The 57,671-nt window shown below is 53.3% G+C and carries 51 protein-coding genes and 1 tRNA gene (2 of these 52 cut by a window edge); 29 read left to right on the top strand and 23 right to left on the bottom strand.

Features of this window, described 5'->3' with window-relative positions; translation table 11 throughout:
- A protein-coding gene (locus G0Q06_RS11060; protein WP_163965880.1) for a hypothetical protein crosses the window boundary here: on the bottom strand, positions 1-337 show its 5' portion. It extends 20 nt beyond the left edge of the window; the window shows 337 of its 357 coding nt (coding positions 1-337); its start codon is at positions 335-337; its stop codon lies off the left edge, out of view.
- Between the two features lie 51 nt (positions 338-388).
- Here G0Q06_RS11060 and G0Q06_RS11055 point away from each other — a divergent pair, with 51 nt between their 5' ends.
- The 7 genes from G0Q06_RS11055 to G0Q06_RS11025 all read left to right on the top strand — a co-directional run bounded on the left by G0Q06_RS11055 (position 389) and on the right by G0Q06_RS11025 (position 5,749).
- Positions 389-601 (top strand): hypothetical protein, encoded by a 213-nt coding sequence (locus G0Q06_RS11055; protein ID WP_163965878.1) that lies wholly within the window; start codon positions 389-391, stop codon positions 599-601.
- A gap of 2 nt (positions 602-603) precedes the next feature.
- Complete coding sequence (locus tag G0Q06_RS11050) at positions 604-987, top strand: translation initiation factor (RefSeq protein ID WP_163965875.1); 384 nt, start codon at positions 604-606, stop codon at positions 985-987.
- Positions 988-1,074: 87 nt separating this feature from the next.
- A complete protein-coding gene (locus G0Q06_RS11045; RefSeq protein ID WP_163965873.1) occupies positions 1,075-2,559 on the top strand; it encodes a phytoene desaturase family protein in 1,485 nt (494 codons plus the stop codon).
- A 15-nt stretch (positions 2,560-2,574) separates the two neighbouring features.
- On the top strand, positions 2,575-3,006 hold the full coding sequence (gene fabZ / locus G0Q06_RS11040) for a 3-hydroxyacyl-ACP dehydratase FabZ (RefSeq protein WP_163965871.1): 432 nt from the start codon (positions 2,575-2,577) through the stop codon (positions 3,004-3,006).
- A 19-nt stretch (positions 3,007-3,025) separates the two neighbouring features.
- Positions 3,026-3,850: an enoyl-ACP reductase FabI gene (locus G0Q06_RS11035; protein WP_163965869.1), complete on the top strand. Its 825-nt coding sequence runs from the start codon at positions 3,026-3,028 to the stop codon at positions 3,848-3,850.
- The gene (locus G0Q06_RS11030; protein WP_163965866.1) at positions 3,847-4,881 is read left to right on the top strand and encodes a 3-oxoacyl-ACP synthase III; all 1,035 of its coding nucleotides are present in this window, start codon (positions 3,847-3,849) and stop codon (positions 4,879-4,881) included. The genes G0Q06_RS11035 and G0Q06_RS11030 overlap by 4 nt, the downstream gene beginning before the upstream one ends.
- A 1-nt stretch (position 4,882) precedes the next feature.
- Complete coding sequence (locus G0Q06_RS11025) at positions 4,883-5,749, top strand: alpha/beta fold hydrolase (RefSeq protein WP_163965864.1); 867 nt, start codon at positions 4,883-4,885, stop codon at positions 5,747-5,749.
- 23 nt (positions 5,750-5,772) lie between these two features.
- On the opposite strand, the gene malQ is transcribed toward G0Q06_RS11025, so the two are convergent.
- Genes malQ through msrA form a run of 3 tightly spaced genes read right to left on the bottom strand, consistent with a single transcriptional unit; the run spans position 5,773 to position 8,425 of the window.
- Positions 5,773-7,299 (bottom strand): 4-alpha-glucanotransferase, encoded by a 1,527-nt coding sequence (gene malQ, locus G0Q06_RS11020; RefSeq protein ID WP_163965861.1) that lies wholly within the window; start codon positions 7,297-7,299, stop codon positions 5,773-5,775.
- A gap of 24 nt (positions 7,300-7,323) precedes the next feature.
- Positions 7,324-7,854, bottom strand: coding sequence for a lipocalin family protein (locus G0Q06_RS11015; protein WP_163967348.1), 531 nt, complete (start codon positions 7,852-7,854; stop codon positions 7,324-7,326).
- 25 nt (positions 7,855-7,879) lie between these two features.
- On the bottom strand, positions 7,880-8,425 hold the full coding sequence (msrA, locus tag G0Q06_RS11010; protein ID WP_163967346.1) for a peptide-methionine (S)-S-oxide reductase MsrA: 546 nt from the start codon (positions 8,423-8,425) through the stop codon (positions 7,880-7,882).
- A 165-nt stretch (positions 8,426-8,590) separates the two neighbouring features.
- Between msrA and smc the strand changes: the two genes are divergently transcribed.
- Complete coding sequence (smc, locus tag G0Q06_RS11005) at positions 8,591-12,316, top strand: chromosome segregation protein SMC (protein ID WP_163965859.1); 3,726 nt, start codon at positions 8,591-8,593, stop codon at positions 12,314-12,316.
- Between the two features lie 93 nt (positions 12,317-12,409).
- Here smc and G0Q06_RS11000 read toward each other — a convergent pair whose 3' ends face one another.
- Both G0Q06_RS11000 and G0Q06_RS10995 read right to left on the bottom strand, forming a co-directional pair.
- Positions 12,410-12,787, bottom strand: a complete 378-nt coding sequence (locus G0Q06_RS11000; RefSeq protein WP_163965856.1) for an Hsp20/alpha crystallin family protein — start codon at positions 12,785-12,787, stop codon at positions 12,410-12,412.
- Between the two features lie 18 nt (positions 12,788-12,805).
- Positions 12,806-13,222 (bottom strand): Hsp20/alpha crystallin family protein, encoded by a 417-nt coding sequence (locus tag G0Q06_RS10995; protein WP_163965853.1) that lies wholly within the window; start codon positions 13,220-13,222, stop codon positions 12,806-12,808.
- Positions 13,223-13,599: 377 nt separating this feature from the next.
- Between G0Q06_RS10995 and kynU the strand changes: the two genes are divergently transcribed.
- The 6 genes from kynU to G0Q06_RS10965 all read left to right on the top strand — a co-directional run bounded on the left by kynU (position 13,600) and on the right by G0Q06_RS10965 (position 19,357).
- A complete protein-coding gene (gene kynU, locus G0Q06_RS10990; RefSeq protein ID WP_163965850.1) occupies positions 13,600-14,874 on the top strand; it encodes a kynureninase in 1,275 nt (424 codons plus the stop codon).
- Positions 14,861-15,472: an SGNH/GDSL hydrolase family protein gene (locus G0Q06_RS10985; protein WP_163965847.1), complete on the top strand. Its 612-nt coding sequence runs from the start codon at positions 14,861-14,863 to the stop codon at positions 15,470-15,472. The genes kynU and G0Q06_RS10985 overlap by 14 nt, the downstream gene beginning before the upstream one ends.
- A 41-nt stretch (positions 15,473-15,513) precedes the next feature.
- Positions 15,514-15,590 (top strand) — tRNA-His (locus G0Q06_RS10980).
- A 97-nt stretch (positions 15,591-15,687) separates the two neighbouring features.
- Positions 15,688-16,245, top strand: coding sequence for a nucleotidyl transferase AbiEii/AbiGii toxin family protein (locus G0Q06_RS10975; protein ID WP_163965844.1), 558 nt, complete (start codon positions 15,688-15,690; stop codon positions 16,243-16,245).
- Between the two features lie 345 nt (positions 16,246-16,590).
- A complete protein-coding gene (locus G0Q06_RS10970; RefSeq protein ID WP_163965841.1) occupies positions 16,591-17,694 on the top strand; it encodes a hybrid sensor histidine kinase/response regulator in 1,104 nt (367 codons plus the stop codon).
- Positions 17,695-17,857: 163 nt separating this feature from the next.
- Positions 17,858-19,357 (top strand): hypothetical protein, encoded by a 1,500-nt coding sequence (locus G0Q06_RS10965; RefSeq protein ID WP_163965838.1) that lies wholly within the window; start codon positions 17,858-17,860, stop codon positions 19,355-19,357.
- Between the two features lie 10 nt (positions 19,358-19,367).
- Here G0Q06_RS10965 and G0Q06_RS10960 read toward each other — a convergent pair whose 3' ends face one another.
- The gene (locus G0Q06_RS10960; RefSeq protein WP_163965835.1) at positions 19,368-20,615 is read right to left on the bottom strand and encodes a formylglycine-generating enzyme family protein; all 1,248 of its coding nucleotides are present in this window, start codon (positions 20,613-20,615) and stop codon (positions 19,368-19,370) included.
- A 244-nt stretch (positions 20,616-20,859) separates the two neighbouring features.
- Between G0Q06_RS10960 and G0Q06_RS10955 the strand changes: the two genes are divergently transcribed.
- Both G0Q06_RS10955 and G0Q06_RS10950 read left to right on the top strand, forming a co-directional pair.
- Entirely contained in the window at positions 20,860-22,218 is a 1,359-nt protein-coding gene (locus tag G0Q06_RS10955) for a DUF3300 domain-containing protein (RefSeq protein WP_163965833.1), read from the top strand.
- A gap of 102 nt (positions 22,219-22,320) precedes the next feature.
- Positions 22,321-26,643 carry a glycosyl hydrolase gene (locus G0Q06_RS10950; RefSeq protein WP_163965830.1) on the top strand — a complete coding sequence of 1,441 codons (4,323 nt, stop codon included), beginning with the start codon at positions 22,321-22,323 and terminating at the stop codon, positions 26,641-26,643.
- 7 nt (positions 26,644-26,650) lie between these two features.
- Here G0Q06_RS10950 and lpoB read toward each other — a convergent pair whose 3' ends face one another.
- The 7 genes from lpoB to G0Q06_RS10915 form a co-directional block, all read right to left on the bottom strand.
- On the bottom strand, positions 26,651-27,262 hold the full coding sequence (lpoB, locus tag G0Q06_RS10945) for a penicillin-binding protein activator LpoB (RefSeq protein WP_163965827.1): 612 nt from the start codon (positions 27,260-27,262) through the stop codon (positions 26,651-26,653).
- Positions 27,263-27,300: 38 nt separating this feature from the next.
- Positions 27,301-27,771 carry a DUF1425 domain-containing protein gene (locus G0Q06_RS10940; protein ID WP_163965823.1) on the bottom strand — a complete coding sequence of 157 codons (471 nt, stop codon included), beginning with the start codon at positions 27,769-27,771 and terminating at the stop codon, positions 27,301-27,303.
- Entirely contained in the window at positions 27,768-29,144 is a 1,377-nt protein-coding gene (locus G0Q06_RS10935; protein ID WP_163965820.1) for a COG3014 family protein, read from the bottom strand. The genes G0Q06_RS10940 and G0Q06_RS10935 overlap by 4 nt, the downstream gene beginning before the upstream one ends.
- Before the next feature lie 151 nt (positions 29,145-29,295).
- The gene (locus tag G0Q06_RS10930) at positions 29,296-29,718 is read right to left on the bottom strand and encodes a hypothetical protein (RefSeq protein ID WP_163965819.1); all 423 of its coding nucleotides are present in this window, start codon (positions 29,716-29,718) and stop codon (positions 29,296-29,298) included.
- 112 nt (positions 29,719-29,830) lie between these two features.
- Positions 29,831-31,300, bottom strand: coding sequence for an L-piperidine-6-carboxylate dehydrogenase (gene amaB / locus G0Q06_RS10925; RefSeq protein ID WP_163967343.1), 1,470 nt, complete (start codon positions 31,298-31,300; stop codon positions 29,831-29,833).
- Positions 31,301-31,374: 74 nt separating this feature from the next.
- Positions 31,375-32,517, bottom strand: a complete 1,143-nt coding sequence (locus G0Q06_RS10920) for a saccharopine dehydrogenase family protein (RefSeq protein ID WP_163965817.1) — start codon at positions 32,515-32,517, stop codon at positions 31,375-31,377.
- The gene (locus G0Q06_RS10915; protein ID WP_163965814.1) at positions 32,514-33,317 is read right to left on the bottom strand and encodes a DUF1338 domain-containing protein; all 804 of its coding nucleotides are present in this window, start codon (positions 33,315-33,317) and stop codon (positions 32,514-32,516) included. Before G0Q06_RS10915 ends, G0Q06_RS10920 begins: the two co-directional genes overlap by 4 nt.
- 184 nt (positions 33,318-33,501) lie before the next feature.
- Here G0Q06_RS10915 and ligA point away from each other — a divergent pair, with 184 nt between their 5' ends.
- Entirely contained in the window at positions 33,502-35,361 is a 1,860-nt protein-coding gene (ligA, locus tag G0Q06_RS10910) for an NAD-dependent DNA ligase LigA (RefSeq protein WP_163965811.1), read from the top strand.
- Here the strand turns inward: ligA and G0Q06_RS10905 are convergent.
- From G0Q06_RS10905 to G0Q06_RS10885, 5 genes are all read right to left on the bottom strand, one after another.
- The gene (locus tag G0Q06_RS10905; protein ID WP_163965809.1) at positions 35,288-36,643 is read right to left on the bottom strand and encodes a hypothetical protein; all 1,356 of its coding nucleotides are present in this window, start codon (positions 36,641-36,643) and stop codon (positions 35,288-35,290) included. The genes ligA and G0Q06_RS10905 overlap by 74 nt on opposite strands.
- A complete protein-coding gene (locus G0Q06_RS10900) occupies positions 36,628-36,969 on the bottom strand; it encodes a hypothetical protein (RefSeq protein WP_163965806.1) in 342 nt (113 codons plus the stop codon). Before G0Q06_RS10900 ends, G0Q06_RS10905 begins: the two co-directional genes overlap by 16 nt.
- Positions 36,970-37,035: 66 nt before the next feature.
- Entirely contained in the window at positions 37,036-38,685 is a 1,650-nt protein-coding gene (locus tag G0Q06_RS10895) for a DUF7305 domain-containing protein (RefSeq protein ID WP_163965803.1), read from the bottom strand.
- A complete protein-coding gene (locus G0Q06_RS10890; protein WP_163965801.1) occupies positions 38,672-39,259 on the bottom strand; it encodes a PilW family protein in 588 nt (195 codons plus the stop codon). Before G0Q06_RS10890 ends, G0Q06_RS10895 begins: the two co-directional genes overlap by 14 nt.
- Before the next feature lies 1 nt (position 39,260).
- Positions 39,261-39,710 carry a type IV pilus modification PilV family protein gene (locus G0Q06_RS10885; RefSeq protein WP_163965798.1) on the bottom strand — a complete coding sequence of 150 codons (450 nt, stop codon included), beginning with the start codon at positions 39,708-39,710 and terminating at the stop codon, positions 39,261-39,263.
- Positions 39,711-39,938: 228 nt separating this feature from the next.
- Here G0Q06_RS10885 and miaB point away from each other — a divergent pair, with 228 nt between their 5' ends.
- Genes miaB through rsmG form a run of 4 tightly spaced genes read left to right on the top strand, consistent with a single transcriptional unit; the run spans position 39,939 to position 43,519 of the window.
- Complete coding sequence (gene miaB, locus G0Q06_RS10880; protein ID WP_163965794.1) at positions 39,939-41,327, top strand: tRNA (N6-isopentenyl adenosine(37)-C2)-methylthiotransferase MiaB; 1,389 nt, start codon at positions 39,939-39,941, stop codon at positions 41,325-41,327.
- A 17-nt stretch (positions 41,328-41,344) separates the two neighbouring features.
- Complete coding sequence (locus tag G0Q06_RS10875) at positions 41,345-41,890, top strand: hypothetical protein (protein ID WP_163965791.1); 546 nt, start codon at positions 41,345-41,347, stop codon at positions 41,888-41,890.
- 18 nt (positions 41,891-41,908) lie between these two features.
- Positions 41,909-42,841, top strand: coding sequence for a thioredoxin-disulfide reductase (gene trxB / locus G0Q06_RS10870; RefSeq protein WP_163965788.1), 933 nt, complete (start codon positions 41,909-41,911; stop codon positions 42,839-42,841).
- Positions 42,842-42,850: 9 nt separating this feature from the next.
- Positions 42,851-43,519, top strand: a complete 669-nt coding sequence (gene rsmG / locus G0Q06_RS10865) for a 16S rRNA (guanine(527)-N(7))-methyltransferase RsmG (RefSeq protein WP_163965787.1) — start codon at positions 42,851-42,853, stop codon at positions 43,517-43,519.
- A gap of 6 nt (positions 43,520-43,525) precedes the next feature.
- On the opposite strand, the gene G0Q06_RS10860 is transcribed toward rsmG, so the two are convergent.
- Positions 43,526-44,440 carry a helix-turn-helix domain-containing protein gene (locus G0Q06_RS10860; protein WP_163965784.1) on the bottom strand — a complete coding sequence of 305 codons (915 nt, stop codon included), beginning with the start codon at positions 44,438-44,440 and terminating at the stop codon, positions 43,526-43,528.
- An 86-nt stretch (positions 44,441-44,526) separates the two neighbouring features.
- Between G0Q06_RS10860 and G0Q06_RS10855 the strand changes: the two genes are divergently transcribed.
- From G0Q06_RS10855 to asnS, 4 genes are all read left to right on the top strand, one after another.
- Complete coding sequence (locus G0Q06_RS10855; protein ID WP_163965782.1) at positions 44,527-45,327, top strand: TatD family hydrolase; 801 nt, start codon at positions 44,527-44,529, stop codon at positions 45,325-45,327.
- Positions 45,324-46,295, top strand: coding sequence for a hypothetical protein (locus G0Q06_RS10850; RefSeq protein ID WP_163965780.1), 972 nt, complete (start codon positions 45,324-45,326; stop codon positions 46,293-46,295). Before G0Q06_RS10855 ends, G0Q06_RS10850 begins: the two co-directional genes overlap by 4 nt.
- 1,251 nt (positions 46,296-47,546) lie before the next feature.
- Positions 47,547-48,260 (top strand): class I SAM-dependent methyltransferase, encoded by a 714-nt coding sequence (locus G0Q06_RS10845; RefSeq protein ID WP_163965778.1) that lies wholly within the window; start codon positions 47,547-47,549, stop codon positions 48,258-48,260.
- A 16-nt stretch (positions 48,261-48,276) separates the two neighbouring features.
- Positions 48,277-49,662 (top strand): asparagine--tRNA ligase, encoded by a 1,386-nt coding sequence (gene asnS / locus G0Q06_RS10840; protein WP_163965776.1) that lies wholly within the window; start codon positions 48,277-48,279, stop codon positions 49,660-49,662.
- On the opposite strand, the gene G0Q06_RS10835 is transcribed toward asnS, so the two are convergent.
- Positions 49,663-49,953 (bottom strand): glutaredoxin family protein, encoded by a 291-nt coding sequence (locus tag G0Q06_RS10835; protein WP_163965774.1) that lies wholly within the window; start codon positions 49,951-49,953, stop codon positions 49,663-49,665.
- A 52-nt stretch (positions 49,954-50,005) separates the two neighbouring features.
- Here G0Q06_RS10835 and uvrA point away from each other — a divergent pair, with 52 nt between their 5' ends.
- A complete protein-coding gene (gene uvrA / locus G0Q06_RS10830) occupies positions 50,006-52,900 on the top strand; it encodes an excinuclease ABC subunit UvrA (protein WP_238710705.1) in 2,895 nt (964 codons plus the stop codon).
- 125 nt (positions 52,901-53,025) lie between these two features.
- The gene (locus tag G0Q06_RS10825) at positions 53,026-53,898 is read left to right on the top strand and encodes a PEP-CTERM sorting domain-containing protein (RefSeq protein WP_163965772.1); all 873 of its coding nucleotides are present in this window, start codon (positions 53,026-53,028) and stop codon (positions 53,896-53,898) included.
- A gap of 6 nt (positions 53,899-53,904) precedes the next feature.
- Here the strand turns inward: G0Q06_RS10825 and G0Q06_RS10820 are convergent, their stop codons facing one another.
- The gene (locus G0Q06_RS10820) at positions 53,905-54,831 is read right to left on the bottom strand and encodes a hypothetical protein (protein WP_163965769.1); all 927 of its coding nucleotides are present in this window, start codon (positions 54,829-54,831) and stop codon (positions 53,905-53,907) included.
- Between the two features lie 58 nt (positions 54,832-54,889).
- On the opposite strand from G0Q06_RS10820, the gene G0Q06_RS10815 reads away from it, so the two are divergent.
- Complete coding sequence (locus G0Q06_RS10815; protein WP_163965766.1) at positions 54,890-56,185, top strand: nucleotide sugar dehydrogenase; 1,296 nt, start codon at positions 54,890-54,892, stop codon at positions 56,183-56,185.
- Between the two features lie 94 nt (positions 56,186-56,279).
- Positions 56,280-56,717 carry a CBS domain-containing protein gene (locus G0Q06_RS10810; protein ID WP_163965763.1) on the top strand — a complete coding sequence of 146 codons (438 nt, stop codon included), beginning with the start codon at positions 56,280-56,282 and terminating at the stop codon, positions 56,715-56,717.
- Positions 56,718-56,723: 6 nt separating this feature from the next.
- Here the strand turns inward: G0Q06_RS10810 and G0Q06_RS10805 are convergent, their stop codons facing one another.
- Positions 56,724-57,671: the 3' portion of an NAD-dependent epimerase/dehydratase family protein gene (locus G0Q06_RS10805; RefSeq protein WP_163965760.1), read on the bottom strand. 477 nt of this gene lie beyond the right edge of the window; 948 of the gene's 1,425 nt are visible here — the last part of the coding sequence; the start codon falls outside the window, past its right edge; the stop codon is at positions 56,724-56,726.

The following is a 57,671-nucleotide window of genomic DNA, read 5'->3' as shown; positions in this document are numbered from 1 at the left end:
CCATCAGGAGGGCGATCAGCCCGAGGATAATTGTCATCCACCAGAAAATCTGGGAGAACTGGGGCTTACGATTGATGAGGACAATCATTGCGCCAAGGACAACCCAGATGCCGACCTTGACGAGAACCCAGCCGGGCCAACCGTAGTTGAGGCGGGCCAGCAGGCCAAAACCGCCGACAAGAATCAAGAGCAGGCCCAGCCCGCTGGTAATGGCACCAAGGCGGCGGACATCCTTGTTTTCCGAACCGGTGGCGCTTCGGACAATCAAGCCACCGTAGGCAAGAAAGACCATGAAAACGCCGACAAGGTGCATAATCTGATAAAATTGGTAAGGCATGAGGCTTGAGTGAGTCGATTTTCTATGGAATGAAAAGAATAAAGCGTAGATATGGAAACAGAACTTATTGAAGACATCCGGCGCCATCTGGCAGTTATTCTGGGCATCGACAAAGGCGATTTGGCCGAGGCAATCAGCGCCCTTGACGCTGCAAAGTTGTCGGCCACCGGACATTTATCGCATTATCTGGCCAAGCGGAGCTACCAGAAGGCGTGGATTCTCCTCGAAGGTGGTGATCCGGAAAAGGGCATTTGCGGGAAATAGCCATGGGAAAGCGCACAAAGGAACGAATCGACACCTCCGGCGGTCAATCCCTTTCGGCAGGAAATCCTTTCGCCGGGCTTTCGGCGGAGGGCCTTGCCAGCGGTCCGGTACAACCTGCTCAGCCAAGCAAGCCGGCAGCACCGGTGAAAAAGCGGGAGACCTTGCTGCTCCGTCGTCTGAAGGCTGGCAAAGGCGGGAAAGTGGTCACGGAAATTTCCGGATTTGATTGCCATCCGGACGGATTGGCCCAGCTGCTCAAGCGTCTGCAGACCCGGCTTGGGACAGGCGGGACGCGTCGCGGCAAAGTCCTCGAATTGCAGGGTGAATGCCGGGCGGCGGTGAAGGAGTTGCTTGAGAAGGACGGTTATCGCGTGAAAGGGATCTGACCAAAGCTCCTTCCCGTTGGCGGTCCCTGGCGACCGTTTGGCGGTTTAGGGTTGCTCTGGATGGGGGGAATCATACCAACGCAGACTATGGCAAAGGATTGGCTAGAAGGCGTGAGCGACGCCTATGATGTTGTGGTCATCGGCAGCGGGCTTGGCGGTCTGACGAGCGCCAACGTGCTGGCCAAGGCTGGCCACAAGGTGCTCGTGCTCGAGCATCATTACCAGTTCGGCGGGTTGGCCACCTGGTTCAAGCGGCCCGGCGGACATATCTTCGATATATCGCTGCACGGATTTCCTTTTGGAATGATCAAATCCTGCCGGAAGTATTGGACCCGGGAAATTGCCGATTCAATCGAGCAGCTCGAGGATGTTCGCTTCATCAATCCGCAGATGAATATTCGGACGACTTTCGACAAGACCGATTTTATCCGGATTTTCGTGGAGGAGTTTGGTGTTGAGGAGTCGCGGGTCATTGCCTTTTTCGACCGCCTTGCCGAAATGAATTTCTATGACGACGACCGGCAGACCACCGGTGAGCTGTTTGAGGAATTTTTTCCCGGCCGCAATGATGTGCACCGGCTTTTGATGGAGCCGATCTCCTATGCCAACGGCTCCGGACTAGAGGATCCAGCCATCACTTACGGGATTGTTTTCTCCAACTTCATGAACAAAGGGGTCTTTATCTACAAGGGCGGCACGGACACCCTGATCAAGAAGATGACGGCTGAACTCAAGCGCAATGGGGTCGAACTGCGGAAATGTGCGCTGGTAAAGGAAGTCCTTACAGAGCTTGGCGAGGACGGGCAAAAACGAATTTGTGGGGTTGTTGCGCAGAGCCAGAACACAGGTGAGCAGTTTGCCCCGCGGACCATCCGATGCAAAACGGTTGTCTCCAACGCGAATATCAAGAACACAATCCTGCACCTTGCCGGAGAGGAACATTTCAGCCGTGACTTTCTTGAGGAAACCAAGGCCGTGCGAGTGAACACAAGTTCCTGCCAGGTTTACATGGGGATTCGGAAGGGAGAGACCATCCCCAACATTGGCGACCTTGTCTTCACTTCGGAAGCAGAGACCTTCTCGACACAGGAGCTGACCAGCATGCGCACGAGCAGCAAGACTTTTTCGGTGTACTACCCCGACACGCGCCCGCATACCCGTGAGCCACGGTATGCCGTTGTCGCCTCGATCAATGCCCGCTGGAAAGACTGGGAAAGCCTGAACGAAGAGGATTACCAAAAGGAGAAGGCATGGCTGGTGGAAAGCTCGCTGGCCTCCTTGGAAAAGTTGATCCCGGACATTCGCTCGAAAGTGGACCATGTGGAAGCGGCCACGCCACGCACGGTGAATTACTACACCCGCCACATGGGTGGCACTTCATTCGGGACAAAGTTTGAAGGTCTCAAGGTTTCCCAAAAGCTGCCCGAAGCGCTTCCCGGATTGTACCACGCGGGCAGCGTCGGGATTATCATGTCGGGTTGGCTTGGAACGATGAATTACGGCGTGATTGTCGCCAACAAAGTTGACAAATTCCTCGTTGAAAGTGAGAAGCAGGCAGCCGTGGGAAATTAACCGGGAACTGATTTTATGGAAGAGATTTACAAAACCATTCCGCACCGTCCGCCATTCCTTTTTGTCGACCGGATTATCGAGGTGACTGAAGAGAGTGCCGTTGCAGAGCGCGATATCCGAGAGGATGAGCCGCATTTCCAGGGACACTATCCCGGCAATCCGCTCATGCCGGGCGTTCTCCTCTGTGAATCGGTTTTCCAAACGGCAGCCATTTACATGATGAAACGCTTTTCGAGCGAGGTCGGGACTGAAGGCTCCAAGACGCCAGTTCTGGCTCGCATTCAGGAGGCCAAGTTCAAGCAAATGGTACGTCCGGGAGACACCATTCGCATTGAGGCCACTTTCAAGGAAACCCTGAGCAAGTTTCATTTCATGCGTGGCAAGGTGCACGTCGGTGGCAAGCTCGCCCTGACGGTTGATTTTGCACTCGCCCTGCTGGATGCCTGAGGAAAGGATAGCGGCTCCGATGAGCTTTCTGAATATTTCAAAAAAGCGGTTTCTTGTCTGTGGGTTGGGCAACCGGCGCAGCGTTGCCTGGGCGGTTGGACAGACCCTTGAGGAGGCAGGTGCGGAAGTCATCTACACCATCCGCAATGACAAGCGGGCAGGGGAGTTGAAGAAACTTTTGAAGGAGCGTCCTTTTTTGCTCTGTGACGTTGAATACGAAGATGACATTGCCACCCTTGGAGAGCGCGTGCGCGAAGAATACGGTGAGTTGGACGGCTTTGTTCACTCGATTGCCTTTGCCAACTTCAGTGAGGGCCTGGTGCCATTCCATGAGACCAAGCGGAAGGATTTTTTGCAGGCGACCCAGATCAGCGCTTTTTCGCTGGTTGAATTGTCCCGCAGTTTGAAGCCTGTCCTGAAGCCGGATGCATCGGTGGTGGCGATCGGGATTTCCTCATCGGTCACGGCGGCCAATTACGGGTACATGTCGCCGATCAAGAATGCCCTCGAGGGCTGTGTTCGCTTCCTCGCAAAGTCCTTCAGTAAAGATAGCGAGATTCGCTTCAATTCAGTGAATGCTGGACCTCTGCGCACCAAGTCCTCAGCCGGCATACCGGGTTATCTGGATAATTACCTTTATGCTGAGCAACTGACCTATCGGAAGCGGGCCCTGACCACGCAGGAAGTGGCTGACACCGTCGTCTACCTCCTCAGTCCGAGAAGTTCCGGTATCAACGCCCAGGGAATTGTCGTGAATGCCGGCATGGACTGGAATTATTTTGACGAGTCGGTTGTCGAGAAGGCAAGTCGTCCCGAGCTATCCAGGGGTAATTCAGACGCATGAAACTTTCACGGGTTGTCATCAGTGATACGGCTGTAGTGATTCCGCCACTACCCATAACCTCGGCGGACATCGAAGAACAACTCAAGCCGACTTATGAGCGCCTGCGCCTGCCTGAAGGCCGGCTTGAATTGATGACAGGCATTGAGTGCCGCCATTTCTGGGAACCCGGATTTCTTCCCTCGCAGGCGAGTGCGGAGGCCGGGCAAGCCTTGTTGGAGAAGAGTTCTGTGGCCAAGTCGGAGATTGATATCCTGATCCATTGCGGCGTGTGTCGCGACCGGATGGAGCCGGCTACGGCGGCCTATGTGCACGGACTGCTGCAAATGCCCCCAAGTTGTCAGATTCTCGATATTTCAAACGCCTGCCTTGGGTTTGTGAATGCCATGATTCTTGCTGGCGGACTGATCGAGAGCGGCCAGATTCGGCATGCCCTCCTCGTCTCCGGGGAAAATGGACGCCCTCTTCTGGAACATACGATCCAGACACTGCTCGAGAAGGATTTAACCCGTAACGGCATAAAACCATACTTTGCCAACCTGACAATTGGTGCCGGTGCCGCGGCAATGTTGTTATCCCGCGATGATCTTGCCAAGGCAGAGGCCCCAAGGTTGCTCGGCGGCGCTGTACGGACCGACTCGGAAGCTAATAAGTTGTGCCAAGGTGATTCAATTGGAATGGACTCTTTGGAAATGCTCACGGATGCGGAGCACTTGCTGGATGCGGGTATTGCCCTTGCGGGAGAGACATGGAAAGCGTTTGAAGATGAATTAAGCTGGTCTCAGTCAACTCCAGATTGCTTTGTCTGCCATCAGGTTGGCCGGACCCACCAGCGCCGCTTGTTTGACAGTCTGGGCCTGGACCGGAGCAAGGACTTTACGACTTTTGAGACAATGGGCAACGTTGGCTCGGTATCGCTCCCGTTTACTTTCCACCAGGCACGCCAAGCGGGAAAGATCCAGCAAGGTGCGAAGGTTGCGCTGATGGGAATCGGGAGTGGACTGAGCTGCGCAATGCTGGGAGTGGAGGGTTGAAATGAACACGTTGCCTCCATGGCTGCAGGTGCAATACCCGTTCGACTGTCACGCATTTGATACAAGTGCGGGCAAGTTGAACTATATTGATGCAGGCGCGGGCACTCCAGTCGTCATGTTGCATGGTAACCCGACTTGGTCCTTTTTCTACAGGAATCTCGTCCTGGCGCTTCGGGAAACCAACCGGTGCCTTGTTCCCGACCATCTCGGCTGCGGGTTGTCGGACAAGCCCCAAGTCGCTGACTACAGCCTTTCCGCCCATGTTGAACGGACGGTTGCCTGGATTGAATCACTTGAATTGGACGGGTTCCATCTGGTTGTCCATGACTGGGGCGGAGCAATCGGATTTGGAGTGGCAGACCGGATTCGCGATCAAATCAAAAGTATCAGTATTCTGAATACAGCAGCCTTCGCTTTTCCTTCAATTCCCTTCCGGATATCAGTCTGCCGCTGGCCTTTGGCCGGAAAATTTCTTGTTCGTGGCCTGAATGGATTTGTCGAGGCTGCGACAAAAATGACCACGGTCGAACCTCTGCCGGAAGGGGTTGCTGAGGGCTACCGCTATCCCTATGGCAACTGGCATGACCGGGTTGCGATCGACGCCTTCGTGAATGACATTCCCATGCGGAAATCCCACCGGAGCTGGTCCACATTGCAGGCGATTGAGAATAGCCTCCCATGGTGGCAGGACAAACCGGTACAGATTCTATGGGGCATGCAGGACTGGTGCTTTCACACAGGCATTCTCAACGAATGGGAGAAGCGTCTGCCCGGGGCGAAAGTCTACCGGTTTGCCGAGGCGGGGCACTACCTGATGGAGGATGCCGGGGAGGCTATCTATCCGGTAATCCGGGAATTTGTAAATTGAGAATTAAGGTGAACGGAGACGGATTACCGTCCGTACAAATCGGCCAGCCCAGCAAGGTACGTGCTTGAGGACTGCCATGTCTCATTGAAGGCATTTTCCTCCATGCGCCATTGCCAGTTTCCTTGCTCTTCTCCGGGGGAGTTCATGCGCGCCGAGGATCCGAGGCTCATGATGTCCTGCATGGGAACAATGGCGAGCCGGCTGATCGACTGGTAGCATTCACGGATCAGATCCCACGCAAAATCATCGCCATCCACGCGAAGGTAACGCCGTGCATGATCACGCTCTTGCGGTGAAGCCTCGTCATACCAGCCAACAGAGGTATTATTGTCATGGGTTCCTGGATACACGACCGAATTGGCTATCAGGTTGTGTGGGAGATTGAAGTTATCGGATTTACCCCCGAAGGCAAATTGCAGGATGGCCATACCCGGAAGGCCAAGGCGATCGCGGAAATTGCGGATCTTGTCATGAATCTCGCCAAGGTCCTCGGCGATTAGCTTGGCCGAGGGGAGCTTGCGGGCCACTTCCTTGAAGAGTGCGTCCTTGGGTCCAGTAGCCCATTTTCCCGAACGGGCATCTTCGGCTCGGGCAGGAATGCGCCAGTAGTCATAAAACCCTCTGAAATGGTCAAGGCGCACAATATCGAACACCTTGAAATTGGCCTCCAGACGGTGGACCCACCATTTGAAATTGTCTTTCTTGTGTGCCTCCCAGTTATAGAGGGGATTGCCCCAGAGCTGTCCGGTTTCTGAAAAATAGTCTGGCGGGACACCTGCAACGAAGTCCGGCTTGGCCGGCTTTGACATTTCGAAGAGCTCGGGTGAGGCCCAGGTATCCGCGCTGTCGAGGGCAACGAAAATGGGCGTATCCCCGATGATCTCAATGCCGAATTCATTGGCATGGGCCTTGAGCTGTTGCCACTGCCCGAAAAAGAGGTACTGGAAAAAGGCATGGGCTTCACGGGCCTGCTTGGTTTCCTTCCAGAACTTGGATTTCCGTGCTGCGGGATACTTCCGGCATTCGGGTGGCCATTCACCCCAGAAGGTACCGTTAAAACGCTCTTTCAAGGCCATGTAGGCGCAATACGGCTCCAACCAATCGCTCTCCGCCTTTATGAAATCGGCAAAGATCCCATAATTTGGCAGATAGGCCCGACCCGACTCGACAAAGCGCTTGTGGGCGAGGCGAAGCAGGGGCCACTTGATCCGGTAGAGCATCCCAAAATCGGTGTGATCGTGTGGCAAATGCTGGAGGACGTGCAGGTCCTCGGGCTTGAGCAGTCCATACTCGAGTAACGGAACGAGGTCGATCAGGTAGGGATTGCCCGCAAAGGCGGAAAAACTCGAGTAAGGGGAATCCCCGAACCCGGTTGGCCCAAGCGGCAGAACTTGCCAATACTTGAAGCCCGATTCCTTAAGAAAATAAACAAATTGTCGGGCCTCTGCCCCAAGGACGCCGATTCCTTGATTTCCGTGAAGTGATGTCGGGTGCAGAAGGACTCCGGCGGATCGATCCTTCAACCATGCCAGAGATTTAGCTGGTGCCATATACTTGCTTCTGACGGATGGCGATTAGCGGTGGCTGATCATCCGGATATTCCCCACATTGAATCCTAGATCCTGGAGGTAAAGGATGATGTCCGAGTATAAAGGCGCATTGATGGTGCTCTGCCGTGAAAGGACACGGACCTTTTTCCGGTCTGGATTAGCGATAACGGCCACGGAATAATCCGATTCCAGGTAAATGATCCGGTAATCCGTCCCGAACGGCCAGGCATAGGTGACTTCCCAGTCAGTGTTGATGCCCGGATTGTCGACCATGGCATTGGCGGTGACGGTCTTGAGCGGGCCATTGGGCTCCTCGTCGTTGTACTGGTAAGTGATCTTGATGCCCCGCTTGGCCCCACGTTCATACATCTCAACAGCATTGTAGGCATCATTGTCCCACTTGAGTAGCATCGGGGTGGAGGCAACAATGTACCACTTGCCCATGAATTGGTCCAGATTGACCCGGTCGACCATGGGAATTGGCTCAGGAGTGCGGAAAGTATTACAACCGGAAAGGACTGCCAGCAGGCTGATGATGAGGAAAATCTTTTTCATGGAGAGGGAGAATAGGACGGAGTCCCTACTGTTCAAGCTTCTTCAGCTTCGGGGCAATCACGTATTGGCAATATGGGGCAGTTTTGTTGTTTTTATAGTAGTCCTGATGATAGCCCTCCGCCTTGTAGAATGATTCAAGGGCGACGATTTCGGTGACGATGGGCTTGGTAAATATTTTCTGTGCCTCGGCCATGGAGCTTTCCGCGGCCGCCTTTTGTTCCGGAGAGGAATAAAGGATGATTGAGCGATATTGTGTGCCAACATCCGCTCCCTGCCGGTTCAAGGTCGTGGGGTCGTGTGCTTGCCAGAAAAATGAGAGAAGCCGCTCGAGGCTGATGGTTTTTGGGTCAAAGGTCACCTTGACGACTTCAGCGTGCCCGGTTGTGCCGGTGCTAATGTCCTTGTAGCTCGGGTTGGCCGTGGAGCCCCCGGCATAACCGGATTCCACGGATTCGACGCCATCAAGGGTCTCATAGAGGGCCTCCACGCACCAGAAACACCCACCACCAAGGGTTACTGATTCGGTCTCTACCGGTTTATTATCGGAGATAGCTGAATTGGCGACTGTCATGAATTGAAATAAAAAGCCAATTGAGAAGAGGGCAAGGGCAGTGGGAATTCTTTTTTTAATAAAGGTCATGGCATTAAGAATACTGAAGGAGGTAAATATTCCTTGCTGAGTGGAAGAGTCTCCATTGAATGACCCTTTTTCAACCCGGAATCCTTCCACCGCTTCATGTATTTAAAAGAACTCCGACTTCATGGCTTCAAAAGTTTTGCGGATCCGACCCGTCTGGATCTGCAGCGCGGAGTGACCGCCATTGTGGGCCCCAACGGTTGCGGAAAGAGCAATATTGCGGACGCGCTCCGCTGGGTACTGGGGGAGCAGAGTGCTAAATCCCTGCGTGCCGGGGGCATGCAGGATGTGATCTTTCAAGGCACTTCCAACCGCAAGCCAGTTAATTTATGTGAGGTCTCGTTGGTCTTCACTGACTGTGAAGACAGCCTCGGGACGGCTCACCATGAAGTGGAGGTGACCCGTCGGGTGATCCGCGACGGGGGAAGCGAATACCTCCTCAACGGCAAACCCTGCCGGTTGAAGGACATTCACAATCTCTTTCTCGATACAGGAGTTGGGCAGGTCAGTTACTCCTTCATGCTGCAGGGGCAGATTGACCAGGTCCTTTCGAGCAATCCCAGCGAGCGCCGGGCGATTTTTGAGGAGGCCGCGGGAATCTCCAGATACAAGGCACAACGCCGGGAAGCACTGAACAAGCTTTCCCAGGTGGATGCCAACCTGTCGCGCGTGACCGATGTGATGGAGGAAGTTGCCCGGCAGACCGGTTCGCTCAAGCGCCAGGCCTCCAAGGCCCTGCGCTACCAGCGGATCCATCACCGCCTGAGCCACCTCGATCTGGCCCATAACGGGTTCCGTTTCGGGGAATTAAATACCGAATCTGAGGCGAATCGGCGGAAAAAGGATGTTCTGGCCGAGCAGATGGAAAAGCTGAACCAGGAGCTTGATGCCTCGGAATCCAGCCTGACGAGCAAGCGCGATGAAGCGCTCGGGCTGAGACAGCGATTGGAAGAGGCGCAAAAGCAGGTCTACGAGTTGCGCTCCGAGAAGGAAAACGCGTCCAATCGATCCGAGATGGCCAGCCTGCGCAAGGAAGACATCGGGCGGCGCATCAGCGAGATCAAGGACGAGCTGGCTCGCCTTTCAGAGGAGGAGGAGCTCATTGCAGGCAAGTTGGCCGGAGAGACAAAACTCAAGCAGGAGCAGCTTGATATGTTCGGCAATTCCGATGAGGAATTCCAGAAGCGCAGCGCTGATCTGGCTGAGCTGCAAAAGCAACTCAATGGCTCAGAGACTGACCTCTCCCGCTTGAAGCAGGGACTGGTCGCCAAAGAGAATGCGGTCAGCCGCTTGCGAAGCAATTGCAGCGGGCTGGAACTCGATTTAACAACTTATCAGGTGCGGCATGCCAACCTCATGGAGGAGCTGCAGACCCTGAAAAACGACAAGGAAGTCCTCCAGCAGGATCTTGCCACTCTTGAGCGGACTCGTGAAACGAGGGAGAAAGACAAGGAAAAGCAAGTCGCCAAGCTTGAGGAGCTTAAGACAAAACGGCAGGAATTGACGCATGCCTTCCGCGACCTGCAGGTTGCTATTCAGGAAGCCGAGCGCCGTCGGGCCAGTCTGCAGGCGCAGGTGACTGTATTGGAGGGCTTACAGGCAAAATTTGAAGGTTTTTCCGAGGGGGCAAAGGCAATCCTCCAGGGAAAGCTGGAGACTGTGGCTCCGGAAGGCAGCTTTACGGTTTTCCTCAAGCAGCTCAAAGTGGGAGAGGGCTTTACCTCCGCGGTCGAGTTTCTTCTGGGCGCGGCGAGTGATGGAATTCTCCTTCGCGACCCCAAAGTTCTCCGTCCGCTGGCGCAATCCCTGATTGAAAAGCGGATTGGCCGGGCCAGTTTGCTGGCCAAGCCTGCCGGTTCCAGCGCTTTCCCTTCCATCGCGGACAAGTTGCCGGGTAGTATTATCCCCGCCGGCTCGGTTGTCAGCTCGGCGGATGCCGATGTGCAGGCATTTCTCGATACATTTCTTGCCGGTTGTTACATCGCCGACGATTTGGATTCATTTCTGAACTATTGGGAGGCCAATCCGGACTTTCCCTTTTTCCTGGCCGTCACACGGAACAATGAGGTCATCGATGCGCGTGGTGTAGTCCTCGCGGGGTCGACTAGTGCCAAGAAAGAAAACAGCTCTTTCCTGTCGCGTCAGAATCAGCTGAAGGCCTTTGCGAAGGATCTTTCAGCCCTCGAGGACGAGCATGAGCGTCGACGCCTTGAAGCAGAGCAAATCCAGGGCAAACTGGATGCAGCGGAAAAGCGTATTGATGAGCAAACGCAGCTCCTTTCAGAAACCGGTACGGAACTGACGACCCTGAGCACGCAGAAACAGGGGATTGAGCAAACCCTTCAAGGCAAGGCCCGGCTGCATGAGACAAAGTCCGCGGATCTTGAAAAACTGGAATCGCACAAGGATGAATCGACTTCCCGGCTGGAAAAGGCCCGGAAGGAACTTGAGGAGACTGAGGCGGATATCGAGGCTTGGAAAAAACAGATTGGAGAAGCGGAGGAGTCCGTCGCCAGTCTTCGCAAGGAGCGTGAAACCAAGCGGGAGGCCTTTGATGAAGTGCGGTTTGATGTGTCGCAGAAGCGCCAGCGGCTCGAACTTCTGGATCGCGGCCTAAACGATCTGCAACAGCGCTCCAAGGAGACACAAGAGACGCGCATCAAGCGGCTTGAGGAAGTCGAGCAGCTGAAAAAGAGCATTTCATCCCTGGAAAAGGAATCCGGTGAACATGTTCAGGCGGAGAAGGAAATCCAAAAGCGTCTGGATATGGTGCGTGAAGCACTTGAGAAGGACCGGTTGGTGCTCAAGGAAGTCGAGCAGAAGATTGCGGTTGTCGAGGAGGGCTTTGCCCCGAAGCGGGAGGCCCAGAGGAACATGGCCGCCGAGCTGAACAAGACCGAAGTGGCGCTTGCCCGGCAGGAATCCCGTTTGCAGTTTATTGCGGAGGAATGCCAGCGTGATTATGAGCGCGAGGCCGCGGAAATTGACTGGAAACTGGAACTGTGGAAAGCCGGGGAAAGCCTGCCCGAGCGTATTCGTGTGGATATTGAGGAGACGACTCCCGAGGAAATGGAATCCCTGCAGGAACGACCAGACCCCACCGATGAGGAACGGGCCAGTCTGGAACCAGTCGATTGGGATGAAGTGGAGGGGGAAATCTCGTCCTTGCGTAGCAGGATCCAGTCGATGGGGCCCGTCAATCTTGTAGCGATTGAGGAATACAAGGAACTCAAGGAGCGGCACGAGTTTCTCAAGACGCAAAGCGAGGACCTTTGGAAATCAAAGGAACAGCTGTTGGAGGCAATTGATGAAATCAATACAACCAGCCAGAGCATGTTCGCCGAAACTTTCGCCAAGATACGTGAGAATTTCCACTACACTTTTGAGACGCTCTTTGGTGGCGGTCGGGCAGACCTGACACTGGTCGACGCCGAGGATGTCCTCGAAAGCGGCATTGACATCACTGCCCAGCCTCCCGGGACACGCCTGCGCAATCTTGGCCTCCTCAGTGGTGGTCAGAAGACCATGACTGCGGTGGCGCTTCTATTTGCGATTTACATGGTCAAGCCCAGTCCCTTCTGCGTCCTGGACGAGATTGATGCGCCGCTTGATGATGCCAATATCGGCCGCTTCACCGGCATGCTGGAAGGCTTTCTGGAATTTTCCCAGTTCCTGATTATCACGCACAACAAGCGGACAATCAGCGTGGCAGACACAATTTATGGAGCAACCATGCAGGAGAAGGGCGTTAGTCGACTTGTTTCCATGCGCTTCAACAAGTCGACCGGCAAGGCGGAACTGCACGAGAAGGAAGAGGACTCCTGATCTTAGCGAGCGGCTTTGCAGTTATTTAAAAAGGCCCCGCCAGCGCTTTTAAGCTTCGGCGGGACCTTGCAAACACAAGGAAGGAAAGTTTTCCTAGCTGATCTTGATCAGGCGCGGACGGGCTTCCTTGGCGACCGGCAGCGTAATGGTCAGGATCCCGTTGTCGGTCTTGGCCTTGATAGCCTCGGGATCAACATCAACGTTCAACTGCAATCGCAGCTTGTAGCCCTCCGGGGAAATTTCGCGGTGGAGCCACTTGGCGCCGGTGGGCAGGGGAATGACCTTCCTGCCCTCAACGGCCAGTTCATCGCGATGCAGCGATACGTTGTAGTCATCTTTCGATACGCCTGGCATGAAGACTTCCACAGTGTAGGCATCCTTTCCACCGTCGACCCGGTAGTAGGGACGGCGGTAGTTGGTCGTGGCCTGTGCCGGGACTTGTTCTTCCTGTTTTTTCAATTCGGTACTCATTGCTGTTCTCCTTTTCTGTTAAGCGATGGTGATTTGCTTGGGCTTGGCCTGTTCGCGCTTCGGAAGGACGATTGTCAGCATTCCGTTTTCAAGGCTGGCCTTGATCTTGTCAGCTTCCACGTCGTCGCCAACCGTCACAGAGCGATTCAGGTTGATAGTTGTTTCACCGGATTCGGTCTTTTCGATACGCTTTGCGCGGACTGAGAGGACCGCGTTTTCCAGTTCCAGCTCAATGTCTTTCTTGGCAACCCCCGGGATTTCGAGGCGGATGGTGCGGTTATGCTCATCTTCGAAGACATCCACTGGCAGGCTCCGTTCGCGTCCGCTCAGACGCATCGGATTCCACTGGTAGAGCTCGGGGAGCGTGCTTTCCAAAAGCCGATCAAGGTCGGTCCATGGATCGCTGAAGAATGAATCGTGTTTAATGAGTTTCATCGTGTTTATTCCTTTCAAGTTTTTAGGTTCACGAGGATAATCGCATGAAATATGCCAAGTCATATAATTACTTAACCCGTTGTAAACCAGAAGCTTAGGAAAATTACAGCACATCCGTAAGGGACAAAATGACCCATCTGCGTGCAAGCACCGAAACCAAGACAGGATTTACGCGCCAAATTGTCCCACTCTTTTCTCAAATGCGCTTATGCCGAAAAGAAAACCCCGCCGAAGCGGGGTCTCAGTTGTATTCGTGTTATCCGATTGGGCAGGTTAAATCATCAACAATTCTCGTTGCTCTTCGAGTGCATCCGGATGATTGGCAGGATTTTCTTGTTGAATGGCTGAAATCGGGGTTGAGTCAGGAAATGGGTGAGATGTGCAAACAATCGGAGCGGGCACGGGCGCTGGATGCCTCTGATCCACTTGGTGTGTACCGAAGCAGCTTTAGCGGGTTGAGTGCGGATTTGATCTATCTGGACGGGAATTCCCTCGGTCCGCTACCCGCTCAAACAAAGAAAGTGATGGAGAGGGCTGTTGGCACGGAGTGGGGAGAGGACAAGATCAAGTCATGGAACAAGGGATGGTTTGATCTGCCGCTTCGATTGGGTGATCTTCTCGGGCCCCTGATCGGTGCGGGGACCGGGCAGGTGGTTTTTGCTGATTCAGTCACCGTCAACTTGTTCAAGCTGGCATCGGCTGCCTTGGCGCGTCAGGAGGGCAGGCTAAAAATCCTCACTGACGACCTGAATTTTCCTTCGGATTATTACGCAATTGAGGGGCTGATCAACGGACTCAAGCAAGGGCACAAATTGGTGCGTGTCGCATCCCCGGACGGGATGTCCCTGCCATCGGAAGAGCTGGCAGCGGCAATTGATTCAGACACGGCCTTGGTGACGATCAGCCATGTTGTATTCAAATCTGGATACCTGTATGACCTTGAGGCAATCGTCGAGGCCGCGCATAAGGCGGGTGCGCTTGTCCTGGCCGACTTGAGCCATTCGGCAGGCTCGGTACCCATCGAGCTGGACCGCTGGGGAGTCGACATGGCCATCGGGTGTTCATACAAATATCTCAATGGTGGACCCGGTGCGCCGGCATACCTGTATGTGCGTGAGTCATTGCAGGAGGAACTGTTGCCCCTTCTTTCAGGTTGGTTTGGCGCGCAGGAACCGTTCAGCTTTTCCCCTCACTATTTGGCAGCGTCCGGGATCCAGCGCTTTCTTGTCGGCACGCCTCCGATCCTCTCAATGCGGGCTGTTGAGCCCGGTATTCAGCTGCTTCTTGACGCGGGCATGCAATCTGTCCGGGAGAAGAGCATCCAGCAAACCGAGTTTCTGATCGAACTTTACGACCAAATTCTTGTGCCGCTTGGATTTGCCCTTGGCAGCCCGCGTGATCCGGCCCGGCGGGGCTCCCATGTTTCCCTGCGTCATCCGGAAGCCTTCCGTATCAACAAGGCCATGATTTCTCCAATAGAAGGAAGGCCGGTTGTTATTCCGGACTTCCGGACCCCGGACAATTTACGCTTGGGAGTCGCCCCATTGTACCAGACCTTTGAAGAGCTGGCCCGCGCGGTTGAGCGCATCCGCGAGATTGTAGTTGATCAGGAATTTACCCGCTTTGAGGAAGGCTTGGATGTCGTCACCTGAGCAGTTCCCCAATTACCTCCATCTGGGGGATTCCTACACCTGCGCTGAAGGGATTTCACCGGCCGATGGATGGCCTCAGGCATGGCGCGCAAGACTGGAGGGGCAGGGGAGGCAATTGGGCAGGACCCATGTTCTCGCCCAAAACGGTTGGACCTGTGGCGAATTGCTGGAAAATCTCAACAATGCGTCACTTGAGCCCGAGTGGGATTGGATCACCATCTGCGTTGGCGTGAATAATCAGTACCGGGGCCTGGAAGAAGCCTCTTTTGGTTCCGAGCTGTTGGAATTGGTTAAGCAGGCCAACTGTCTCCTGAGCAACCCGCCTGGTGGAATCATCCTTTTATCGATTCCCGATTGGGGCGTCTCGCCCTTTGCTGCCGATCGTGACCGCATTGCCATCGCAGCTGAGATTGACGCTTTCAATGCGGTGATCAGGAAAGTCTCGATCCAGACCGTTTATCCCTTTGTCAATTGGACCGGCCTGACCCGTAGCTTTGCCGGCCAGCCAGATGCCTTTGCCCCGGACGGCTTGCACCCCTCCGCGAAGCAGTATTCGGCATGGGCGGCCTTCTTGGAGCAATCCAAATTGGGGTATTGACAAGGCCGCCAGAGCCCTTTCTTTTTTTCTTCCTATTTGTGGTGGTTGTAGCTCAGTTGGTTAGAGCACTGGTTTGTGGTACCAGGGGTCGCCGGTTCAAGTCCGGTTAGCCACCCCATTTTTCGCCAAGGCTTCGGATGGCAGGCCATTTTTTGATCAAGACCGGGAAAAATTCCAATCTTGGCGAATTAGGGGATACAAGGTAACTTTAAACCATGGATTTTATTTCTGTGGTTGAGAGAGTCATCCAGCGATTGGACAAAGAAGGCGTACGGTATGCTCTGATCGGTGGATTTGCCATGGGATTAAGGGGAGTACAGCGAGCTACCGTGGATCTGGATTTCATACTCATGCTGGACGATCTGAGTACAGCTGATCAGATATTCACCCAATCCGGTTATAAAAGGACTTTCCACAGTGAGAACGTTTCACACTACGAATCATCGGACCTGGATTTGGGACGAATCGACATTTTGCATGCTTTTCGTGGTCCATCGCTCAGTATGCTGAAACGGGCCGATAGAGTTTCCCTTAGCAGTGAATTGAGTTTACCTGTCGTACAAGTTGAGGATTTGATCGGATTAAAAATCCAGGCTGCTACTAATGATCCTTCCAGAGCCTCTTCAGATTGGCTGGATATTCGTCTGCTGATTGAAAACGCCGGCCAGAACAAGCAGTCAATCGACTGGGACTTGATCGGGGATTACCTTGATTTGTTCGGTAAAACGGACAAATTGGAGGAATTAAGGAAGTTGTATGGCTCGCTTAACTGAATCAGATAAAAAATCCTTCAGGGATCTCACGGAGAGGGGATGGATTCAATCAGGGGAAGAAAGAAGTCCTGTTTTTGTTTTACCCAATTTGGAGAACAACGAAGCCTACTGTCGCTGGGTCAGCGATGTCTCCAAAAATTTCCCATCCAATAATAGAAGAGTTAGGTTCTCCGGTAGGGATTGGAAACTCTGAGTGTCAAAAAGGTAAGCAACCCAGCGAGAGGTTCGTTTTTCGTCCGCTTTGGGACCCCATTTTTTTCATTTGGCCACGGGTGACTTGCAAACCTTGTCGGAGTCTGCCAATAGGTAATACACGCAGGGGAGCTCAGCTTCCTTGCTTTATTAATGACCAACAAGGCAGAACAAGAAAGTCTACTCATCGTTGACGATACACCGGCCAATATCGATTTACTGGTCGACCTGTTGTCGTCAAATTACCGCACGAGGGTAGCCACGAGCGGAGAGAAAGCCCTTTCGCTTTGTGCCCAAGAGGCGCCTGATCTCATTCTGCTTGATATCATGATGCCGGGGATGGACGGATATGAAGTCTGTCGGAAGTTGAAGGAAGTGGAGGAAACAAAAAATATCCCCATAATTTTTGTCACGGCAAAAGGGGAAATCCAGGATGAAACAAAAGGCCTCGCGCTGGGTGCGGTCGATTACATTTCCAAACCAATAACCCCGGCGGTTGTCCTGGCACGGGTAGAGACGCATCTGAAAGTCAACAGACAGCGCCTGAAGATTGAAGCGGCCTATAACCAGCTTCGCGAACTGGAAGCCCTGAGGGACAACTTGGTGCACATGGTGGTTCATGACATGCGTGGCCCATTGGCTCTTATGAGCGGTCATCTGGAGATCCTGAAAATGAACGGAAACCTTGGCGACAGGGAAAACGGACATGTGGATTCGATCACAAAATCCTGCATGGGGTTGATTGAGATGGTGAGTTCCTTATTGGATGTCAGCCGTTTTGATAATGATGAAATGCCGTTGGATATGGCGGACCAGGATATTGTCCTCTTAGCAGAAGAGACCGTCGTTCCTTACCAGACACTGAAATACGGTCCAAGTGTCGTCTTTGAATCCACTTTAGAGACGTTGCCCGTGAACTGCGACCAAAGCATTATTGAAAGGGTGATTGCCAACCTGATTGGCAACGCTGTCAAATTCACTCCTCCCGACGGGACGGTTCGTCTCGAACTGGAGAAGGCGGATCATGAGGTGAAAGTCTCTGTTTCGGACACAGGATCGGGAATCTCACCGGAATTTCATGAGAAGATCTTTGAAAGGTTCGGACAGGTAGAGATGCAGAACAAGAAACAGAAATACTCCACCGGCCTTGGACTGACATTCTGCAAGTTGGCCGTTGAAGCCCATGGTGGAACAATCGGGGTCGAGAGCGAGGTCGGCAACGGAAGTACATTCTGGTTCCGTCTGCCCATCCGCTGATTTGCCAGCGCGGCGCGCCGGGAAGAAAGCCCCTGGTCGATGGCAAGATTGATGAGCGGCCATGATACGGTTAGGATTGCCGTCTGCCTAAAAGTTCGTTAAGAAAAATACGGGTTCGTGCATAGGCACGGGATATTATTCAAAACTTACGGGGGGAAGAATCATGAAGGGTAAATGTGCCGGCAATCTCCGGCTTTTGGTCTACACATCTTGTCTGGTCCTCACATGTGGACCTGTTTGGAGTTTGAGTACGGGCAGGGGAATTACGAGGCTCGGTGGCCTCACAGAGGGGAATTATGTCTGGAGCCATGCGGAGGATGTCTCAAATGACGGGAGCATTGTGGTCGGCTACAGCGAAATTGAATCCGGAAGAAATGAGGCCTTCAATTACAGCTTTGGTGAAATTCACCATATGGGCTTTTTGAACCAAGCCGATCAGATGAGCCGTGCCTTTGGCATTTCCAGTGACGGAAGCGTCATCGTGGGAGAAAGTCGCGGACAGGATTATCCGGAAGCAACACGATGGGCACGCGGCTCAATGTTTCCCGATTCCATGGGCTTCATCAATGATGCCCCGACGAGTACCTGGGGCAGTGTGGCCACAGCTGTCTCACCTGACGGGAGACTGATTGTTGGTGAGGGGGAAAGCCTTAATTATCTACACGCTTTCATCAAGATCGGGGACGATATACTACGCAGTATTAATCCGGAAAATGTGGGTGGATTAAGAGCTGAAGACGTGGCAAACAATGGGACGGTCGTTGGCTCAAGACGACTGAGTTATTATTCCAATATCTATCATGCCTTCCGCTGGCAGGGCAATCTGGAGGACTTGGAGAATCTTAATAAGCCTGAATATTATAAGGACCTCCAGACAGACTATGCGGTTATCGAGGGAACAGATTCCAGCCGTGCCTATGCGGTCTCTGCTGATGGATCTGTAGTGGTGGGGCAGGCTACAACACCCATGGATGTGATTGGCGAGGCTTTAAACTGGCCTGCCTTCCGTTGGGAGAACGACGTGATGCGTCAGCTCGATCATTTGGATGATAGATACAGGCAGTCTGTCGCCTATGACGTTTCAGGTGATGGAAATATTGTGGTCGGCTTCAGCACCATTAGCCTTTGGCCCAATTCAACAGATCGGGAGGCAACAGTTTGGATCGGTGGTGATGAAGGAGTCTATCCCGCACTGTCACTCAATGAATGGGCCGACAATTACAATATTGACCGGGAAGGCTTCCGGATGGAGGAAGCGCGTGCCATCAGCCAAAGCGGCCGCTTTATTGTCGGGTATGGACGGAATGAAAAAGGCCAACAGGAGGCTTTCCGGTTGGTTTTCAGCGAGCATGGAAGTTGGTCTGGCTGGCCCGTGGAGGACGATGAGACAACTGTTGAGACAGGCCCATTCCTTCAGGATGTAAACATTTCCCAATCGCCATGGGTGTTCGTACACCGAATCCACGGGTGGGTGCATGTTTTGCCTGAACACATCAGCCGGAACGGGGCATGGGTCTACATGCCATTATCCAGCGTTGAACAACTGGGTGAGCTCGCGTCTGACGGGAGTCCCTGGAAATACTCACGCAAACTGAAAACCTGGCTCCATCGCTTATCTACTGAGTCAGCAAAGGATGGCGACTGGACCTACATTCCGTTCTAACAACTGCGCCTTATTCACTTCGGACAACCCGGAAACCGGTATTACTTCCAGTGCCACTGGCTTGGTTCCCAAATCGATAAGTGACCCGGCAAATGTCCGCGGCGGAGGAACAAGTCCCACCGCGGAGGATATTCACACCGTAGGCTGGAGGGCCCATCGGATCCTTGGAGGGTGATGTCTCGTAGTAGTTGGAGGCATAGGCATCAAAGCACCACTCTGACACGTTGTCGGCCATTTGATAGAGTCCGAAACCGTTGGGAGGAAAGGTTGTGACGGAGCAGGTGAAGGGATTTACAGAGGAATCGCCAACCCAATCCGGATGCCAGGTTTCGGTAGTGTACGAACTGGTGTCATAACTGAATCGCTCCCCGTTGGCCCTGTAGTTTGCCTTGCTGTGATCAATCGTGTCTCCCCACGGGAACCGCTTCCCGACCAGTCCCCCGCGGGCTGCTTTTTCCCACTCGGCCTCGGTTGGCAAGCGGTAGCCGGACGCAGAGAGATCCATGCTCCAGTCCTGAAGGTCAACCGCCTGATTCAGCAAGCCCTCCATCTCGGTTAGGAAATAACAGTAAGCCATCGCCCCGAACCAAGTGACATTGACACAGGGATGATCCTCACGGCCCGGGAGCACCATCAGGCGTGAGCCATTCCAATTCAGCTCATGCCCTTCCTTCCAGAGTTGGCCGCTTTGTAGCAGTTTGCTGCTGTCCTGATACCAAAGCACAAAGTACCTGACTTCGACATCGCCTTGTGCAATGGCCCAGTTCATGACATCGGCAAACTGGGCGTTGGTGACCTCAGTCTTCTGCATCTGGAAAGTGGAGACCTCCACCTCATGAACCGGCCATTCCCACCAGTTTCCTTCATTAAAAGAATCTCCCATGAGAAAGCTACCCGCGGGAATCAAGGCGAACTCCCTTGATTCCGGTGGTCCGTCCGGTTGATCAAATATATGCATCCAGCCAGTTGAAGCCTCAATCTGCATCCACCCGGTACCGGTTTCAAAGACCCACTGCAAGTCAACCTGATGCCACCCGGAGGAGTCCTGCCAGCGGATGTTCTCCTCCCATCCTGATGTTGCGTGAACCCAGATTCCGGCATGCGGAAGATACTTCCAGCCATCCCCGGCATCATAGGCCCATTGTGTCCCGATCCATTGGTAGCCGCTGGGATCGTCCCGGTGTATGATTCGTGTCCAGGAAGCACCCAGTTGACTTTGAAACAGTGATCCGGCGATCAGGATCAGTAGATATTTCATTGCACTCTTCATTGTGGATTTGATCAGCGACGGACTCGATTTCTTGATGAATTCCGCCCTTTGCTAATGAACCGCAGAGGCTCAACACAGATTTGTTTTACATTTGGCGAATCCTTCGGGCAACGCCAAATTCCGAGTTTCTATCAATTCAGGTGAATATTGGAACAATTGACTTCGTTAAACCTCATAGTAGGATAGAGGACCTGCAATTTCGCTCATCTCCTCTACCCCGAAAGGAGTCAAAATGAAGTTTTATAAATATCCCCTGATTGTCTCGCTTCTGATCACCTCGCTCTGCCCGATTTTGTGGGCCCAAGAGGAAGAGGAGAGCTATTTCACGCAACCCGAGCTGGACCAGATGCTAGCCCCTGTTGCCCTGTATCCGGATGTGCTCTTGTCGCAGGTCCTGATGGCAGCGACTTATCCCCTCGAAGTGGTCGAAGCTTCGCGTTGGTCGCAAGCCAATGAAGGCCTTGAGGGCGATGAAGCGGTCCGTGCCGTTGAGGATGAGAGTTGGGACGATAGCGTGAAAAGCCTCGTAGGTTTCCCAGAGCTGATCCAGCTGATGGATCGGAACCTGTCCTGGACCCGTCGTTTGGGGGATGCCTTCCTGATCCAGGAGGAGCAGGTCATGGAGACAGTCCAGAATTTGCGTTCGAAGGCCTTGGAAACAGGTAACCTCGCTTCCCTTGAGCACGTCAGGGTAGAGGAAACCCCTGAACAGATCATCATTGAACCGGCCCGTGTGGAGGTCGTGTACGTGCCTTATTACAGCACGCGAATTGTTTACGGTGACTGGTGGTGGCCCAATTATCCGCCTGTTTACTGGTATGGCCGTCCGGCCTACCACAGCAGCATCGGTTTTTCGTGGAGCCGTGGGTTCCGCGTATCCAGCTCATTCTATTTCAGTAGCTGTGACTGGTCACGGCGAAGCATTGTCATTTACCACGACCATCGGGGCCGCGACCGATACGATTTCCGCCGTGTCCATAACAGACGGGATCATCTTCGGGATGCTCCGAGATGGCGGCATGAACCTGTCCACCGCAAGGGCGTATACTATCGCAGTCGTGACTTGAATGACCGGTACGATCGCCGCCGGTACGTGGATTCATCCAGAAAGCGTGCCCACGATGAGAGAATTGGAGACCTTCGGGACCGAACCAGACGGGTCGACATCACCGACCGTGTTCCCAGTCGGGAAGAGCGTCTAAAAAGGCCTGTCGACAGACCAAACCCTTCACGTGATGAGCGCGTCCGCACCAATCCAAGGCAAGATCAGGAGAGGGTCGGGGACTACCGGGACCGACGCAAACAGGTCGATACCTCCGGTCGCGTCACTAATCGGCAAGATCGTTTCAAGCGACCGGTTGAAAGACCCAAGCCACCCGAGGTCGCCAAAAAACCACCCAGAAGGACTCCTCCCGCCGCTGTTGAGAAAACGCCGCCCAAGGTCACTTTGCCACCGCCTGATACCTCACGCTCAGTCTCCCGGTCAACCGTTACCACCCCTGTCTACCGGCGAACTGATGACGCCCCTCGACGGGTTCCCCAGAACCGGGACAGGGGGCGCCGAGCGCCGATTACTGATCGGGATCCGTGAGGTCACCCGTAATCCATGGCACCGGGACGGGTCTGTTTAAACAGGTGCAATTTAGTGCAATTTTAGGTTGTCAATTAAGAATACGCATGAATACGGTATCGGATGCGACCCTTGTTTCGAATCAATACCCTTGCCATTCTTGCCACGTCTTTCGTTGCAGCAGTTACTGTTGAGTCAGCGATTGTTCCTGTAGACAGCGGCAGTTACACGACCACCTTTCCGGGGACGGACATTGCTGGCCGGAACGGGATTCCTGGCGGAACACCCCAACTCAGCGGTAACGCGCTGGGCCGCCCTGTTCCGACGAATGACTGGTGGTCAAAGCTGCTGAACAGCAACCACGCGGATAACCTGTTCAATTATCCGATGGCGATGCGCACCTTGCCGGGCGGTCTGGACATAGGCCTTGTTGAGCCCGTTTCGACAGCAAACGGCAGCTCGGAACCACAGAGTCCCTTCAACAATATCGTTGTGGGTGTGAGCGGATTGGCTGCAACACAGGCAACGGTAAACGATTACTCCGACTGGACGGTGACCATTGGCTGGGATTCGGGCGGGCATTCATTGCGCGCAACCACTGGTATCGGCATGCCATTTGTCTACTTCACAAAAGGTGATGAAGACATTGCGTCGATAACCGTGGAGGTGGGGACTGTCAGTATTGTCGGAGAAACCCTTGTGATTTCCAATTCGGAGGACGGGGCCAGCTTTGCCGTCTATGGCCCGGCTGATTCGGTCTGGTCGCAAGCGGGGAGTACATACACCTCCTCGCTCGACGGCGAAAACTACTGGTCGATGGCAATTCTTCCGGCTGGTACGCCAGCGACGAATGCAGCAGCTTGGAGGCAGTATGCGTTTGTTGAACCAACAAATACCGCAGTTGCGTGGACCTATGATGAGGCCAGCGCAACCCTGCGGACAGATTTCACGACAACCGTTACCGTGCATGAAGAAAGCGGAACGTCCGTCATTCAAGGGTTGCTTCCGCACCAATGGTCGCGTTTGAGCGCTGATTCTCCTGCGCTGACTGGTCAATCACTTTCCTCAATCCGCGGAGAATTGAAGCTGATCGCTTCCAACACCTTCGCCACTGAGCGCGCTTTTCAGGGAATATTGCCAACCTTGCCAGCGGTTGGTTCAACCAGTCCTGGATTCAGCCCGGCAAAGCTGCATGAAAAGATCATCCTGATGGAAGATGACACCCTTGCGACTTGGACGGATTCCTACAATGAGGGGCAAGTCATGAACCGCTTGATCCAGACGGCCCGGGCGGCCCACGAGACGGGAGATATTGTGGCACGTGACAAGATGATCGCCACTGTGAAAGAGCGCTTGGAGGACTGGCTGACGGCGGAAATCGGCGAAGTGGCATTTCTCTTTTATTATCAGCCAACGTGGACAGCCATGATTGGTTACCCTGCTGGTCATGGGCAGGACAACAACCTCAATGACCACCATTTCCATTGGGGATATTTCATTCATGCGGCTGCTTTCATGGAGCAGTTCGAACCGGGTTGGGCAAGCCAGTGGGGAGGCATGGTGGACCTCCTCGTCAGGGATGCGGCAAGCCCGGATCGCAATGATCCCCTGTTTCCGTTCTTGAGAAGCTTCAGTCCGTTTGCCGGCCATGCCTGGGCGAACGGGTTTGCGACTTTTCCTTTCGGCAACGACCAGGAATCCAGCTCGGAAAGCATGCAGTTTAATTCATCGCTAATCCATTGGGGCGCAGTGACTGGAAACACGGCCATTCGTGATCTCGGCATTTACTTGTACACCACTGAGCAAACCGCCATCGAGGAATACTGGCTGGACATCAACAACCGCACTTTCAAGCCCGGCTACGGCTATTCTCTGGCTTCCCGTATCTGGGGCAACGGATATGATAACCAGACTTTCTGGACAGGCGACATTGCCGCTGCTTACGGGATCGAGCTTTATCCCATCCATGGGGGATCCTTTTATCTCGGAGAGAACACTGCTTATGCGGCAAGTCTCTGGACTGAGATGACACAGAATACCGGCATCCTTCAACAGGCAGCAAACGACAATCTCTGGCATGATATCTACTGGCAGTTTCTTGCCTTCACGGATCCCGCTGCAGCGATTGCTCTCTACGATGCCAACCCCAGCCGGAACCTGAAGTTCGGGGTCTCGGATGCCCAGACCTATTACTGGCTTCATTCCATGAATGCCCTTGGCCAGATTGATTCCAGCGTGACTGCCGATGATCCATTGGCGGTGGTTTTCAATAAAGAGGGAACAAAAACGTATGTAGCGCATAACTACAGCACGAGTCCCAAGACTGTCCAGTTTTCCGATGGAGCCAGCCTTCTGGTTGCGCCAAGCTCCCTTGCAACCAGTGTGGACCTGCCGTTTTCGGGTTCGATCAGCACACCGTTCTCAACGGCGCCCGCGGGGAACACCGTTCCCTTGACCATTACTATTGAGGGGGATGACTCCAGCCTGACATCGGTGGAGTTTTACGACGGTTCAAACTGGATTGGCACGTTGTACGAGGCCCCCTACACACTACAGACTGAAGCACTCAGCTTGGGCAGCCATACTTTTTACGCACGATTGTATGCCGGGACGGAATTCGCGATTACAGGACTGACCACCGTCAAGGTGGGCGATGCATTCCCGTTCACAGGAACGCCTATTCAACTTCCGGGTACATTCGAAGCAGGCGCATATGATCTCTTCGAAGGAGGCGTGGGACAGGGCATCACTTATCAGGATGCATCGGTCGGCAACAATGGGGATTACCGGACGAGTGAGTATGTCGATGCAAGCAGTGACGCAAATGAGGGTGCCGTTGTCGGATGGATCTCCGACGGGGAGTGGTTGGAATACACAGTGGATGTCGCGACAAGCGGGCTTTACTCGATGGATTTTCGCTATGCGAGCGGCAACGATGCGGGCGGAGGTCCGTTGTTTCTGGAACTGGATGGGCGTATTGCCAGCCCGCAAAAAACCGTCCCGACAACCGGGGGCTGGTCGACCTTTGCCACCCAGACCTTGAATAATATAGAACTGCGAGAAGGGATACACGTACTTCGCCTCAATTTTGCCGCCGGGGAATTAAATCTCGGTCGACTGACTTTCACTTACACCGGCCCGCTTGGTTACCAACCTCCCGTCGCCGATGCGGGAATTGACGGCACCGTGGTGATTCCTGCGACCACAGCGACCTTGGATGGATCAGGAAGCACAGCGCCTTCCGGAGGGACATTAAGCTATTTCTGGGAGCAGGTAACCGGTCCAGCGGTTGCGACAATTTCCAGCCCGACGGATCCCATCCCGAGCGTGACCGACATGGTCGCCAACGGCATTTATCGGTTTAAACTCACCATTGATGACGGAGCCAACGAGGATTTTGACGAAGTGGAGATCCTAAGAGGCGACTTGGCTGCGCGGCCACCGACTGTCTCCATCCTGAGTCCGTCATCGGGATCGAACGGGTTGGCTGGCCAGGCTCTGACTATCAATATGGCGGCAAATGACCCGGACGGGGAAGTGGTCCGGGTGGACTTGTTCAACGGGGATACCTGGTTGGGATCACTGACGGAAGCGCCTTATACATTCGAGTGGTATCCTCCTGAGGGTACGCACAGCCTCAGCGCCGAGGTCGTTGACTCGGATAACTTGACCGCGACCTCCAGTACGGTTTCCTTCACCGCCAATCCCCCTCAGCCATGCACAGAGGCTTCAACAAGTGGGAACTTTGCGTATGAATTCAGCTCAACGGGCGAGAGCCATTCGATCACCTTTATTCCGTCGCGCTCAGGCGTGGGCGCCAATATTGTTATTTTCTACTATGGAATCGGTGGAGGCCCGTATCCTGGCTACATTATCTCTCCCAACACACCCTTCTCGCTGAACGTTTCCGACGGTGACACAATCGGGTTCTATTTCACGTATTCGGTTCCGGAGGGTGGTGAAAGAAATTCCATTGATGAAAATGCCTCCTACACGATTGGTACCTGCGGCGTACCGATCGAAACAGATCCTGATATTGCCTTGCTCAACTGGCAAAATGAACATTTTGACCCGGTAGATCTTGCCAATCCAGCTCTGGAGGGATCCCTCTGGGGAGCATTTGCTGATCCGGACAAGGATGGCCTGCTGAACACCTTTGAGTTTATCACGGGTGAGGATCCGCTGGTGGCGAACGAGTACCCTCTCAACTTGCACACGAACCCCGTAACAGGAAAGGTGATGATTCGTTATCCATGGCGGGCGGGCCTTCCCGCAGAGCTTGGCTGGATTTCATGGTCCCACGATCTTGCCACATGGAGCGACAGCGGCACCACCACATCGGCCGTCAACATGAAGGATGGTGTGGAACTGCGAGAAGTCAGTATCGAGGCAATGGATACAAATCCGGACCTGCCGATCTTCATTCGCATGGAAACAACTCCCTAGGGAGTTCCTACCAACCAAAGAGACCCTTTTTCTGTTCCTTGGCGATTTGCTGGGTTTCCTGCCAGGTAATGATGCCGGATTCAATATCCTGTAGTGTCAATGTCAGTACATAACCAACGCGCCGCGTCTTCTGGTTGAAATCATCAAAGCCTGACAAGGTGCCTTCAAGAATATAGTCTGCACCAATCTGCTGGCCCACCTGTGCGGCGGTGCTCTGTTTGACGGCTCCGGACTCTTGTTGGTACCAGATTTCATCAGCAATGTCGTTGCGTCTTGTCTTGTCGACAAACTGGAAGGTTCCCGAATTGATGACTTGTCCGCGGACGAGAGTGGTGAGGGCTTCCGTGTTGATATTGGAGTTGGTCAAGCTGGTCGCATCGAGGCGAACCGGAAGAATCACAATAGTTGGCTTGTCGGCCCGGGCCGTAACGCTGGCCAGGGAAGGGGAATTCAGCATGGAATTCACCATGTTACGGGCGGCGTCATTGATGTCCGCCTGGTTGATATCCATGGTTTGAACCGTTGGATCGGAAGGATCGACGGTGCGCACCTTGGATGTGCAACCGGTCAAGATAAGCGATCCGAGGAGGAGAATGGAAATGGGTAGAATTGATTTCATGGATTGTTGGGTTTTTGGATTAAACTTTAAAGATGATGCTATTTCTTGAATTCGAGGGGACGAATAATCAAACGGAAGGCCTTTGCGCGGTTTGACCGGGCGATGGACTCAATGTCAGCCACTTCGCGTCCGGCCAGATGGAGAGACTGCCATGGATTCTGGTCCTGCTGAACGACAAAGCCTTCCCGGTCATACCAGGTAAAGCGATATTGAACCGCTGAAGTCTTGTCCCTCCTGCTCTCAATGGAAAATTGCACTCGGGGAAATCCATTGGGTGTCGAGGTGGCACGGGCACCGACAATCTTCATGTCCTGGCTGGGAAGAAACTGCCCGACAAACGGGGCCGGGTCGAGTGTGCCCTCGTCGTTGAGTCGTCCCTCAATATTAAGGCCCACGCCGGTATAGGTGATCAGACGGGTCTCACCGTCATATACCTCACCCACGGGTTGACTTGTTTGGCAACCGACGAGAGTCAGCAATGCGATTGTAATGCAAAATTGTATTTTCATTGTGTTGAATGGTATGACGGAATGGCGAGGGAATCAACCTTGATTACAGCGCCTTGTGAACTGATCGCGCGAAGCAGGAGAATTTGGCCCGGTTTAAGATCCACCTGTCCAAGGTTTGGGACATCATAGATACCCGGTGGCAGAGTGGAATCGCTGAGGGAGATTGAGGCTGGAAGGCTGAGCCAGCTACGCAAATCCGGCTGATCCGAGAGGACGGAGAAAATGGATGCCGCAAGGCCGAGCCAGGGATCTTCCTCGCGTGCTTCTTCCTGCAGTTCGTGTTTTGCCAGCATGCGCAAGGCTTGCCGGAGGAGAATGGCAGGGAACTCCTCCTGCAGTGCCCGATGAGCGGCAGTGTTCAGGTTAAGAACAGGATACTGTGGCGGAATTGATGAATCAAAACGAAGAGGCAAATCGGGGATAATCCAGCGCTTTGTTGATTCTGGATAAAAAGGGAAACTCAGACTGTAGAGGTTCCGGTTGATGTAAACTGAGATGCTGTAGGGGACTTTGGCCGCTACCCAATCTGATTCGTGAATAATGACCAGACGGGACAATCCAGACCGTGGTTCGTCCAGCGTCTCAAGGGCATGAAGAAGGGGAGTGGCGTCCGGAATGTAAGCAAGGGCGTTCCGGTAATCAATTTCCGCCCGGTCCCTGTCGCCAGATGCCTGATGCAGCAGTCCGCTGAGGTAATAAACCAAGGCATTGTCCGAGCTGGAGGTAGATTCGTCGCCTGCATTAAAGTCAAACCCAGGTGGCAACTCATTTGCCCGTATGCCTTTTTGGTCGAGCATCTGGTCAGCCCGATTTCGGAGGACGGGAAGATTGTCCTTCCACCACCGCATATCGCGCAGAGCCTTGTTCAATTCAATGCGTGCCTTTTGCGGTTGGTTTGCTTGCAGGTAATTCAGACTTTGAAAATAGTAAAGAAACAGCCTTTCAAAGAGCTTGGCCTTGTAGGGCAGGGCCCTGTCATTTGTAACCATGGCAAGGGCCTGCTGAAGCGACTCAGTCGCCGTGAAAGACGCTTCCATGTCCTGGTTCTCCGCGAGAGTACTTGCCTCGGAAAACTTTTGCATACTGGCTTCAAGTTCTCCCGAAAGCTCGTAAAGCCGACCCGACTCAAGGAGGTAGAGCATTCTCGAGCGAGTAGAGGTTCGTCTCTCCAAATCGATCAGGATTGACTCGAGCGCGTCTGGATTTTGCTGAAGGACAGCACTGCGCGCCTCGTTCAGCAGTTGGGGATGGTTGTCAACGGGAAGAAAAAGGCCAGCCGTACTTCGGCAACCACTTATCCCACATGCCAGCCACAACAGGGCAAGGATGTGCATGCGGACCAGCATGGCGTTCTTTTGACGGACAGGAGACATTCTCAAGATATACTTGTGAAATTTGTTTCCTAATCAAATTCTATCGATAAAAGAATCTCTGTCCGGCCCACATTCTTGATCAGCCTCTGAAGAGATGGAGGAACCTCCCGTCGCCCGCCGGTAATGGGGGTGTAATGGAATGGATGGAATGTCAGTCAGACAGGCCGGCAATGACCGGTGTCTTGGACGCTTCAAAATCGATCCTACGAGGATCACTCGATTCGTTCTTATGGTGGCCGTATTCAAGACGGCCGTCTTCCTTTATTTCAAAGTGCTTCTCGCGGGCAAGAATTTCAATCAGGTGATCGAGCTCTTTCTCCGCATAGGCCCCTGAGAATGAATGGGCATTCTTGATCAATAAAACGAGACTTTCCCGGGATTCAGGTTTCAGTTTACGGACACAGTTGCGGATGTTGTCCAGCTTGCGCTTGACGGCCATTGCCTTGACCTCCTGCTTTTCCATCTTCTCGGCCGGCGCTGGTTTTGGATCCATGAATTGTTTCAGGGCCTCAAACTGGGCGAGATCCATTTCAACAATGACTGATCCTGAAGTTGTGGCACCGACTTTTCTCATACCGTTTACTTAAACAAGCCGGAGCCCCCTGTTGAAAGCCAGCCATCAGTAGGGAAGAAACTAAAACAGGTTTTTTACAAGTCACGGATTCCCGGTTGCCGGGAACCAGTCTTCAAATCTCGAATTTAATCCCCTGGGCGAGTGGCAATTCAGGTGAGTAATTGATCGTGACAGTCTGGCGCCGCATGTAGTTTTTCCATGCATCCGAGCCGGATTCCCTGCCTCCTCCTGTTTCCTTTTCGCCACCGAATGCACCGCCAATCTCCGCACCGGATGTCCCGATGTTCACATTGGCAATGCCACAGTCTGATCCCTCGGAGGAGAGGAAACGCTCCGACTCAATGAGACGATCGGTGAATATGGCGGAAGACAATCCCTGCGGAACGCCGTTATGGATGGTAATTGCCTCCTCGAGGTTATGGAAAGGAAGAACATAAAGAATGGGAGCGAATGTTTCCTTCTGCACAAGTTCGTGATCGGGCGAAAGCCCAGTGACAATTGCCGGGCGAACATAAACGCCACCGGAAGGAACTTTTTCCGTGATGGGATCTCCTCCGATCACCGTGGCGCCGCTGGCACGGGCCGCTTCCAGAGTCGTTTGCATATTGGCAAGCGCACCCTCGTCGATCAATGGACCAACCAGAATTTCCGGATCACGCGGATCTCCGACCGGGAGATTGGCAAAGGCCTTGGACAGGCGCTTGACACATGTTTCTTGAATATCCTTGTGGACGATGAAGCGCCTCAGAGAAGTACAGCGCTGTCCCGTTGTGCCAGCTGCGGCAAATACCGCCCCGCGAAGGACCATATCCAAATCCGCGGACGGCATGACAATCACCCCATTGTTGCCTCCCAGTTCGAGCAGGCTACGGCCTAGACGGGCCGCCACCCGCTGGGCAACCGTACGACCCATGGGAATCGAACCGGTAGCCGAAATCAGGGGTACGCGAGGATCATCAACCAGTGCCTCACCTGTGGACCTGCCGCCCAGAAGGACAGAAGAGACATCCTCCGGAATATCATCCATTCCCTTGCGGGCCTCCATCGCGAGGGCGTGGCAGGCCAGGGCGCACAAGGGGGCTTTCTCAGAAGGCTTCCAGATCACCGGATTCCCGCAGACCAGCGCCAGCATGGCATTCCATGACCAGACCGCGACCGGGAAGTTGAAGGCGGAAATAACGCCCACGGGGCCAATCGGATGCCACTGTTCCATCAAACGGTGTTGCGGGCGCTCGCTGGCAATTGTTAAACCGTGCAGCTGCCGGGAAAGGCCGACCGCAAACTCACATATATCAATCATCTCCTGGACTTCCCCCAGAGCCTCCTGATGAATCTTTCCAGCCTCCAATGTGACAATGCCGGCAAGGGCCTCCTTGTGAGTACGGAGGGCTTCCCCGATGCGGCGCACAAATTCGCCTCTTCGGGGGGCGGGAACTTTGCGGAGGGCAACAAAGGCCGCACTGGCCCTTGAAATGGTTTCCTTGACCTGTCCGGCAGACGCTTCCTTGAAGGTGCCTGTCAAGGCACCGTCAATCGGGCTGTACTTTTCAAGGGTTTCTCCTGTTCCCTCCTGGGCTTCCATGCCTGAGACACAGGCAGGGTAAGCATTTCCTGTAATGAAGGATTGGAGACAGGATAGGGTGTCTGAATAGGGTTTCATGATGAGAAATCTGTTATGGGTTCAATTTTAACTTCCGGATCCGAATCTTCCTCACCGGTTCCATAGTACTGGCCGAAGCGGTTGTTGATAAACTCATCATAGGACACTTCCTCTTGTCTGACAAATCCCTTGCTGGCCAGTTGTCCATTGGCGGCCAGGTCAACAACTCCGCAGATACCAGCCGCAGTCGTGATCTGGATTGAACTCCATTGCTCACCACTGAAGTCGGCGTTGTAGATTTTCCGGGCATTGCTGTGTTGTGTCAGTTTGCCGTCAATCCAACCACTCACCGTGCAGAAGATCAGGGTCACATCCTGAAACGTTACCGGGATCGCATTCTCCAGGATTTCCCGCATGAGTTTGCGACGTTTTCCCAGGTGCAATTCATTAACAAGAAATTGCATCAGGTATTGGTGTCCCTTGTAACGGACCGTCTTGTAATTGAGATTGCGGACCTTTCCCTTGAGGGTTTCACAGAGCGTTCCCAATCCACCTGAGGTGTTGAAGGCCTCATAATTCTTTCCGTCGAGGGAAAAGAGCTCCAGCCCTTCCAGAGCGAGAATTTCAGCAAGTCGGGTTTCATGGATTGCCTCGCAGGGATTACAGTATTCGTTGATCAGGCCGTCGGTGGACCAAGTCAGATTGTACATCATCATGTTCGAGGGAAACTGGGGCAGGGCACCCACACGCATTTTCACGCTGTCCAGTTTGTCGAATGCCTTACAAAGATCATTTGCCAGGATGCTGATGAATCCGGGAGCTAACCCACATTGTGGCATGAAGATTTGCCCGTCAGTCGCCTTTTTCGAGATGGCAATGATTTCGCGAGTAGTCTCGCGGTCCTCTGTGAGGTCGAAGTAGCTGACGCCTGCTGCAAGGGCAGAGCGCGCAATCAATGTGTTTATGTAGTACGGGCACGCCGAAATGACGCGCTCGCGGCCCTTCAAAAGGTCCACGAGCGCCTTTTCCTCGGATAGATCCACGACATGGGTATCCACTTCAGGGACCTTGTCCTTCAGTCGGCCAAGGGCCCGCTCGTTCTTATCTGCGATTGTGACAGCGTATTCGCCGGACCCCGAAAGCATCTTGGCGACGGCACCACCGATTTTTCCTGCGCCCAGGATGACGACCGGCTTCATTGTTTCGTATTTGTGGATTCAAATATCTTGTCGGCACTTGCCGCGACAAAGCCATTGTACAAGGCCCCGTCAGGACCCTTGTAGCGCCGGGCAAACTCGTAGTAGCAGGTGGGAATACTGCGCTTGATTCCATCGGCAAAGTTGACCTCCATCCGGTCAGCCAACGTGGAGCCTTGTTCAAGCAAGACATCCGGGCTTCCCTTCACCCGTCCTCCGGATTCGTTTATGGCGTAGCCAGCCGATTCGACAAAGTCCAGCACGGCTTCCAGCGAAGGGGTCTTCTCCAGGTGATTAACCGCAATGGTAAAGTGGTTGGCATGAAGGCCCAATGCAGCAACCCAAGCTGCATACTCACTTTCCTCCAAGAGCTGTTCATAGTCTGTGTAAGCAACGGGGGACCAGAGTGGCCCGGCCCACAGAATGTCGTCATTTTCCACTACAGTAGCATCTATCTGTCCGACTAGAGCCTGAATAATTGATTGTGCTTTCGGGCTCAGCGCTTCCACTTCCAACTCGCTGAGGAAAATACGCGGATACTCCGGTTTTGGATGCAGATATCCCATTGCATTGAGTTTTTTCGCTTCAAACCGGTATGGCGCAAAGCGTTCATAGCCAAGAGCCAGAATTGGTTTTTCCAAGGTTTTCAATCCAATTGGGTCCAGCCCGAATGTGCGGAAGGCGACATGGTCGTTCAGGACAGTTTCGCCTTGCTCTTCGAATAGCTGTTTAATTTTTGCGGCTCTTGGAGCCATCCGGATGTAGTCTTCCCATAGATGGGTAAAGAACGTTTCGGGGTTCATTGAATTTCCTTTGGTTTGAATTTGTGTACCGCTTGCTAGCGGAGAATAACTTAGGTTAAATTTTGCCCGATTGAGTGTCAAGTTCAGTGAAATACAGACCCCCGATATGTCTGGTTCGCATACTGTATTTTGGGCGTTTTCATTTCTTGTTCCAGATAAGAGGCGATTTTCACTAGGGGGAGTCATGAGTGCCATTGTCAAACTTCCCGGAAGACTTATACCGTTTCTTCATTTGATCCTCGTGCTGGTTATATCATCGTACTCTCTTCCAGCATCCCCCGAAGCTTCCCTGAGGATTGAAGAACTTCGAGAACAGATACGCCATCACGATAAGCTGTATTTTAATGAGGCAAATCCTGAGATCAGCGACTATGAGTATGACTTGCTCGTTCGTGAGTTGAATGAATTGGCTCCCGGGTCGGAGCAAATGCCCTCGCCGGATAGTCCACCAGCGCCTGCACCGGGAGATGATCGGAAAAGCCGCTTTGAAAAGGCGGCGCATGCTGTTCCGATGCGCAGTCTGGAAAAGTGCTATTCGGCTGAGGAGGTGAAAAGTTGGCTACAAGAAATCACAGAGCATGCCGGGGATGACGAATCGACCATAGTGATTGAGCCAAAGGTTGATGGATTGGCGGTTAGCATGGTCTATGAAGATGGCCGTTTTGTCCGGGCCCTGACGCGCGGTAATGGTCAGGAAGGGGAGGATATTACAGCAGCAGTACTCGCGATGGGAGGATTTCCACTTAATTTATCCACAACTGGAGGGGATAACAACGAATCGGGGATTCCGGCTTCAGCCGAATTCCGTGGAGAGATTTACCTGCCGATGGGCAAATTCCGTGAAATAAATTCTGACCGTGTAGAGCGGGGGAAGGAACCTTACAAAACGGCGAGAAATCTAGCTGCCGGGACTGTCCGGTTGGAGGATTTGGAATTGGTAAAGACAAGAGGTTTGAAAGTTATCTTGTTTTCCTGGGGTCTCTGGAAGCCGGCAAATGACCAACCCCTCACACAGCTTGAATACTTAAGCAGATTAAAAAGCTGGGGCCTTCCTCGAATCGAACCTTTGGATACGCTCAATGTTGGGGCCCGTAATGTCTCCAATTTGCCATTGGCCCAATACCGGAATTACCTGTCGAAATTGGACATGCCGACCGATGGCCTTGTCCTTAAAGTGAATTCCGTTGCTTTGCAGAGCCAACTGGGAACGGGTCGGCGTTCTCCAAGGTGGGCGGTGGCTTGTAAATTTGAGCCGGAATCGGCCATCTCCAGAATACTGGCCATCAACTTTCAAGTCGGGCGGACCGGACACCTTGCTCCCGTGGCGGAATTGGAGCCAGTCGAAGTCGGTCGACGGACAATCTCCCGGGTGAGCCTGCACAACGGGGCATTTATACACCGGATGGATATCCGGCCCAATGATCGTGTGGAGGTTGAGCTCCGGGGTGACACCATTCCGACCATTTCGGGCACTTTTCCAGAACATCGTGACGCTGACTCCAGACCCTTTGTCTTTCCCAGTGTGTGCCCTGAATGTGGTGTCGCAATTGGGACATCTGGAGGGCTCAGGTGCCTTAATCGCCATTGTCCAGCAAAGCAGGTTAAACAACTGCTTCACTTTGCCAGTTCAGTTGGGATCAAGCGCTTGTCGGAGGCCTCTATTACCGAATTGAGAGGGACCGGCCAATTGAAGGATTTTTCTGATTTTTTCTCCCTGTGGAAACTAACGGACATTCCACACTGGAAAATTCTTCTTGGCTTAGGGATAGACGGCATGGGTCCCGTGGCCTGCAAGAATCTCTTTAGCAAGTTGGGGAATTTGGAGAACCTGATGCAACTTCCACTGGAAGCTGGAAGCCTTCGTGATTTAGGCCTGAATAAAGCCCAAACTGCCTCTATGGCTGCCTTTCTTGGCGATGGGGAAAATATCCAGTTGCTTAAGCGCTTGATTCGACGGATGCCGAGGCAGATCAGTTTAGAAGGTCGGGCAACCGGGAAGCATATGACCAGCCAATTAGAAAATCAGATTCAAGATCCAGAATGAGGATACTTCCGTCTTCCCATTGATGATAGAAACCGTAGCGGACTATTCGTAGGCGAAGATCCCACCATTCCCGGACTTCAACTGCGGCATATGGCGGCCGGACGAATCCCGAGGATTTCTGCCAGGTATCCAAGGCGTGATAGGTGGGAATTGAGAATGGTTCAGTCTCCGATATGGGGTCCAATCCAAGCGATTGCACCCATCTCTGCTGATTAATCGGGTCAACGGGTAGCTGGAAAAATATCTGTCCGGGCTCAATGACCAGAACACGCGCCCTGGATAGGGTTGTTACTTGGTCGAGAATCTTCTGTGCCGTTGGCTCAGGTTTGAAGACCCAGAATATGCCTCCCCCCCAGCAGATGAAAATAGCGAAAATCGGCAAAAGGACCCTGATGGGCCAGATCCTCCTTGGCTTTCCTTCGGTTGTACCCCCATCCCCAGGCACATTGGATTGGGCGGCCAGTTGGGCTTGGGCCAACTCAACGCTTGAAGCATGTGCGTCTGGAGTGCCGACTGGGGGCGGGGGAGGCGGCTTGAACTCAGGGATGGGTTTGGGGCCAGCTTTCTGTGATTTCAGCCGCAATGGCTTCTTTTTCTGGAAGCTGATCTTCGGCTTGGGAGCATCTGGTGCGGCCTCCTTAAGGCTTGGCTCCGGCGATTGGGTTACCCCGGGAGGAGTTGTCGATAACTTTGGCTTTGCCTGGGTTGCTTCAACTGGGGGCTCTGGATCCCCCATCAGCGGGGCCTTTCCAGCTTTCTCGGGCGGCCCAGGTTTGCTGGATGGCTCAGGTTTCGGCATCCCTGCCATTGGCTTCAGCGGGCTGATTTTCGACCGCTGATCCGATGCCGGGTCCTTCTGTTTTGGCTTCGCCTGCTCGCTGAAACGAAGAGCTTCATCAGGAGCCATTGGGTTGATGGTCTGGAGCAAGCCCGGACGCCATGTGAATTCGCACTGACGAAATATGACAAATTGGCCCCCTTTGACATGGTAATGGTCCAAACGAACCTGGCTTGGCGGGGATTCCCAGTAAGGGGCGAATTTGGACCATTCCCCGACAAATTTCCATTCGGCGCCCCATCTGGCTGCCATGAGGTGCAGGTGGTCCGGATAATCCGTTTTCGTCTCGAATTCGAGCAGGTTATCGAGTGAGAAATTATTCTCATCCGCAAAGTCTTCAGCCTCATCCCACGATCGAAAGACACCGCGGGCGATATCCTTGTCGACAAGGACGAAGGCTCGTCGAGATTCTTCCTGTCCGTGCGAGCCTAGTTTGGAAGCCATGCCAGACCCCCTTCCGAAAGTACCAAGTTCCCTGTATAAAGGTGGCCATCGTCCACCTTCCGGTCCAGGGCAAGAGCATCCTCAAGGGATGTGCAGCGAACCCAACCCGAGCTGAAAGCCTTCTGGTCAATCGGTTTCCATGGATCCTGCCATTGACCCTCTTCAATCGAATTTTCGAGAGCTCGCTCCGCTTGACCGGCCCAGCTCATGTCCGGCCAGAAATAGGCGATACCCGAGGGCACGGCCAGCCCAGCCAGCGCAAAAATCCAAAGTTTTACGAGGGTGGAGAGGGAAGGATCAACTACATGAATTTGCTCTGAGCCCATCTGTAAGGTTGAACGCCATACTTTGGGGCTCAAGCGCGTCTGTCAACTCACTCGTCAATCTTGATTTTACAATCCGGACTTCTTGAGGTCTTCCCAACTGGAGATGCGTTCCCCAGCATAGTTCAGTTCCCGCCAAGCGGTGACAACCGGGACAAAATCGCCATCGTCGTCATCATCGTCATTGATATTGGCAAGATCCTCATCGTAGTGGAATTTGTAGGTTCCGCTGAACTTGATGGTTTCACCAACAACAGCACCAAAGACGTCTCCGCCACCACCGCCACCCTTGAATTCAAGGGATGAACTGGGTGAATATACCGCCCCGGAAAGAGTACCATTACCGCCCATATAAACGCTCGTGTCCCAATCCGAGTTTAGCTCGGCAACGTAAATCTGCAGATTCGGCGGACGGCCCGTATCATTGATCATGGCGGCTTCCGGGCCTGTCACGGTCAGGCTGCCAGCCAGATAAAATTCCAAACTGGCCGAGGAGCCCAGGAGCATGCCCCCGTTGATTATTGTGTCGGCTGGAGTATTGATATCCTCGTTGTCGACAACGATCTGTGTTTCCCCTGAGAAGAGGTATAGTTCTGAGCTGTGGACATCAATTTCGGTAAGCTTGTAAGCCTCTTCAGTCACCAATGCGATGTTTTCATATTTAATCTCCGAGCTCGTATCATACGTGCCGTCATTATCGGTATCGATGTACGCAAACTCAATGACTTCTACCTTAAGCCCTTTACCAATTGACTCTGACTTCGTACTGAACTCCAGGGATGGAAACTCAGCTTTCAATTGCGAGACTGCCAAACTGCCGGGAATCAAAGTGGATGCACTAAAAGTGCTCGGCAGACTGGTTTGAGGAGTCGTCAGAGTAGGGAGCTCAGGCTCGGGAAGATCAGCGTAAAAATCGAGTGCGACCCGGTCCCAGTCGATCCCAGTAACGCCGTTTTCATAGTCAGTGAGGTCGCGGATACTACCATTGGGACCAATATCCGGTTTTCCACCACCTGTCGCCACGTTTCCGACGACTGTTGCATTGCCGATGGAGACAGCCCCTGAAACAACTTCGTTCGAAGCTACAGAGCCATTGTCGCGCCTGTTTGTAGTCACATCATACGGACCGGCCGAGGAGCTGTAACTATCCACGAATACGTTCCCTCCAACAAAGGTCACACTATCCTTGCCAAGAATACCATTTCCCCATCCGCGCTTCCATGGCTTTGAAGATCCCTTCTCCATCTCAACCCGGATTTGCTTCCTGACGAGCATGCCATTGTTCAAAGTGACCAATCCTTCGGAAATGACGACGGGAACTTTATCACCGTCTGGATTGATCCATTCCGGTTCCAAGTATACCCGCAGGGAGCGGTTATCATTTCTCAAACTGGAACGGACCCGATATAGCCGGGAGTCCTGATCATTTTTAGCTTCCGAGGTAATATCAATGTGTGGAAAATTGTCCTTATAGTATCCACCTCCACTGGTTGAGGTCCAGGCCGTGTCCAAGTTATCCTCGATCATCCCATGCATGGCATATTCAACGCCTGCTTCAGCGAGGTTGATCGCCTGGAATCCCATCCTTGCCCGGTGAGTGTTGGCCACTTCCTGGCTGACGGTTTTAAGAAAAAGCCCGACCAAGGTCCCTGTCACCAAAGTGATGATCAAGGCTGCAATCATGATTGAGCCGCGAGTGTTGTTTTTAAGAGCTAACATCTTTATTCCTTAACATGAAGCGGGCTGAAATGATGTAATTGGTATTGGTTACATTCAAAACTTCCCGCTGGAGTTCTGCTTCCACTTGTACGTGTTTGATTTCGAGGAGACGTGTGGTCTCCGGACTGACTAACGGGTTTGACTGGTTAATCAGGCTGTAATAGGTAAATTTTAGATCTTGAACATCATAGAGCAGGATTCTGTCTTCAACGAGGGCTCCTGAAGCAACGTCGTAAACCGTCCTCTTGAAGGTGCCAGCCGATGAAATGAACTTGTAAGTCACCTCATAATCCCGATAGGCCTTTGTTGTTTCATCCCAGAGAGAATTTCGGCTGGTGAATGTAGTCGTTTCAGCGGCGATCACATTTGAGGCCATTCGGGAATCCCGACCAAACACCTCAATCGCATATCTCGTCTGGTTGTTCATCTCCGAGAAATTGATCATGCTCTGGGAGCCCTTGGCCAAGCTGATCACAGTTGCGTATGAAGCTGTTAAGACGAAGGATGCGATCGTCATGGCGATCACTAGTTCAGCAAGCGAGAAACCGGCCTTGGATTTTGTGAAGGCTTTCATTTTAGACCTTTCTGTAATGGTAGTCATTCAGACCTTCTTTGGTCACAATGGTATTAAAAACCTGATACGTCCTCAAGCCCTTGGCATTTGTCCACCAGACGAAGACACGCACCATCTTAAGGTTGGTTTGTCCGTCAATGTCCTTGATTTCGCGGTAGGCCCGATAATCGCCGGAAAACTTTTGTATAAAGTCACCCTGCGGAATTACCCTTGTGACTTGGGCGACGGAATTGATCGCGTCCCAATTCATGGTACGCATGCGTTCCAGCTCGCTCTGAATAATCTGGGAGGCCCGCAGTTCTTCCCGGGCGTCCTCAACCAAGTTCATCCCCAGGAAGTAGGAAGCATAGGATGCCGTGAAAACGATTGCCATTAAAACAGATCCAATGATCACCTCCACCAGGGTAAAACCACCTGTTTTGTTTGTGTATAACTTATCTACTGTCTTCATGAACTATTCCCCATTTCCGTGTGATATTCCCTTATTTTCAACAATCCCTCAAGCGCAAATCATTGGCATTGCTCTTTTTAAATCTTTTTAACAAGCCCTACAGACTTCTAGACGGATTTAGCAGGGCCATGAGGCTGGGAAGAAACTTCCCTATATTGAAAGTTCCTTCAACCCACCAAAATCCAAGGCTTGACCCCTTTGGGCTGAAAGCATGAACCTGTCGCCCGAATGAATCGCGTGTATATCAAGACTTATGGCTGCCAGATGAACGAGCGCGACTCGGAAGCGGTAGCTGCCCAGCTCCGGGGCCGGGGCTATACCATTGTGGCCGACGAGCAATCGGCTGATGTGGTCTTGTTAAACACCTGTGCTGTCCGCGACCAGGCTGAGCAAAAAGCCATCGGGAAGACGGGACATCTGGCCAAGCGAAAGCGCAAGGACCCGAATTTCATCATCGGGGTGATGGGGTGTATGGCACAGAATCGTGGTGAGGATCTTCTGGAGCGCCTCCCGGATCTGGATTTACTTGTCGGCACACAGAAGTTCCACCGTGTACCGGAGATGCTGGACCGGTTTATTGCCAGCCAGAAAGGCATTGGGCCTCGTCCAAGCACCATTGTCGACCTTGGAGAGGAAAGCGGTTCTGAGGAAACCATTCGCGAGCATACGGAAGGAGAGCGTAAGGTTTCCTCGTTTGTGAGCATCATGCAGGGCTGTAACATGCACTGCACCTTCTGCATAGTCCCGAAGACCCGGGGAGCAGAGCGCTACCGGAGCATGGATTCAATCTGCGAGGAAATTGAGGAGCTTGTGGCTGCCGGGACCCGGGAAGTGACATTACTGGGTCAGATCGTGAACAGCTATGGCATGCGACAAATACCCTATCGAAGCGGCATCAGTCCATTCGTCCAGTTGCTTGAGCGGGTCAATGCAATCCCGGAACTGGAGAGAATCCGGTTCACCTCACCGCACCCGCGTGGATTCCAGAAGGATCTTGTCGAGGCTTATGGCCGGCTGGAAAAGCTCATGCCGTATGTGCATCTTCCCCTGCAAAGCGGGTCAGATGAGATGTTGAAGCGCATGCGGCGCCCCTATTCACGGAGACGATTTTCAGAAATAGTTTCCCAGTTACGGGAAGTCTGTCCGGACATCTGTCTCTCGACCGATATCATCGTCGGCTTCCCCGGTGAGACCCATGAGGAATTTGAGGACACCCGCAGCCTGTTTGAGGAGATTCGCTTCGATATGGCATTTATCTTTAAATATTCGGAACGCAGCGGCACGAAGGCAGCCGAGATGGGTGACGACATTCCTGCTGAAGAAAAGGAATCGAGAAACCAGGTCCTGTTGGAAATCCTTGGCCGGACATCCCTTGAGAAAAACTCAGCCCTTGTGGGATCCGTGCAGAAAGTCTTGCTGGAAGGGCCTGCGCGGAAAGGCGAAGGGATGTTCATGGGGCGTAACCCCGGCAACCGGAAAGTCATCGTTCCGGCCTCTCCGCGGCTGGTGGGGGAGATTGTCCCTGTTCGGATTACGAAGGCAACTGTCACCACCTTGTCCGGTGAGTTATGTCTCACGGGTATTGACGAAAGCGAGTCGGCTGTCCTTTCTCACTAGTTTTAACGCCACTGAAAATGATTCCATCGCTCTTTACCTACACGCTTCTTGCCGCCCTTGTCCTCCTTCTCGGGGGGATTTCCCTGCTGGCTGTTCCCGGAAAACTGGAGCCCTGTCTTCGGGCCTTTCCTCGACATCGACTGACCGGGATTATCACGATGATCATCGGGGGTGGCTGGTTCATCTGGAAGATTTCCCAGCTTGGGCAATCGGACTTCGGCGATTACAAGGTGATTATGATGCTTCTTTTTGGGGCGACCTTGCTTGGCTCGATCTTCTATGTGCGCGATTTCCTGGCCGTTCGAGGGGTGGCGATCATCATCCTTCTCGCAGCCAATACCGGACTCAAATCGGCATTTGGTTTGTATGACATCCCGGAACGACTGGTCCTGGTGACCATTTTATACCTGTTTATCGTTCTATCATTGGTCTACGGGACATTGCCCTACAAGATGCGCGACACGATGAATTGGCTGCTCATTTCCCGGTCCCGTTTGCGCTCCTTGGGAATAATCCTCAGCATATTGGGCTCCTCCTTGGTAGTTAGCGCATTTCTCTATTAACATCTCTTTATTTATATAATGGAAAACATCATTATTCTCGGAACTGGCTGTGCCGGCTTAACGGCCGCCATTTACGCGGCTCGAGCCAACCTGAACCCTCTAGTCCTCGAAGGGACCCAACCTGGTGGACAACTCACGACAACCAGTGAAGTCGAGAACTTCCCGGGCTGGCCAGAAGGCATTGATGGGTTCGAACTCATGGACAAGCTTCGCAAGCAGGCCATGCGCTTTGGCACCCGTACGGAATATGCCCGGATTGACTCAGTCCACTTCGGGGGTGATGTGAAAAAGCTGGTTGCCGAGGATGGAAAGACCTTCGAGGCCAAATCCGTTATTATTGCCACGGGCGCTAGCCCGCGCCTCTTGGGCATTCCCGGCGAGAAGGAACTGTTTGGTGGAAAGGGTGTTACAACCTGCGCGACCTGCGATGGCGCGTTTTACCGTGACATGGAAGTGATTGTTGTCGGTGGTGGCGACAGTGCCTGTGAAGAGGCTTTGTTCCTGACGCACTTCTGTAGCAAGATTCACCTCCTTCATCGGCGCGACGAATTGCGAGCGTCCTCGATCATGGCCGATCGAGTGAAGGCCCACGAGAAGATTGAGGTGCATTGGAACACTGTACCGCTTGAAGTGCTGGCTGGTGACGATGGCCTGATGCGTGCCGCGCGTATCAAGGATGTCAATACGGGTGAGGAAAGTGAATTGGAGTCGAAGGGCTTTTTCATCGCAATCGGACATATTCCCAATACGGCCCCCTTTGCCAATGAGCTCGAGACGGACCACAATGGATATTTTATTCCAGAGGGCGGGAGCCAGGTGAAGACCAGGATTCCGGGTGTCTATGTGGCAGGGGATTGTGCCGACCACGTTTTCCGCCAGGCCATCACGGCCGCGGGAATGGGCTGCCAGGCAGCGATCGATGCAGAGCGCTGGCTCGCCGAACAAGAGTAAGTGCCCGGTATGGATTCACTGCTGGAAAAGCACTTTCCTGAGATTGCTCCTGCCCGGCTGGAGAAACTCAACCAGCTTGAGACGGCTTTCCGCGAATGGAATGAACGGATCAATCTTGTTTCCCGCAAGGACATGGAAGCCTTTGTCCTGCACCATCTGGTCCACTCGCTGGCCCTGACCAAGTTTGTCCAATTCCGGGACAGTTGCCGGATCCTGGATGTTGGCACGGGTGGGGGCTTGCCCGGATTGCCGCTGGCGATCTGTTACCCGAAAGCCAATGTCTTCCTGTGCGATTCCATTACCAAGAAGGCGAAAGCTGTTCAGGATATGGTGGACACAATCGGTTTGGGCAACGCCACGGTCATCAACAAGCGGGCGGAGAAGCTTGAGTCCAAGTGGGACTACATCATTGGCCGGGCTGTGACATCGCTACCGCGCTTTATCGGCTGGATTCAGGATAACATTCGCGCGGGCGGAGATGCTGCTATCCCGAATGGGGTTCTTTATTGGAAAGGCAGTTTGTACAAAGAGGAACTTGCTCTCCTCGAGATTGAGCCGCACGCAGTTTATTCAATCGAGGAACAGATTCCTGATCCGTATTTTTCAGAGAAGTACATTGTCCACCTGACTCGCGAACAGGTCATGAAGGCAAAACTTCCTGAAGAGGAAGCAAGCTGATCGCGGCTATTCGACCACGGTGCGTCCCACACCGGGTTGGCCCGGACGGAATTGCTGGCCGTTCTTCTCAATCGTCACTGCCGAACCGTTGGTGAAGCGGATGGAGACTGGACCTTCCTTGTCGAGCGACAGTGTTTCACCGGCATTCAGCGAACCGCTGTACAAGCGCTTGCGATCGATTGTCTGCTCGACGATCAAGGTCACATTGTCAGAAGCAGTTACGATGATAGTGTCTTGGCCGCTTGTCACGGTGGAGGTGGGCGTTGCGGGAAGCGAAGTGGTCTGCGTGGGGGCCAGATCCGGGTTGATTTCCGGGGTGTCGTCACCCTTGAGAAGCTGGATGAGGACAATCAGAATAATCGAGACCAGAAGAATACCGGAGAAGACAATCCCGATTTTCATGTAAAGGGTCTTGTTTTCATTCCATGACTCCTGATCGTGCCGTGTGCCTTCCCGCTCAAGCGTCGGGGGAGGCGGGCTTTGCACCGTTCCGCCTGTCCCACGGTCTTTATCCAAACTAAAGTGCAATTCCGGCTCAGGACCATCCTCTTCAGGAGCCTCGGTGACGACAACGCGTTCATTGGCTGGGTGCTGTGGGCCATCAGAAGGCTCATCCTCGAGCTTTAACTCAACATGGCCAAGCGATTCCTTTTCATTGGCCACTCGCAGGTTGTGGGCTTCCTGCTGGGTACGGCCCAGCTGGTGGGCGTCGTAGTCAGTCAAAATCTTGACCGGATCCAATTTAAGGAAGCGGGCATAGTTCTTGAGGAACCCGCGCACATAAATCTGCGGCAAGTCGATCTCGAAGGAATTGTCCTCCATCGCGAGGAGAAAATCTCCCCGGATCTTGGTAGCTTCGGCTGCCTCGCGGACAGATACACCTTTGCGCTTACGGGCTTCTTCGAGTCGTTCACCGATCATGCCTTAATGAGAATGCGAAAAGTGCGTAGCTTTCAAATCAAAAAGATCAGTTGAAGTTCCCGGCTAATCTGGTCCATTGGTGGATTATGTTGATTGATACGCACTGCCATTTGGAGAAGGCCTTCCTAAAGGGCGATGGGGAAGCCCTTCTGGGGCGTATGCAGGAGGCTGGTATTGGCCGCTGTATCACGGTTGGAACGGGCCCTGCGGACTGGGAGCGGTATTACCGCCTGGCGGCCAGCGAGCGCGGACGGGTTGACTGGACGGTGGGTATCCACCCGTGCGATGTGGAAGAAGGATGGGGCGACCACATCAAAGCGGTCTCAACATATTTTGCCACGGATCCACAACCGGTGGCCCTTGGAGAGATCGGACTGGATTACTTTCATTTGCCAAAGTATCCGGACGAAGCGGCGGAAGCCCGCCAACTACAGGAGCGGGCCTTCAAGGCACAACTGGAATTGGCCTTCCAGCTGGATTGTCCAGTGGTCATTCATTCGCGTAATGCCGTTCAGGACTGTATCCGGTTTATTGATGCCAGCGGGCTTAACTGGGAAAAGGTTGTGTTTCATTGTTTCAGCGACGGTCCTGAATTACTCGAGCCGATCCTCGAACGTGGTGGACGCGCCTCCTTTACAGGAATCCTGACTTACAAGAATGCCGAACCTGTCCGCCAAGCAGCCCTCGCCCAAGGCCTGGACCGGCTGATGCTCGAGACGGACTCTCCCTACCTGTCCCCCGAACCGCTCCGCGGCAAACCCAACGAGCCAGCGAATGTTCTCCACATTGCCAATTTCGCGGCGGAATTGTTCGGTGTGACTCCTGAGGAGCTGGCCAAGATCACGACCCGGAATGCCATTGAATTCTATGGATTAAGCGATTCATGAGGGTGGTTCTGGGTAGTTTGATCTTCTTTATTGGCTTCTTGTTCAGTCAGCTGGGTGCTTGGTATCCTGATGTTGACTGGTTCAATACGGTCTACGTCTCGACCGGGTGGCCGTTGGCAGTCGTCCTTATCGGGATTGGCCTTATTCTCAGTGCTCCTCTTATCAACAGGCGTGATCCGGTCCTTGTCGGGTGGTTTGCTTTTGGTCTTTGTGGATGCCTTCTGCTCCTTCCCCTGTTTATGGCAAAATTAGCCCAGGAGCGCTTTGATGAGCAGTTTGCAAAGGAAATCAGCAGTCGACAAAAGGCCCTTCAGGGTGAGCTCCGCCGTCAGGCGCAGGCGGCCCTTGATGAAGTGCGGTCTGCCCGATCCACTCGCCCGAAGGACCGCTTTACCCAGTACGAGGGCCGGATTGATGTCCTTTCCCTCGAAAAGATCCGCGCCCTGGACCAGAAAATGGGGGACGCCCTCAAGCGCAAAAGCGATGACTATAAAGAGGCCTTGAATACTTATCCCACGCGAGGACCCGATACTTGGATTACTTTCCGTACCCGGGAGGAGCTGGAGGACGAACGACTTGCGCATCAAAAGCTCTATGAGGCCGCTCGCGGATTTACCCAGTTTGTTGAATCGTTCGAAGACTCCTACACCGAGGCCGTTGATCAACTGGCTCTCAAGCCGCCTGCTGACCGCGTTGCGGTAGCAGAAATGCAACGGATTCTGCTCTTTGCCGAAGCAAACAAGGTCTATGAGCTCAGGAAGCTGGATGTTGAGGCTATCGGGGCGGCCCTCGCGGCCCTGAATATCCTTTTAGAGCAGTGGGGAGAGTGGTCTTATGATCGACGCGAACAATCCCTTTCGTTTGCCAATTCTGCCAGCGAGGCCAGTTTCCATCAGGCTTTGCAGCGTTTGGTGGTCGCGACAGAGGCAGTTCAAAACATTACCAGGCCGCCAAAGGACGAAAATTGAGCCGTGTTTCGCTCTTTTTCTTCAATTTTTTCCGAAAAAAGTTTTGGGAAATTTACGCCAAATTGAGTTGTTCACACTAACTTGCTTTTTGCCCAAAGTTATTCACAGCGGTTTTGGTCTGTATCCTGCCAATTAGCAGGGAGTTAGATACACACCCGAAAAGGGGAGTGTTAATAACTGTGAATTATTCACAAATGCTTGATCATGAGCGTTTTAGGGTTGACAGGCGGCGCCCCCCCAGAGCATACTTTTCTCAGTTCTTTGAAAGAACAGGCATTCGAAACTCGAAGGCCTCAGGATAATCCCGGGCAACCGGGGAAAGGTCAGATTTATCGAACGAATCTGGCTCCTCATAATCGAGGGCCGGTATCCTCTGCGGAGGTTGCCATCAAGCCCCACGAGGTGAGGCATATTTCACCGTTGGTGCCAGGGTTGGTCACACAGCCCTGATCTGTGATAGCACACAACCGGCAGTTCGCTGTCGGCCGCGTAGAAAGCGGTCACCACAAAGACAGCAGACTGAGTTAGGGAATCCGAAGGATTTGTGTCCTTGGAAGCTCCAACGCGGTGACCTGAAAGGTCAAGGAATGTTACCGTGCAGTTCGTCCGTTTGAACAAACCGGGTGGGGGCCAATCCCGCCAAAAGCGACCATAAAACGTTGGTGCAGCGAAAACGGTAGAGCAAGCGGGGAAGCAGGCGGCCGAAAACTAGACAACAGCCGCAGGTTTCCTTTGAGAAGCTGGGGGCTCGAAAAACCGAGTCGTCGGCCTGTAAACTGAATGCATTCCCGAGAGGTAAGAGGTCAGACCCGTAACCCAAGGCAAACGTCCTATTTAACTACAGGAGCCGACCTTGGGGAAAAGTGGTAGGGATACCGGATTACAGCGATATCCCTGTCAGGTACGGCAGTTCTGTGGTTCGCAACCGCGGAGCGATCTGTGCTGAGAGGCCTCACTCACGAACTAGATGGAAGTAATTCCATCTTCGGCCCTGCTACGAGGCCGCAACTCCGAAGAGCCTCGGAGAATAGCGTCGGGGAGCTGGCAGCCAGGAGAGATCCAGAGCGCCAAATGTCAGCATCCGGGAAAGATCGCGTGGCGAGCGACGTCCCACATTTTGAGCTCCGTCTTCGAAAGAAGGCGGGGCTCTTTTGTTTTAGGAAATTGGGTTGCCACGCTGAATTGGCATAAGTAACCCTTCACTAGCCGGCGTTTGCCGGATGTCGGGTAAATTTCCTCAGGAGAGGGCCCATGAGCGAAGTAGACGAGCAAAGACAGTATTACAAGGACACCGCTGGGAGCTATGATGACGCCTGTGTGGCTGATCCCAATGATGAGCATTTCATTGCATCGGCCTTGCTGAGCGGAATATTTCGTCACTACAACATTAAATCGGTGCTGGATGTCGGGTGTGGCACCGGCCGGTCGATCAATTATCTGGAGCAGCGGCATCCTGAAATGACCTTCATGGGGGTTGAACCGGTGAAGGAGCTCCGGGACGTGGCAATCGGCAAGGGCTTAAAGGAGTCCCAGTTGGCAGAAGGCGATGCCTGCAACCTCGACTATGAAGATGGTGCTTTTGATTGTGTAATGATGTTTGGTGTCCTGCATCATATTCCGGATCCGGAACCTGCCATTCGTGAAGCCCTGCGGGTTTCACGCAAGTTGGTCTTCATTTCGGACCACAATGTTTACGGGATGGGCTCCCCGCTAACCAAACGGGTGAAGCAATGCTTTCGCGACTTGCACCTGAGGTGGCTCCTTAAACTCCTCCTGACCGGCGGGAAGGGGTACCATTCAACCAATTGGGACGGGATTTTCTATCCCTTCTCCCTGGTTGATTATTTTCCATTGATCCGGGCAAAGGTTGCCGCAACCTATACCTTTTCGACCAAGACAGCTGCCGTGAATCTCTACCGGGATGCATCGCATCTTGCCATTTTAGGCGTAAAAGAAGACGAGTAATTTCAAGAAAATGAGCGTGAAGAAACTAAATGTGAAAGCGGCCCTTGGGGCAACAAGCGCCGAGGAATCGGTGAAAGTGTCTGGCTGGGTAAGAACGCGGCGGGATGCCAAGGGATTTTCCTTCCTTGAGATCAATGACGGGACCTGCCTTGCCAATTTGCAGGCCATTGTGGATGAAAAATGCCCGGAATTTGGCCAGATCCATGAATTCACCACTGGATCAGCTGTCTGTGTGCAGGGTGCGCTGGTGGAAAGCCAGGGAGCCGGGCAGGCATGGGAAATACAGGCATCCAAGCTGGAGCTGATAGGAAAGGCAGAGGACAGCTATCCTTTGCAAAAGAAGCGCCACAGCCTTGAATACCTGCGGGAAATCGCGCACCTGCGTCCGCGCGCAAATCTGTTCGGTGCGGTTTTCCGCGTGCGCTCGCGGCTTGCCTATGCGGTGCACCAGTTTTTCCAGGAACGCGAATTCATTTATGTACACACGCCCTTAATCACAGCGAGCGACTGTGAGGGGGCGGGGGAAATGTTCCGGGTCAGCACACTCGATCCCAAAGATCCGCCACGGACTGAAGAGGGCGAAATTGATTATTCAAAGGATTTCTTTGAGCGGCCCACTTATCTTACCGTAAGCGGCCAGTTGGAGGCAGAAATTTTTGCCCTCTCCCATAGCAAGGTCTACACATTTGGACCGACATTCCGTGCTGAAAATTCAAATACATCCCGGCATGCCAGCGAGTTCTGGATGATTGAACCGGAGGTGGCCTTCTGTGACTTGGAGGGTGATATGGACCTCGCCGAGGAATTCATCAAGTATCTCATCAGCGATATTCTCGAGCATTGCGCTGGCGACTTGGAAATGTTTGGAAAGTTTGTCGACAAGGGCCTGCACGAGCGCCTGAGATTTGTCACGGAGCGACCTTTCGAACGCCTATCCTACACCGAAGCGGTGGAATTGCTGGAGAATTCCGGTGAGAAGTTTGACTTTCCGATCCGCTACGGGGCCAATCTGCAAAGCGAGCACGAACGTTACCTGACGGAAAAGCACTTCAAGCGACCCGTCACAGTCTATAATTATCCGAAGGAAATTAAACCGTTCTACATGCGTCAGAACAATGACGACAAGACGGTCGCTGCAATGGACGTCCTGGTTCCGGGAATCGGAGAAATCATCGGTGGCAGTCAACGCGAGGAACGCCTTGATCGCCTTGACGCGGCAATGGAACACCACGAGCTTTCGAAGGAAGATTACTGGTGGTACCGTGACCTACGCCGTTACGGAAGCGCACCTCATGCAGGATTTGGGCTTGGCTTCGAGCGCATGCTGATGTTTGTGACTGGCGTCGGAAATATCCGTGACGTCATTCCATTTGCCCGTACACCCGGAAACGCCGAGTTTTAATCAGTTCCAGTCTTCCTCGTCACCAAAGCCGAGCTGCTGTTTGACTTCGGGGACTTGTTCGAGGGCATCGATAAACTCGTCAACCGAGAAATCGGCCACAACAAATTCCCCGAACTCAAAAGTCGGCGTGAGGGATTGACCGCTGATATCCAGCATGCGCTTCATATTTTGCGTGCTTGCGGTCACATCACGCACTTCCAACTGAACGCCATGTTGCGAGAAGAACGACATGGCCTGTCGGCACCAGGGGCAGCCTGGTTTGATATAGATCGTGGGGGTAGTAATACTCATTCTGTTTTAATCCTAGCACGGCTTTGCAAAATGACAAATAAAAGCGGTTTCGATGTCCTCTTTTGTAATTGCCGGATGCAACTTGAAAGAATCCGCGGTGAGTGATTCAGTTCCTGTCAATCGGATGGAAAAAGTGATTCATATCAAGGGCGCCAAGGTCCACAACCTGAAGGGGATTGATGTTTCGATACCGCGTGAACAAATGGTCGTCATCACGGGGGTCAGTGGATCGGGTAAATCCTCACTGGCTTTTGATACGCTTTTTGCGGAGGGATACCGCAAGTTCATGGACAGCCTTTCGACCCGTGCCCGGCAGATCATGGAGCAAATCGAGCGTCCGGAAGTGGATTACATAGAAGGGCTTACGCCGGTCATAGCCATTGAGCAACGAACAGGCACGGGGGCGAATCCGCGCAGCACTGTCGCCTCAATCACCGAAATTGCTGATTTTGCGAGGCTACTCTGGTCGCTGTGTGGGGAGGCCTACTGTCCCGAGGATGGGGGCCGAATTGTGCAGCAATCCCTGGATGATTGCTTGGGACGGATATTCACCGAACCTGAAGGAAGCCGGGTGATGGTGGTCGCCCCTTACATGGAGGCCAAAGTTTCAGTTCTCCGGAACGAGGTGCCACACCTGAAGCAGAAGGGGTATTTGCGGGTTCGTCTGGACGGGAAGATTCTTGAATTGGAGGATCCTGACTTGTTCTCCGGCCTGAAGGGTGAGCAGCAGATGGATCTCATCATTGACCGGCTCATCCTGAGACCGGACCAACGCAGCAGGCTGGCTGATTCGCTTGAACTGGCTTTTCGGGAAGCCGACAATCGGGCCTTTGTCCTGTTGCAGGATAAAGGGAGCGAAAGCTGGCGAAGCATTCCGGTCAGCCAGCATTTTGCCTGTGAGAAATGCGGAACAGTCTTCCCGGAGATCACCCCAAGGCACTTCTCCTGGGATCATCCCGACGGTGCGTGCCGAACCTGTGGCGGGCTGGGGGAGACACTTCAATTCACTCCGGAGCTGCTCGTACCCGATCCGGAAAAATCCGTTCGCAAAGGGGCGCTCAAGCCATGGCGAATCGGGTCGAGAAAAATGATCATTGCCCGGAATGCCCAGCTAAAGCAGCTGGCTGAACAATTGCCATTTGATCCAACGGTTCCCTGGAAGGACCTGTCCGAGGATGTGCGGAAGGCAATTTTGTACGGTACCGGAGAGCGCGAATTCCTGTTCAAACTTAAGCCCGGTAACCGGAAGCCTCAGCCGGCTCGTTTTGAAGGCGTGCTGGCTGACCTGGAGCGTTCACGCAGGGATACCTCAAGCGATGGATTTCGTCATCGGCTCATGGCTTACCAGATACGGAATCGCTGTGAAGATTGTGGCGGGGCCCGCCTGAAGAAGTCATCCCGCTCAGTTCTTCTCGCCGGCACGCCGTACACGGAGTTTCTGGGAGGCACGCTTGGCGAGGCACAGGCCTTTGTTGAAGGGTTGAAACTGCCGGGTTTTGAGGAAGCTATAAAGGGACTACACAATCGTCTGCAGTTCCTCAACGAGGTGGGTTTGAGTTACCTGTCCCTTGACCGATCCTACGCCAGCCTGAGCGGCGGGGAAGCCCAGCGGGTACGTTTGGCGACACAGGTCGGAATGGGCCTTGTCGGCGTGACCTACGTCTTGGATGAGCCGACCATCGGGCTCCACCCGGCCAACACAGCAGACCTTCTTCGGACCTTGACCGATCTTCGCGATCGTGGGAACAGCGTCATCGTTGTTGAGCATGATCCTGATGTCATCCGGGCATCCGATCATCTTCTGGAGATTGGCCCGGGAGCCGGGGAGGCTGGGGGAGAGCTCGTTTTTCAAGGGACCGTCAAGGAAGCTACGAAGGATAAACATTCGCAAACGGGAGCTTTTCTCAGTGGGCGGGCCAGGGTGGAGCGCTCAGTCCCGATCAAGGAACCCACTGAGGGCTGGGTGAGGGTAAAAGGGGCCCATGAGCATAATCTAAAAGAAATCGATGTCGCTTTTCCAATGGGATTGCTGACTGTTGTCACGGGTGTCAGTGGATCGGGAAAAAGTACACTGGTAAATGACGTCCTTGGCAAAGCGGCGGCTTTCAAGCTAAACAGGGCCAAGGAAATACCCGGTCGTCACAGGGGAATTGATGGACTTTCCTCATTCGAGCGCGTGGTTCGCGTTGACCAAAGTCCGATTGGGCGTAGCCCGCGCTCAAACCCAGCCACCTTCACGAAGATATTTGATGACCTGAGAAAACTTTTTGCGCAGACCCCGCTGGCCAAGGTCCGCGGGTATGGTCCGGGACGGTTCAGTTTCAATGTCCGTGGGGGTCGTTGTGAGCGCTGTCAGGGAGACGGAGCAATCAAGCTGGATATGCAGTTTCTCAGCGATGTCTACACAGAGTGTCCAAGTTGCCACGGCCATCGCTATAACCGGGAGACCTTGGAAGTCCGTTTCAAGGGATACAATATTGCCGATGTGCTGGACCTGACGGTTGATTCGGCGGTGGACCTCTTTGCCCACCAGCCAAAGTTGCGGGCCAAGCTGGAGACACTTCAGGCCGTGGGTCTCGGATACATCCGCCTGGGACAGGCTGCCCCGACCCTCAGCGGTGGGGAGGCCCAGCGCCTAAAGTTGTCCCTTGAGCTGAGTAAAAGCCAGCGCAGCCACAATCTCTACATCCTTGATGAACCGACGACGGGTCTGCATTGGGTCGATATCCAGCACCTGATGGACTTGCTCTTTAAACTGCGCGAACAGGGACAGACCCTGATCATGATTGAGCACAATATCGATGTCATTCGCCTCGCCGACTGGATTATTGATCTGGGCCCGGGAGGCGGGACACAGGGTGGGGAGGTTCTGCACGCGGGTCCATTCGAAGAACTTAAGTCCATCAAGCGAAGTGCTACCGCCAAATCTCTGAAGGGGATGGCATAAACCTTGAATGGGCGGTATTAGGTTTCCTAATAGAGGAAATTGTCCCTGTACTAACTTCAATCCATCCGGTTCGCCAGTTGCATAAATAGAGTCAACCAGATTCAATATTCAATTCTATGTACAGGGTGCACTATTTTCTTTTTCTGCTTTCAGGGAGTTGTCTTTCGCTTCAGGGGGCAATTGTCATCGATGGCCCGACAACCGATTGGCAAGCCATTCTTCCCTCTGATCCCACCCGACAGTCCGACTACTTTAACGATGAGCAGGCTCAGGCGGCAGACATTGATATAGTCGGAAATGCCGATAACCCGGGATTTTACGTGCAGTTCTGGAATGGCGGGGATGATACCAGCCGGACCGATGGACAGCTTGCCTTTCGTCTTCGAATCAGTGGCGAGGCTAACCCCGCTGGTTTCAGCAACTATGCCTTCATCGGGATGGACCTCACAGGTGATGGTGTAATTGATATCTTCGCTGAAGCAGCAGGAGGTAACGATGATGAAATCCTCATAAAAAATGCTGGGTCTGATTTAAATGATGGCCCAAGCACAACCAGCATCACTGATGTTGGGGCAATAACCTATGCCAAAGACGCCTCTAATTTCAGTTGGACTGCAGTCACCGATACAAACGATCCCGGGGCGACCCTTGATATTGATGGCGCTGCAGGGAATGACTACTTTGTCAGCTTTTTAATTCCATACGCCGATCTGGTGCTTGCCGCCAGCAACTTCGGTATTGATCCGGCCTACGATGATACAAAAACCATTTCCTACATTGCGGCAACCGGGACACAGGCAAACGCCATCAATTCCGATTTCAATGCCCTGAACAAGGAAGAAGCGAGCAGTACCTCTTCCTGGGAAACGCTCGGTGCGATTAGCGAAGAATTGAATGCGGATGGGACGGTCGCTGTGCCTGAGCCTGCGACGTTTGCGCTTTTTGTCGGTTTAGCTGTTCTATTTGTTGGGCTGAGAAATCCCCGCCGCCGCAAATAATATATCTCAATCCAGCGGGAGCGCATCGACCATCAGGTAGGGCCCGAGAGGCCGTCTAAAGCGAATGCCGGTATGTGGAAGAAGGTCTTTGGCACCGCTTCCAATGAGCAGGCTTGTTCCGTCACCGGAATCCATCTGGCCACCAAATTCCATTCCAAGTTCGACAGCCCGGTCGATCATTCGGTAGCCGGAAACATTCTCAAAGGCCATTAACCAGAGTATATGGCGCTCCGTATCGATCCCGATGAATGTTCTCGAGATTAAAAGATCCCGGTCACCCAATGCGCGGTAGTGGGCCTTTCGATCCCAGACCTGGACACCTTGAATACCCATTGCGAGCACTGCCTCCTCGATACTTTCCTGAGTGGGGGGCTTTCTCACAAGCTGGTGCGCGTTGCCGTCCTTATCCCAGTACATCAAATAGCTATGCTTGTGCAGATGGGACATCTTTCCATCGACAACCAAAGTCTCAACCGATCGGACTTTTGCCCCGGGAAAGGAACGGTACAGGGCCTCGGGCAAATACCGTGTTGAGTTGACCAGCACGGAAGCACCGTGGCGGAGAAGCCCCAAGTCGGCCGGTTCAAGGCGGTAGATCGGGGCCTCCGGATCGTCGGGATCCGGCTCAAAGGAGAAGGGACGGTGCCTGAGCTTTACTCCCGGCGTATCCCAATGCACTTCAACGATCATCGCCTTACCGCTGCCTTGTTCGTTTTGCTCGAGCTCCTCGACGGTCAAATACACCCCGTGAAAGATTTCTCTCCGGTCAGTTACTCCAGGTTTTAAAAGAAAATAGAGTCCGACCAGGAAAAGTGCTCCCAGAAGTCCGGTTATGATAGCCCGTTTCAACCAGCGGCGTTTATGCATGAGAAAAACATGGAGGATCCATTTTCGCTTGGCGAGGACATCCTGTGAGCGACTTGGGGTAATCATTGTCCTTGTTCCTGCGCGTTGACACCTGAGATTGGAGATCGTTAATGTGTTTCAAGAGATGAAAATTGCCATCATTGGACTAGGTTATGTGGGCCTTCCACTGGGACTCCGCTTTGCGGAAGCCGGTGTGCCTGTTCTCGGCTTGGATATTGATCCGGTCAAGGTGGAGATGCTGAACAAAGGGAGGAGCTATATCAAGACGATCGAGTCGGACAGGGTCCGGTCGGCGTGTGACTCCGGAAACTTTGAAGCCTCCTCTGAATTTTCCCGCGTATCGGAAGTGGAAGCGGTGCTGATTTGTGTTCCGACTCCCTTGAGTAAATACCGCGAACCGGACATTTCCTATGTTCTCGATTCAGGCCGGAAGATTGCCCCGTATCTGGTAACCGATGACCGGCCCAAGTTGGTTGTGCTCGAATCAACAACTTATCCGGGCACGACCGATACGGACCTGCGGGAAGTCCTCGAGCAGGGATCCGGACTCAAGGCGGGAGAGGGATTCCACTTGGCCTTTTCTCCCGAGCGGGAGGATCCGGGTCGCAAGGATCACTCGGTCAGAACCATCCCGAAAGTCATGGGCGGTTATACGGAAGCGTGTTTGAAGCGCTGTGTGGAGCTGTATTCAAAAGCAATTGATGCGGTCCATCCAGTGACCTCCTGCCGTTTGGCTGAAGCAACCAAATTGACGGAAAACATTTTCCGCGCGGTTAACATTGCCTTGGTGAATGAGCTCAAGGTGGTTTATCACGAAATGGGAATTGATGTCTGGGATGTTATCGATGCAGCAGCAACGAAACCATTTGGGTACATGCCGTTTTATCCCGGGCCGGGTCTGGGGGGCCATTGTATTCCCATCGACCCGTTTTACCTGACGTGGAAGGCACGCGAATACGGGCAGCATACGCGATTTATCGAGCTGGCAGGAGAAATAAACACCCGCATGCCTGAATACGTGATCAACCGCGTCATGGAAGCGCTTAACAACGAGGGCAAGGCGCTCAAGGGAAGCAAGGTTCTCATCCTTGGTCTGGCGTATAAGCCAAACGTGGATGATGACCGTGAGTCGCCCAGCTATGTGCTGATGGAGCTTCTTGAGGAACGCGGTGCCTCGGTGGATTACCATGACCCGTTTGTGCCGGAAATTAAGCTGACCCGTGAGCATGCGCAGTTTGCCGGGCGAAAGTCCCTGGATATCGGGGAGGGCCCTGAGCCGGCCATAATCGGCTATGATCTCGTTTTGTTAGCCACAAACCATGCCGCCTACAAAGAGCTGGATTTTTCTACTTTGAACTGTCCCCTAGTGGATACGCGCAACTGGATCGTCCGGCGGCCAGCCAGGTATTACAAGGCTTAGCTAACGGCCCAAGCCGTTGTTTATCAATAATCAGGAGCAGACAAAGTTCCCGAAGTTGACATTTCCCGTTCAATTGGGAAAAATTGAAATTCCAATGACGACAACTGCTCAAAACTTACTCCAATCCAAAGGGCACGAGGAAATTTACTCGGTTAAGCCCGACCAGACAACCTACGAGGCCCTCCAGCTCATGGCCGCCAAGGAGATTGGTGCGGTCGCAGTCATGGAGGAAGGCCAGCTTCTGGGTATCCTCACGGAACGCGATTACGCCCGCAAGATCGTCCTTCACGGTCGGGCCTCCCGGCATACGCCCGTCTTCGACACGATGAACCGGGATTATCCAACCGTAACTCCAGAAACCTCGTTGGACCAATGCATGCGCAAGATCACCGACAGCCGCTTTCGTTATGTAGCCGTAATGGAGGAGAATACGCTTCTCGGGCTGGTTAGTATCGGGGACATCGTAAAGCACATCATCGCCCAGCAAAAAGCCAGTATTGAGCACCTTGAGCGCTACATCAGCGGGATCTGATCAGCTTCAGGAATTCTCAATCCGGGCAAGGTGGCGGTCAAAGCGCCTCATAACCCATAGATGGAAAACGGCCTGGGTCCGGCGGTACAAATGCCAGGGCAGCTTGGGTGTGAAGTCGTGGATAGCGATAATGAGGCAACGACGGTCCAGCATTTCACGAAATTCAATCCGGCCTTTGCGGTTATCCTTATAATTTGCGAGCCAGCCTCCGGTAATGTATAGCAACTGGCGGTCGGGCGAGCTGCGTTGTGGGGAAAGCGTAAATTCGATCAGGACCCACGATTTAAAGATCAGACTCAGACGATGGGCGTTTGTCCTTGGAGAATACGACTTGATAAACGGCCCGAGCGCCTTGGGAAGCCAACGAAAATACTCTTCTGTCACCCAGTCGGCCTTGCGGTTCCCCGGTAGCATCATTCGCTGCACTGAGCGTACTCGCCGTTGTTTTCTGATATCCTGATCATCCCTTTTACGAATCCGGTCTCGCGGGTTTGGAGACATTTCACCACCTTTTCCCAGCGATGCGGCAAGGGATTCCTCAAAGCCGATCCGGCCCCGTTTGATTTGGTCAAGTAGCGGATTATCCTTTGCCACCATGGGATGTCGCAAGCTATCGACGAGCGGTCCGACAAGATAACGGGAAGCTCCCCCCAGCATGGAGACCCAGAGCTTGGATAGCCGGGCAGAGAAAATGGGAATATTGATAAACAGACGCTTGCGCTCCATCGCCTTTGCCGTGCGCCAAAGCATATCGCGATAGGTCATGACATCCGGGCCACCAAGGTCGTAGTGATTGCCAAAGTATGCCTCGTTTCCAATGGATTCGGTGACCGCCCGGACGACATCCTGAATGGCCACGGGTTGGGTTTTGGTCTGGGTCCATCCGGGGAGTAGCATCACGGGCAGGCGCTTGACCAAGTTCACGACAATGCGAAAAGAAGAACCGCCGGGTCC

The sequence above is a fragment of the Oceanipulchritudo coccoides genome, from assembly GCF_010500615.1.
Classification (GTDB): Bacteria; Verrucomicrobiota; Verrucomicrobiia; order Opitutales; family Oceanipulchritudinaceae; genus Oceanipulchritudo; species Oceanipulchritudo coccoides.
The sequence above is the reverse complement of the archived record's forward strand: the minus strand, read 5'-3'. Positions and strand labels throughout refer to the sequence as shown.

Excerpts from the sequence above, each read along its gene's own strand:
- trxB (WP_163965788.1), top strand. The coding sequence starts at position 41,909 with ATGGAAAACATCATTATTCTCGGAACTGGCTGTGCCGGCTTAACGGCC.
- G0Q06_RS10895 (WP_163965803.1), bottom strand. The coding sequence starts at position 38,685 with ATGTTAGCTCTTAAAAACAACACTCGCGGCTCAATCATGATTGCAGCC.
- G0Q06_RS11025 (WP_163965864.1), top strand. The coding sequence starts at position 4,883 with ATGAACACGTTGCCTCCATGGCTGCAGGTGCAATACCCGTTCGACTGT.
- G0Q06_RS10985 (WP_163965847.1), top strand. The coding sequence starts at position 14,861 with ATGTCGTCACCTGAGCAGTTCCCCAATTACCTCCATCTGGGGGATTCC.
- G0Q06_RS10955 (WP_163965833.1), top strand. The coding sequence starts at position 20,860 with ATGAAGTTTTATAAATATCCCCTGATTGTCTCGCTTCTGATCACCTCG.
- G0Q06_RS10855 (WP_163965782.1), top strand. The coding sequence starts at position 44,527 with ATGTTGATTGATACGCACTGCCATTTGGAGAAGGCCTTCCTAAAGGGC.
- G0Q06_RS11000 (WP_163965856.1), bottom strand. The coding sequence starts at position 12,787 with ATGAGTACCGAATTGAAAAAACAGGAAGAACAAGTCCCGGCACAGGCC.
- amaB (WP_163967343.1), bottom strand. The coding sequence starts at position 31,300 with ATGGAAGCCCAGGAGGGAACAGGAGAAACCCTTGAAAAGTACAGCCCG.
- G0Q06_RS10935 (WP_163965820.1), bottom strand. The coding sequence starts at position 29,144 with ATGTCTCCTGTCCGTCAAAAGAACGCCATGCTGGTCCGCATGCACATC.
- G0Q06_RS10860 (WP_163965784.1), bottom strand. The coding sequence starts at position 44,440 with ATGATCGGTGAACGACTCGAAGAAGCCCGTAAGCGCAAAGGTGTATCT.
- kynU (WP_163965850.1), top strand. The coding sequence starts at position 13,600 with ATGTGCAAACAATCGGAGCGGGCACGGGCGCTGGATGCCTCTGATCCA.
- rsmG (WP_163965787.1), top strand. The coding sequence starts at position 42,851 with ATGGATTCACTGCTGGAAAAGCACTTTCCTGAGATTGCTCCTGCCCGG.
- G0Q06_RS10810 (WP_163965763.1), top strand. The coding sequence starts at position 56,280 with ATGACGACAACTGCTCAAAACTTACTCCAATCCAAAGGGCACGAGGAA.
- G0Q06_RS11015 (WP_163967348.1), bottom strand. The coding sequence starts at position 7,854 with ATGAAAAAGATTTTCCTCATCATCAGCCTGCTGGCAGTCCTTTCCGGT.
- G0Q06_RS10965 (WP_163965838.1), top strand. The coding sequence starts at position 17,858 with ATGAAGGGTAAATGTGCCGGCAATCTCCGGCTTTTGGTCTACACATCT.
- G0Q06_RS10900 (WP_163965806.1), bottom strand. The coding sequence starts at position 36,969 with ATGGGCTCAGAGCAAATTCATGTAGTTGATCCTTCCCTCTCCACCCTC.
- G0Q06_RS10940 (WP_163965823.1), bottom strand. The coding sequence starts at position 27,771 with ATGAAAATACAATTTTGCATTACAATCGCATTGCTGACTCTCGTCGGT.
- uvrA (WP_238710705.1), top strand. The coding sequence starts at position 50,006 with ATGTCCTCTTTTGTAATTGCCGGATGCAACTTGAAAGAATCCGCGGTG.
- G0Q06_RS10815 (WP_163965766.1), top strand. The coding sequence starts at position 54,890 with ATGAAAATTGCCATCATTGGACTAGGTTATGTGGGCCTTCCACTGGGA.
- G0Q06_RS10970 (WP_163965841.1), top strand. The coding sequence starts at position 16,591 with ATGACCAACAAGGCAGAACAAGAAAGTCTACTCATCGTTGACGATACA.
- msrA (WP_163967346.1), bottom strand. The coding sequence starts at position 8,425 with ATGACAGTCGCCAATTCAGCTATCTCCGATAATAAACCGGTAGAGACC.
- G0Q06_RS10975 (WP_163965844.1), top strand. The coding sequence starts at position 15,688 with ATGGATTTTATTTCTGTGGTTGAGAGAGTCATCCAGCGATTGGACAAA.
- lpoB (WP_163965827.1), bottom strand. The coding sequence starts at position 27,262 with ATGAAATCAATTCTACCCATTTCCATTCTCCTCCTCGGATCGCTTATC.
- G0Q06_RS11035 (WP_163965869.1), top strand. The coding sequence starts at position 3,026 with ATGAGCTTTCTGAATATTTCAAAAAAGCGGTTTCTTGTCTGTGGGTTG.
- G0Q06_RS10905 (WP_163965809.1), bottom strand. The coding sequence starts at position 36,643 with ATGGCTTCCAAACTAGGCTCGCACGGACAGGAAGAATCTCGACGAGCC.
- G0Q06_RS10915 (WP_163965814.1), bottom strand. The coding sequence starts at position 33,317 with ATGAACCCCGAAACGTTCTTTACCCATCTATGGGAAGACTACATCCGG.
- fabZ (WP_163965871.1), top strand. The coding sequence starts at position 2,575 with ATGGAAGAGATTTACAAAACCATTCCGCACCGTCCGCCATTCCTTTTT.
- G0Q06_RS10890 (WP_163965801.1), bottom strand. The coding sequence starts at position 39,259 with ATGAAAGCCTTCACAAAATCCAAGGCCGGTTTCTCGCTTGCTGAACTA.
- G0Q06_RS10885 (WP_163965798.1), bottom strand. The coding sequence starts at position 39,710 with ATGAAGACAGTAGATAAGTTATACACAAACAAAACAGGTGGTTTTACC.
- miaB (WP_163965794.1), top strand. The coding sequence starts at position 39,939 with ATGAATCGCGTGTATATCAAGACTTATGGCTGCCAGATGAACGAGCGC.
- G0Q06_RS10920 (WP_163965817.1), bottom strand. The coding sequence starts at position 32,517 with ATGAAGCCGGTCGTCATCCTGGGCGCAGGAAAAATCGGTGGTGCCGTC.
- G0Q06_RS10960 (WP_163965835.1), bottom strand. The coding sequence starts at position 20,615 with ATGAAATATCTACTGATCCTGATCGCCGGATCACTGTTTCAAAGTCAA.
- G0Q06_RS11030 (WP_163965866.1), top strand. The coding sequence starts at position 3,847 with ATGAAACTTTCACGGGTTGTCATCAGTGATACGGCTGTAGTGATTCCG.
- G0Q06_RS11045 (WP_163965873.1), top strand. The coding sequence starts at position 1,075 with ATGGCAAAGGATTGGCTAGAAGGCGTGAGCGACGCCTATGATGTTGTG.
- G0Q06_RS10835 (WP_163965774.1), bottom strand. The coding sequence starts at position 49,953 with ATGAGTATTACTACCCCCACGATCTATATCAAACCAGGCTGCCCCTGG.
- G0Q06_RS10995 (WP_163965853.1), bottom strand. The coding sequence starts at position 13,222 with ATGAAACTCATTAAACACGATTCATTCTTCAGCGATCCATGGACCGAC.
- G0Q06_RS10820 (WP_163965769.1), bottom strand. The coding sequence starts at position 54,831 with ATGATTACCCCAAGTCGCTCACAGGATGTCCTCGCCAAGCGAAAATGG.
- smc (WP_163965859.1), top strand. The coding sequence starts at position 8,591 with ATGTATTTAAAAGAACTCCGACTTCATGGCTTCAAAAGTTTTGCGGAT.
- G0Q06_RS10875 (WP_163965791.1), top strand. The coding sequence starts at position 41,345 with ATGATTCCATCGCTCTTTACCTACACGCTTCTTGCCGCCCTTGTCCTC.
- G0Q06_RS10850 (WP_163965780.1), top strand. The coding sequence starts at position 45,324 with ATGAGGGTGGTTCTGGGTAGTTTGATCTTCTTTATTGGCTTCTTGTTC.
- G0Q06_RS10845 (WP_163965778.1), top strand. The coding sequence starts at position 47,547 with ATGAGCGAAGTAGACGAGCAAAGACAGTATTACAAGGACACCGCTGGG.
- ligA (WP_163965811.1), top strand. The coding sequence starts at position 33,502 with ATGAGTGCCATTGTCAAACTTCCCGGAAGACTTATACCGTTTCTTCAT.
- G0Q06_RS11055 (WP_163965878.1), top strand. The coding sequence starts at position 389 with ATGGAAACAGAACTTATTGAAGACATCCGGCGCCATCTGGCAGTTATT.
- G0Q06_RS10930 (WP_163965819.1), bottom strand. The coding sequence starts at position 29,718 with ATGAGAAAAGTCGGTGCCACAACTTCAGGATCAGTCATTGTTGAAATG.
- G0Q06_RS11050 (WP_163965875.1), top strand. The coding sequence starts at position 604 with ATGGGAAAGCGCACAAAGGAACGAATCGACACCTCCGGCGGTCAATCC.
- G0Q06_RS10950 (WP_163965830.1), top strand. The coding sequence starts at position 22,321 with ATGCGACCCTTGTTTCGAATCAATACCCTTGCCATTCTTGCCACGTCT.
- malQ (WP_163965861.1), bottom strand. The coding sequence starts at position 7,299 with ATGGCACCAGCTAAATCTCTGGCATGGTTGAAGGATCGATCCGCCGGA.